The 57,671-nt window shown below is 37.6% G+C and carries 34 protein-coding genes (1 of these 34 cut by a window edge); 28 read left to right on the plus strand and 6 right to left on the minus strand.

What is annotated here, in order from left to right; genetic code table 11:
• Positions 1 to 89 precede the first annotated feature (89 nt).
• The 27 genes from CA265_03915 (at position 90) to CA265_04045 (ending at position 47,636) form a co-directional block, all read left to right on the plus strand.
• Complete coding sequence (locus tag CA265_03915) at positions 90 to 1,793, plus strand: hypothetical protein (protein ARS38868.1); 1,704 nt, start codon at positions 90 to 92, stop codon at positions 1,791 to 1,793.
• Positions 1,794 to 2,593: 800 nt separating this feature from the next.
• The gene (locus tag CA265_03920; GenBank protein ID ARS38869.1) at positions 2,594 to 5,740 is read left to right on the plus strand and encodes a hypothetical protein; all 3,147 of its coding nucleotides are present in this window, start codon (positions 2,594 to 2,596) and stop codon (positions 5,738 to 5,740) included.
• Between the two features lie 11 nt (positions 5,741 to 5,751).
• The gene (locus tag CA265_03925; GenBank protein ID ARS38870.1) at positions 5,752 to 7,464 is read left to right on the plus strand and encodes a hypothetical protein; all 1,713 of its coding nucleotides are present in this window, start codon (positions 5,752 to 5,754) and stop codon (positions 7,462 to 7,464) included.
• Between the two features lie 28 nt (positions 7,465 to 7,492).
• Positions 7,493 to 10,372 (plus strand): hypothetical protein, encoded by a 2,880-nt coding sequence (locus CA265_03930; GenBank protein ARS38871.1) that lies wholly within the window; start codon positions 7,493 to 7,495, stop codon positions 10,370 to 10,372.
• A gap of 10 nt (positions 10,373 to 10,382) precedes the next feature.
• Positions 10,383 to 12,080 carry a hypothetical protein gene (locus CA265_03935; protein ARS38872.1) on the plus strand — a complete coding sequence of 566 codons (1,698 nt, stop codon included), beginning with the start codon at positions 10,383 to 10,385 and terminating at the stop codon, positions 12,078 to 12,080.
• Between the two features lie 1,082 nt (positions 12,081 to 13,162).
• Positions 13,163 to 16,156, plus strand: a complete 2,994-nt coding sequence (locus CA265_03940; GenBank protein ARS38873.1) for a hypothetical protein — start codon at positions 13,163 to 13,165, stop codon at positions 16,154 to 16,156.
• 3 nt (positions 16,157 to 16,159) lie between these two features.
• Complete coding sequence (locus CA265_03945; GenBank protein ARS38874.1) at positions 16,160 to 17,779, plus strand: hypothetical protein; 1,620 nt, start codon at positions 16,160 to 16,162, stop codon at positions 17,777 to 17,779.
• Positions 17,780 to 17,793: 14 nt separating this feature from the next.
• Positions 17,794 to 18,468: a hypothetical protein gene (locus CA265_03950; protein ARS38875.1), complete on the plus strand. Its 675-nt coding sequence runs from the start codon at positions 17,794 to 17,796 to the stop codon at positions 18,466 to 18,468.
• Positions 18,440 to 19,519, plus strand: a complete 1,080-nt coding sequence (locus tag CA265_03955; protein ARS38876.1) for a hypothetical protein — start codon at positions 18,440 to 18,442, stop codon at positions 19,517 to 19,519. The genes CA265_03950 and CA265_03955 overlap by 29 nt, the downstream gene beginning before the upstream one ends.
• Positions 19,519 to 22,728, plus strand: coding sequence for a hypothetical protein (locus CA265_03960; protein ARS38877.1), 3,210 nt, complete (start codon positions 19,519 to 19,521; stop codon positions 22,726 to 22,728). Before CA265_03955 ends, CA265_03960 begins: the two co-directional genes overlap by 1 nt.
• Before the next feature lie 12 nt (positions 22,729 to 22,740).
• A complete protein-coding gene (locus tag CA265_03965; GenBank protein ID ARS38878.1) occupies positions 22,741 to 24,282 on the plus strand; it encodes a hypothetical protein in 1,542 nt (513 codons plus the stop codon).
• A gap of 72 nt (positions 24,283 to 24,354) precedes the next feature.
• Positions 24,355 to 25,098 carry a hypothetical protein gene (locus CA265_03970; GenBank protein ID ARS38879.1) on the plus strand — a complete coding sequence of 248 codons (744 nt, stop codon included), beginning with the start codon at positions 24,355 to 24,357 and terminating at the stop codon, positions 25,096 to 25,098.
• Positions 25,099 to 25,128: 30 nt separating this feature from the next.
• Entirely contained in the window at positions 25,129 to 26,802 is a 1,674-nt protein-coding gene (locus tag CA265_03975) for a hypothetical protein (protein ARS38880.1), read from the plus strand.
• Between the two features lie 20 nt (positions 26,803 to 26,822).
• A complete protein-coding gene (locus CA265_03980; protein ARS38881.1) occupies positions 26,823 to 28,571 on the plus strand; it encodes a hypothetical protein in 1,749 nt (582 codons plus the stop codon).
• 16 nt (positions 28,572 to 28,587) lie between these two features.
• On the plus strand, positions 28,588 to 30,546 hold the full coding sequence (locus tag CA265_03985; GenBank protein ID ARS38882.1) for a hypothetical protein: 1,959 nt from the start codon (positions 28,588 to 28,590) through the stop codon (positions 30,544 to 30,546).
• Positions 30,546 to 32,246: a hypothetical protein gene (locus tag CA265_03990; protein ID ARS38883.1), complete on the plus strand. Its 1,701-nt coding sequence runs from the start codon at positions 30,546 to 30,548 to the stop codon at positions 32,244 to 32,246. Before CA265_03985 ends, CA265_03990 begins: the two co-directional genes overlap by 1 nt.
• Before the next feature lie 32 nt (positions 32,247 to 32,278).
• Entirely contained in the window at positions 32,279 to 33,910 is a 1,632-nt protein-coding gene (locus CA265_03995) for a hypothetical protein (GenBank protein ARS38884.1), read from the plus strand.
• A gap of 197 nt (positions 33,911 to 34,107) precedes the next feature.
• Positions 34,108 to 34,428: a hypothetical protein gene (locus CA265_04000; GenBank protein ARS38885.1), complete on the plus strand. Its 321-nt coding sequence runs from the start codon at positions 34,108 to 34,110 to the stop codon at positions 34,426 to 34,428.
• 47 nt (positions 34,429 to 34,475) lie between these two features.
• The gene (locus tag CA265_04005) at positions 34,476 to 36,035 is read left to right on the plus strand and encodes a hypothetical protein (GenBank protein ARS38886.1); all 1,560 of its coding nucleotides are present in this window, start codon (positions 34,476 to 34,478) and stop codon (positions 36,033 to 36,035) included.
• Positions 36,036 to 36,039: 4 nt separating this feature from the next.
• The gene (locus tag CA265_04010) at positions 36,040 to 36,984 is read left to right on the plus strand and encodes a hypothetical protein (GenBank protein ARS38887.1); all 945 of its coding nucleotides are present in this window, start codon (positions 36,040 to 36,042) and stop codon (positions 36,982 to 36,984) included.
• A gap of 11 nt (positions 36,985 to 36,995) precedes the next feature.
• Positions 36,996 to 39,197, plus strand: a complete 2,202-nt coding sequence (locus tag CA265_04015; GenBank protein ID ARS38888.1) for an ABC transporter ATP-binding protein — start codon at positions 36,996 to 36,998, stop codon at positions 39,195 to 39,197.
• The gene (locus CA265_04020; protein ARS38889.1) at positions 39,197 to 40,489 is read left to right on the plus strand and encodes a hypothetical protein; all 1,293 of its coding nucleotides are present in this window, start codon (positions 39,197 to 39,199) and stop codon (positions 40,487 to 40,489) included. The genes CA265_04015 and CA265_04020 overlap by 1 nt, the downstream gene beginning before the upstream one ends.
• Positions 40,490 to 40,764: 275 nt before the next feature.
• Entirely contained in the window at positions 40,765 to 43,929 is a 3,165-nt protein-coding gene (locus tag CA265_04025; GenBank protein ID ARS38890.1) for a glycoside hydrolase family 2, read from the plus strand.
• 87 nt (positions 43,930 to 44,016) lie between these two features.
• Entirely contained in the window at positions 44,017 to 45,216 is a 1,200-nt protein-coding gene (locus tag CA265_04030) for an alpha-galactosidase (protein ID ARS38891.1), read from the plus strand.
• 30 nt (positions 45,217 to 45,246) lie between these two features.
• Positions 45,247 to 46,755: a hypothetical protein gene (locus CA265_04035; protein ID ARS38892.1), complete on the plus strand. Its 1,509-nt coding sequence runs from the start codon at positions 45,247 to 45,249 to the stop codon at positions 46,753 to 46,755.
• A gap of 36 nt (positions 46,756 to 46,791) precedes the next feature.
• Positions 46,792 to 47,109 (plus strand): hypothetical protein, encoded by a 318-nt coding sequence (locus CA265_04040; protein ID ARS38893.1) that lies wholly within the window; start codon positions 46,792 to 46,794, stop codon positions 47,107 to 47,109.
• Positions 47,110 to 47,243: 134 nt separating this feature from the next.
• The gene (locus CA265_04045) at positions 47,244 to 47,636 is read left to right on the plus strand and encodes a hypothetical protein (GenBank protein ARS38894.1); all 393 of its coding nucleotides are present in this window, start codon (positions 47,244 to 47,246) and stop codon (positions 47,634 to 47,636) included.
• Between the two features lie 66 nt (positions 47,637 to 47,702).
• On the opposite strand, the gene CA265_04050 is transcribed toward CA265_04045, so the two are convergent.
• The 6 genes from CA265_04050 to CA265_04075 form a co-directional block, all read right to left on the minus strand.
• Complete coding sequence (locus tag CA265_04050) at positions 47,703 to 48,575, minus strand: nucleoside-diphosphate sugar epimerase (protein ID ARS38895.1); 873 nt, start codon at positions 48,573 to 48,575, stop codon at positions 47,703 to 47,705.
• 185 nt (positions 48,576 to 48,760) lie between these two features.
• Positions 48,761 to 49,387: a peptidase M23 gene (locus CA265_04055; protein ID ARS38896.1), complete on the minus strand. Its 627-nt coding sequence runs from the start codon at positions 49,385 to 49,387 to the stop codon at positions 48,761 to 48,763.
• A gap of 349 nt (positions 49,388 to 49,736) precedes the next feature.
• Positions 49,737 to 51,548, minus strand: a complete 1,812-nt coding sequence (locus CA265_04060; GenBank protein ARS38897.1) for an IucA/IucC family protein — start codon at positions 51,546 to 51,548, stop codon at positions 49,737 to 49,739.
• Between the two features lie 117 nt (positions 51,549 to 51,665).
• Positions 51,666 to 53,006, minus strand: a complete 1,341-nt coding sequence (locus tag CA265_04065) for an alcaligin biosynthesis protein (GenBank protein ARS38898.1) — start codon at positions 53,004 to 53,006, stop codon at positions 51,666 to 51,668.
• A complete protein-coding gene (locus tag CA265_04070) occupies positions 53,007 to 55,466 on the minus strand; it encodes an IucA/IucC family protein (protein ARS42880.1) in 2,460 nt (819 codons plus the stop codon).
• Positions 55,411 to 56,952 carry a decarboxylase gene (locus tag CA265_04075; GenBank protein ID ARS38899.1) on the minus strand — a complete coding sequence of 514 codons (1,542 nt, stop codon included), beginning with the start codon at positions 56,950 to 56,952 and terminating at the stop codon, positions 55,411 to 55,413. The genes CA265_04070 and CA265_04075 overlap by 56 nt, the downstream gene beginning before the upstream one ends.
• Positions 56,953 to 57,271: 319 nt before the next feature.
• Between CA265_04075 and CA265_04080 the strand changes: the two genes are divergently transcribed.
• On the plus strand, positions 57,272 to 57,671 hold the 5' portion of the coding sequence (locus CA265_04080) for a hypothetical protein (GenBank protein ID ARS38900.1). Its footprint extends 2,036 nt past the window's final position; the window shows 400 of its 2,436 coding nt (coding positions 1–400); the start codon lies at positions 57,272 to 57,274; the stop codon falls past the right edge of the window.

Below are 57,671 nucleotides of genomic sequence, written 5' to 3' on the forward strand. Positions count from 1 at the left end.
GACAAATTAAACTGATTAATCACTGCGCGCTGTTTTCCGTGGCAAAAAAACAAAACAATTTCCCTTTTTTAAGATTGTATGAATTATAAATGGATACTAAAACAGCAAAACAAAGAATTGCCATTATTGGTGGTGGGCCGAGTGGTCTTTTTATGTATAAAAGATTAACAGAATCAAAAGCGGCCAATTTTGAGATAGACATTTTCGAGCGTAAGGATTATTTAGGTGCCGGTATGCCTTATAGTGCCGAAGGCGCTAATGTAGAACATATTACCAATGTATCAGACAATGAAATTCCAATCATTTATAATTCTATAGAAGATTGGGTTAAAATTGCGCCTAAAGCAGTGTTAAAAAAGTTTAACATCAACGAAGCGAAATTTAATGAGTATAAAGTATTACCCAGATTGTTTTTTGGAGAATACTTATCTGCGCAGTTTAATCTGCTGAAAGATGCAGCGGCGAAAAAAGGGATAAAAACCAATGTACATTTAAAATGTGTAGTAGAAGATATTGTCGATTTTCCTGAAGATAACCAGGTTGGTGTAAGTATCCAAAATCATGGTAAGGCATATTTCGACCAGGTTATTATCTGTACCGGACACAATTGGCCAAAGAAATATGAAGGTCGTATTCCCAACTATTTCGATTCTCCGTATCCACCAAAGAAGATATCGTTAAAGCTCAATCACGCTGTTGGCATCATGGGCTCATCGTTAACCGCTATTGATGCCTTAAGAACACTGGCCAGGCAAAATGGTAAGTTTGAAGACAATGAAGATGGAACCTATCGTTATCATTTAGAAAGCGAAGGCTTTAAAATTGTAATGCACTCGCGAAGTGGTTTATTGCCGGCCATTCGTTTTCATCTGGAAGATTCGCATTTGGGCAAAGAAGAAACGCTGAGTAAAGCTGAAATACAAGCGAGCATAGCGGAAAACGGAGGCTTTTTACCATTGGATTTTGTATTCGAAAAGAATTTTAAAGAAATGTTTATCGAAAAAGATCCGGCATTTTATGCGCAGATCAAAAACATGAACCTGGAAGAATTTGTAGGGGCCATGATGGGTTTCAGGGAAAAAATGGAACCTTTCGATCTTTTTAAAAAAGAATATGATGAAGCTGAAAAGTCGATAGAGAAGCGTAAATCTATTTATTGGAAAGAAGCTTTGGCTGTTTTAAGTTTTGCGATGAATTATCCTGCCAAATATTTGTCTGCCGAAGATATGGAACGGCTCCAAAAAGTATTGATGCCGCTGATCTCTATTGTAATTGCATTTGTGCCACAAAGTTCTTGCAGAGAATTACTGGCACTGTATGAGGCTGGCGTGTTAAACATTGTTGCCGTTGGAGATGATGCGAAAGTAGAACCGTTAAAAACTGGCGGTGCTGATTATCATTATACGTTGGATGATAAAAAGGTTACCGTTCACTTCGATACCTTTATCGACTGTGTTGGTCAGCCGCACCTTTCTTTCGATGATTTTCCTTTTAAAAGCTTAATTGCCAATGGAACGGTAAGTCCGGCAAAGCTAAAATTTCAGTCTGCAGAAAACGGGAAGGAAGAAATGAAGCATAATGATTTGGTGACGAAGAAAGGCAATACTTATTTTTTAACGGTGCCCGGTATCACCATTACCGATCATTTTCAGGTGGTTGATGAAGCTGGGGAGGCGAATAAAAGAATCTTTATTATGGCTGTTCCGTACATTGGTGGTTACAACCCCGATTATTCCGGAATCGATTTCTGTGAAGCCGCATCTGAGGCAGTACTTAGCAGTATTTTAAGTTGAGTATCGAATAAATCCTGCCAAAAATAATACTGATACACTAACAATACGTTACCTATAGTTTACGCTAGTTGGTCAGGATCTGCGATCTTGACCTTTGTGCTGTGTGTTTATAATCTGCATGGTTAATTCTTTTTAAGGATTAAAAATTCTTAGTTCTTAAGTCGGGATTACAAATCGCGATTTACCGAAAAAATTCACCGGATGATTTGGTAATATGTCATTATTAGCTATTTATGATGGTTTTTCAAATAAAAACAAACGTTTGCGCGTAAATATCGCAGTTCACATTATTAATCTAAATCCTTCAATTTAATGCTATGGATGGAATTGTGGCAATTATATAATTTATGCTACAAAAAGTTCAATGTTTTATCTCTATTAATTGTCGTTTAGACAATTTTAGCTTTTTGTAAAAATTTTCGGGAATGTTTTGGCAAAATACAATCTATATTTTCTCAGCGCAACATTACTCTGATGCCCCGAATTTTTAAATTATAAGCATTTTTAAACAAACGTTTGTCCTTTAAAAAAATAAAAATTCTGTTTTTATTACTTATATATTGTATTGTTAAATAAGAATCAGATACTTATTTGCGGTAACCAAAATACTAACTAAAACGTAAACTAATCATTATAGCAAACCCTGTTTGTTATAAAATCCTTTCATTTTAAACTATAATCTATGATCAAAAAATTACTTTTTTGTCTGCAGGATTTTTTGTGCCCAAAAATCCAGGTAATTCTCCTTCCGATTATTAACAAAACGAGCTTATTCTTTAAACACTAAAACTTAAAAACTAATGTATGTGAAAATTCTACGTTCAGCATGTTTATTAACGATCTGCATGCTTAATCTTGTAAGTTTCAATTCCATCGCCTCTACTATTGAGGTTTTTGGTTTACCAGGCAGCTTGCAGGTATTGAAAAACGCAAAGCCGTCTTTATTCAGAAAATTTAAAATTGATGTTAGTGGCAAAATACTTGATGAAACCGGTGTAGGCTTACCGGGTGTTTCTGTAAAAGTTAAAGGCACTAATGTTGGTACCTTGACCGATAACAACGGAAATTTTGCTCTTAAAAATGTAGATGATAATGCTACATTAATTATTATTTATGTTGGTTATGCACAAAAGGAAGTAAGTGTAAATGGTAAAAACACATTAAACATCCGGTTAGTGCCAGAAAATAACAATTTATCAGATGTTGTCGTAATTGGTTACGGTGCGCAAAAAAAGGTAAGTGTTACTGCTGCAGTATCAACGGTTACCAATAAGCAATTGTTGCAAACGCCGGTTGCCAACATTTCGAATGCGCTGGTGGGTCGTATGCCTGGGTTAGTTGCCCAACAAACATCCGGACAGCCTGGAGTTGATGGTTCTACCTTACTCATTAGGGGAAGATCTACATTGAATAGTACAGCACCCTTAATTTTGGTTGATGGTGTAGAAAGACCCTTAAACAGTATTAGTGCTTATGAGGTAGAAACCGTTTCTATTTTAAAAGATGCATCGGCAACTGCTGTATATGGTGTTAGGGGTGCAAATGGGGTAATGTTGGTGACCACAAAACGTGGTTTAGAAGGCAGGGCTAAAGTAAGTATTACCTACCATACCGATATTCAGGAGGTTACGCGTATGCCTAAGTTTTTAAATTCATACGATTTTGCCACTTTAATGAACGAGGCTCTTGCAAACGAAGGTAAAGCGCCATTGTACAATCAAACAGCTTTAGATGCTTATAAAAACCATACTGATCCTTATTTGTATCCGGATGTAGATTATGTAGACGAATTTTTAAAACCCTTTGCTCCTCAGCATGTATTTAACGCCAATGCGAGTGGAGGTACCAAGTTTGTTAAATATTTTGTAAGTGGTGGTTATCTCTATCAGGGTGGTTTATTTAATCACACCAAAGATAAAGCCGTTGATGCCAGCATTGATTACAGCCGGTTCAATTTCAGGTCGAATGTTGATTTAAATGTAAATAAAGATCTACTGCTAAAAGTAAACCTGGCGGCCAGATCGGAAGTAACGAATATACCTCAAAGAGGTATATCGCGCTTGTTCAGTTTAATTATGCGTACGCCACCAAATAACGGACCTTTGTTAAATCCTGATGGAACCTATGGTGCAGGCCCAAGTTTAACCGATAACGTTCTGGCAGAATTTTCTGATTTTGGTTTCCAAAAAGATTATACCAATTTAATAGAAGGAACTGTAGAGGGCAGATACAGTTTAGATGGATTGCTTAAAGGATTAAGTGTAAATTCTAAACTTGCCTTTACCAACCATTATAAACAACGCATAGAGCGCTTTAGGACTGATTATGCCAGGTACCAACTTACAGGTAAAGATGCAAACGGTAATTATACCTATGGTGCGCGTGTTGGTAATGAGCAGCCGATATTAAGTTATGCACAAAGTTTTATTTCTGATGCAGATAACTCATACCGGGATGTTTATTTCGAAGGTGCACTTAATTATCAAAATTCTTTTGGCAAGAATAATGTGAGCGGACTTGTTCTTTTTAATAGAAGCAGAAAAACACTAAATCGGGCAGGAACTGCTGCAATTCCTGATTGGCCATTTTCGTATCAGGGTGTTGTTGCCCGCTTAACATATGGCTGGAACGATCGTTACCTGGCAGAGGTGAATATGGGTTACAATGGTTCTGAGCAATTCCCTGATGGAGCCAAATATGGTTTTTTCCCTTCGGTTTCTGCTGGCTGGGTAATCAGTAATGAGCCTTTTATGCAAAACTTTAAAGCCATCAGTTTCTTAAAATTAAGAGGATCTTACGGCCAGGTAGGTAACGATAAACTAAATTCGGGCGTTCGCTTTTTATATATTGATAATGCCTATACGTCTAGCGGTGGTTATGCCTTTGGTTTAACCAACAATGTTAATCCGGGAGGTATTTTAGAAAGTGCTTTTGGTAATAAATATGTACAGTGGGAAAAAGCAAATAAATCGAACATTGCTTTAGAGTCTAAATTTTTAAAAGACCGGATCACTTTTAATGTTGATGTATTCTACGAAAAAAGAAATAATATTTTAGTCACACCAGGTACTATACCAGCTACTGTTGGTGCAGCTTTACCTGCAGTAAATTTAGGGATAGTAGAAAATAAAGGTTACGAAGTTGAATTAAACTATCAAGATAAAGCAGGTGAACTAAATTATTTTGTAAATACAAATATTTCTTACACCGTAAACAAATTATTATTCAGGGATGAGGTAGATGCAAAGTACCCTTGGATGCGTGATACAGGTAAACCACTGGGAATGAACAGGGGTTTACAAACTGCTGGTTTCTTTAATTCGCAGGCAGAAATAGATGCCTGGCCAAAATCGAGTTATGATCCGGGGCCATTAGGTAAAATTCAACCTGGTGATTTCAAATATATTGATCAGAATGGCGATGGCATTATTGATGATTTTGACAGGGTACAGTTAAGAAATCCAACGCTACCAAGATATATTTTTGGACTAAACTTAGGTGCAAGTTATAAAGGCTTCGATTTTACTGCCGCTTTTCAAGGTGCAGATGAGGCTTCGATGTTAGTGAGTTTAGAAGCAGCCTACGAGTTTTTTAATACGGGTAAGGTTATGGACATTCATATGGGAAGGTGGACCCCTGCAACTGCGGCAACAGCCACGTATCCACGTTTATCTTCATCATCAGGAAGCGGACACAACTATCAGCAAAATGACTTTTGGGTTAAAGATGCAAGCTACGTGCGTTTTAAGCAGGCAGAAATAGGCTACACCTTTTCTCCAGAATGGCTTAAAAAAGTTAGAATGAGCATGCTTCGGGTATACGTAAATGGCTCAAACCTTTACACCTGGAGTAAAATTAAATACCTCGACCCTGAAAATAGAAATACAAGGGCCTGGTATTATCCACAGCAGCGGGTTTGGAGTGCAGGTTTGAATGTTACATTTTAAAGATTACAATCATGAAAAAAAATATAAAAATATACTTAATGGTTGCAGCCTTAGCGGCTGGTTTAACAGCTTGTCAGAAAAGAGATTTCCTGGCTCCGCCACCAATCACGGTAGCTTTGGATCTGCAAAAAACCTTTAGTGATGAAATTAATACCAGTAAATTTTTAGCCAACTGTTATGCCCCCCTTGTTGGTGGTTTAGACGATTTTGGAAACGGACAAAATTATGCGCAGTTATCAGACGAGGCAGAAGCAGGGCCAGCTTATTTAGCTACTAATGGTGCTAATTTTGGTGCAGTTGATGCAACCAATAACCTGGATAATTTTTATGCAAATCTATATACCAACATTAGGCGTACTAATGTATTAATTGCAAATGCCAATTTAATGACCTTTACACCGGCCAGCAAAGCTAAATTTGTGGCAGAAGCACGGTTTTTAAGGGCGTTTTATTATTTCGAATTGGTAAAGCGGATTGGAGGGGTACCATTATTAACCTCTGCCGTAACCTTTGAAGAACTTAAGGATGCAGCGGCCCAGCAAGCTTATAAAGATGCTTTGAAAAGGGCGTCATTTGCAGATTGTGTAGACTTTATTGTAAAAGAATTAACTGCTGCGGAAACAGACCTACCCTGGGCACCTGCCAGCGACAACGATAGGGGAAGAGCTACAGCAGCAGCCTGCGTGGCGTTAAAAGCTAAAACTTTGTTATATGCAGCCAGTAAATTATTTAATAATGAAACGCCAGCGCCAGCTGGCCAACCTGGAAGTATGTCGAGACCAGATATAGGCTATACCAGTTATGATAAGAACAGGTGGAAACTTGCCGCTGACGCCTGCAGGGATTTTCTGGCAAAAAATTTGGCAAATGGAAATTGGTATACCCTTTACACCGGTGGATACGATAAACTTTTTACCGAGTCGAGAGATGCAGCAAACCATGAATTAATCTGGTACCGCCAATCAATGGATAATGGAGCTATATATTCCAATCCGGGAGGTAGGTTAGGTGGTTATGCCCACAATCAGGTATTGGTAAATCTGGTTGATAAGTACGAAATGCTTAATGGTAAAACCAAGGATGAGGCAGGTTCAGGTTATGATGAGCAGAAATGGTGGGAAAACCGCGATCCGAGATTAGCATTTACCGTTCTTAAAAATGGCGATAGTTTCAAGGGTTATACCTTAGAATTTTGGTCGAACCAGGGCGGTGTTGCACAGGGGCAAGATTATCAGGACATCTATAAATCATCTCTTTTCTTTAAAAAGTTTCAACGTCCTGATGCCAATACTGGTGTGCAGAAATGGCATTATTTAAGGCTTGCAGATATTTATTTAATGCTGGCCGAAGCCGAAAATGAATTTAATGGTCCCGGCGACGCTTATGAGTATATTAATATGGTACGTAAACGTACAGGTGTAAATATGCCAGATTTAGCTACAGGTTTAACACAGGCGCAAATGCGCGAAAAAATCAGAAATGAGCGTGCAGTAGAATTTGCGCTCGAAGCCCAACGCTATTATGATGTTCGGAGATGGATGATTGCTGAAAATATAGATAACGGACCTGTGTATGGTTTTAAGGTAACCAAAATTGGCGGAGTAGTTAAACATGAACGCTATGTAATTGAGAATCGTGTTTTTCAGAAAAGGATGTATTTAGCAGCCATTCCTATTGCTGAAGTATACAAAGGAACAGCCGTTGAGCAAAATCCAGGCTATTAATTTCATTTAAATTTAATCAGAAGAAAACATGAAATTTAAAATTCATTATAAATATATCATCAGTTCCTTGACTGTATGCCTGGGCTTCCTCTGTCAGGAAACATTTGCACAAAATGCCGACAGTATTAAAATAGATAGCCTTAAGAAAATCAAACTAAAAGGAGATTCGATAAACTTACCCTACAATTTAAAGGTGAGTAAGAAATACTATGCAGGTGCGGCAAGTTTCATCACTGGTGACGATATGTCGCTTTTTAGATATGCAAACAATTCGAACATGTTGGCAGGTCGGGTTGCAGGCTTAACTACAAACATGAACAGTGAAGAGCCTGGTTATGATGGTAGTAGTTTGTACATACGCGGATTTTCGACCTACAATAGCTCAAGCCCTAACATAATTGTAGATAATGCACCGGTAGGCTTTGCACAGTTGGATCCTTTAGAGATAGATCAACTGGTTGTACTTAAAGATGCTGCTGCTAATGCCATTTACGGCTTGAAAGGTGCAAATAAGAATATTTTTGTCACCACTAAACGGGGGGTAGCTTATCAAAACAGTATAAAGTTTTATTCACAATTCGGCGTTTTAGTACCGTCTAAAGCACCAAATTTTTTAGGTGCACAACGCTATATGAAACTTTACAATGAAGCATTGGTTAATGATGGCAGGGCCGAGCGTTATAGCGCTGCACAAATAGGCCAGTACGATAATCCAGGCAGAGATCAAGAGTTATATCCTGATGTAAATTGGAACGAAGAACTTGTAGCAAAACAGGCTATTCAGCAAAAGTACAATCTAACTTTTTCGGGAGGTACAAAAGATGTACGGTATTTTGTGCTGGCAGGATATATGGATCAGCGGGGCTTTTTAAAGTATAATGATTTAAGCGAAGAATCGCTTGGCTTTAACACCAACACCAATTTCAAAAGATATAATTTCCGTACCAATTTGGATATTGATATCAATTCTACATTAACGGTAGGCTTAGATTTAGCAGGAAGATTAGAAACAAAAAATTTCCCGGGTACAGCTACGTCTACCATTTATAATAATATCTCTACTTATCCTTCAAATTTGTTCCCAATGCTTTATGCAGATGGTAAAATAGGAGGCTTTAATGAAAGCGGATTAAACTATACACGGAACCCTTATGGTTTAATTACCAGAACCGGAAATATTGTAGAGGTTCACCGTAATTTATTTGGGACTATCCGAATTGCTCAAAAACTAGATATGATTACTAAGGGGTTGAGCGTAACCGGAGCCTTTTCTTATTATAATTTCAATCAAAACTCAGAAGGTTCAACCTTTGGTGCTCCTGCTTCAGATTTTCAAGTTTTCAATAAAAAAGCCGATGGTACTTATACACGTTTTAATAGCGACGGCCTTTATGCTGCTACAGGGAGATCTCAAACTCAAGACAGGATGAACACTGCCTGGGCTAAGCTAGATTATCAAAATAACTTTGGCGAAGATCATGAACTCAACTCAAGTATAGGTTTTTCTCAATCTATCCAAACACCAGCCGGTAACGATTTCCCTTATGTATCACAAGGTTTTTTTGCCAATGCCCATTATATCTTTAAAAAGAAATATGTGGCGCAATTAAATATTGGTTATAATGGTAGCGAAAATTTGGCGCCCAATAAACGTTATGGTTTTTTTCCAGCCGTTGCCGCTGCCTGGTTAATAAATGAGGAGGATTTTCTTAAAAATAGCAGCATCGATTTGCTTAAGATTAGAGCATCATATGGTTTAACAGGAAACTCGGATTTTAGCTTTCTCGGTACTACATTTGGAAGTTTATTTAGATACCTCTATGCTGATGGCTATGGTACAGGTGCTTCTTATGTTTTTGGACGTAACCCCGGCACTTTAACCGGTCGGGCTGAAGGTTTATTAGCCAATCCGGATATTACCTGGGAAACCGCTAAAACAGCAAATCTTGGTATCGACTATGCTTTCTTAAATAGCAAACTGACAGGGAGTGTCGATTTTTTCTATGAAAAAAGAAATAATATTCTGGCTTTTCCAGGTTCTGTCTCAAGGGTAATTGGTGCATCTTTTAAACCATTAAATATTGGTATCGTAAATAATAAAGGCTTCGATATGGAATTAGCTTATCAGGATAGAATTGGCGATTTTGCTTATTCTGTAAGAGGTACCGCCACCTATGCCAAAAACAAAATTATTTACAACGACGAACAAGCTACACCATACGATTATCTTAAACGTACCGGTTTATCGAGCGGAACTGTATTCGGGTTACAACAAATCGGTTTTTTTGCAAATCAGGCTGATATAGATAACAGCCCTAAACAAACTTTTAGTACGGTAAAACCAGGTGATTTTAAATATAAGGATCAAAATGGCGATAAAGTAATCGATCAGTTTGACGAAGTGGCTTTAGGAGCGCCGTTTATTAGCAATCTTTCTTATGGTGCGCAGGCTGGCTTAAGATTTAAAAATGTTGATTTAATGGTATGGTTTCAGGGCGCTGGCGATAGATCGGTAAATATTATGAATGCAGCAACCTCTGGTTTTGCTAATGGAAGTAAACCTTCTGATTTTGCATTAAATAGATGGACACCTGCAACAGCAGCAACAGCAGATTTCCCTAGACTTTCAATTGATGGACGCACCAGTGATAACAACTATAGAAGTAATGATTTTTGGATCAGAAATGGGAAATACCTAAAGTTAAAGAACATCGAAATTGGTTATAACTTTCAGCAGAATGTTTTAAAACATGTTAAAATTTCAAATGCACGTTTCTTCATTAGTGCTAATAATTTATATACATGGGCAGATCTTCCGGATTTTATAGACCCAGAATTTTTGGGTGCCGGAATTAATTCAGCGCCAAGAACGAAATCATTTCAGGTAGGTTTAAATATTGAATTATAATTTTAACAAAATGAAATCAATCAAAAAATATTTATTTATTCCAGTTATGTTCCTGATTGGAATCTGTATGGTATCTTCCTGCAAAAAAAATCCTTTAGATCGACCTTTAGATTTAGATGTGCAGGATACCACAGTTTTTAAAAATATTAGTTACACCACAGAATATGTTACCGATATATATAGTGGCGTGTTAAGTGGGTATACAGCATTAGGAGGATTTGCTGGAAATACTGGTACCATGTATGAAGCGGCAACGGATGATGCTGTTCATGCTAACTTATCGAATGATAGTTACCGTTATACCAATGGCACTTGGGGGCCTACCTATAATCCAGATGATATGTATGGTAATTCTTATCGAGGAATCAGAAAATGTAATGTCTTTTTTGAAAACATTGGTAAAGTTCAGGTGAAAGATCATGGCAAAGATTTGGTAATCAATAATATTACAGCAACCGTTCAGCGCGATCGCTTGATAGGGGAGGTGTTTTTCCTGCGAGCATATTACTACTTTGATATGTTAAAACGTTATGGAGGTGTGCCGATAACATTGCAATCGTTAAGTTTCCAGGATGATATTAATCTACCTCGAAAAACCTATGATGAAGTGGTGAAGAGAATTGTTTTAGACTGCGATTCGGCTTTTAAAAGACTGCCAGATACTTATATCGGTTCTCCAACCGAAAATTATTATGGTAAAGCGACCAAATGGAGCGCTGCAGCTTTAAAGGCAAGAACCTTGTTGTACGCTGCAAGTCCGCTAAATAATCCGAACAACGATTTAACCAAATGGACTTTGGCTGCTGAGGCTGCAAAACCTTTTAATGATGGTACAACCAGTGCCATGTTTACCTTGGCCACTGGTATCCTCGGTTATGAAGGTCTTTTTAAAACCAATACCTCTACCAATAAAGAAATTATCTGGAGTAGGGTGGCCACGAACTCCAACACTTTAGAATCGGCCAATTTTCCAGTTGGTGAAGTTAACGGAAACGGTGGTGTTTGTCCTTCTCAGTACCTGGTTGATGCCTACGAAATGAAAGATGGCTTGCCCTATACCACCTCTCCATTATATAGTGCGGCAAATCCTTATGCCAACCGCGATCCGCGTTTTGCTGTGAGTATTTTTTACAATGGGAGCCCAATAAAAGCCAGAACTGTCGAAACCTTTGATGGTGGTATGGACGGTCCTCAAAAGTCGAATGGCAGCAGGACAGGATATTATATGCGTAAACATATAGATGCGGCAATTGATTTGGGGGCTGCAACTCCGGGAACAACACAGCGCAATTGGATACACTTCCGTTTAGCAGAAATGATATTGAATTACGCAGAAGCTCTAAATGAGGCTCAGGGCCCCATTAATGAGGTATATACTGCGATGAATTTGGTGAGAAACAGAGTAACCATGCCTGTTTTACCTGCAGGATTAACTCAGGAGGGTATGCGTGAACGTATACGGAATGAAAGAAGGATTGAACTTTCTTTTGAAGGTCATCGGTATTGGGATGCAAGACGGTGGAACATTGCTAAAGATGTATTCAACCGCAAAATGAGAGGAATGAAAATACAAAAAACCGGAACAACCTTTACCTACACTCCTTATGATATGGAGCAAAAGGTTTTTACTGAAAATATGAATCGGTATCCCTTTTTATTCTTTGATCTGCAATCTAACCCAAACCTGGTGCAAAATCCGGGTTGGTAATTAAATAATTAATATATCAAGATGCTAGCCTTGCCAGATTTTGGCAAGGCTAGTTTTGTTTGATATAAACCAATCAGGCTAATTTAACAAATATTAAACCCACATTTATTTCTTTGTTGATCAATTTTATATCACTTTTTCTGCGTTAAGTTTTGCTAAAAACTTGTAGTGATACATACTAATTCTTGAGCCAATTAGTGGTTGTTAAATTTGGTTTTCTACCAAAAAATACACTTAGTAAAACGGTTTATGATTTGCCGTTTTCCAAGATTATAAACAACCTTTTTTTTAAAGTAAATTTTATTGGATATGTGTTGACTATTTGAGTTGATTTTATATTAAAATTACCTAAAAATAGCATGCAAGAATAAAACTTTCCTAATGAAAAAATGCTTTTATGAGTATGTAGGCGGTATTTTTTTAAAATACACAAACGTTTGCGCTTAATTTGTGTTGTGTCTTTTTGGTGTTACAAATTTGCGAAGAATTGTGAAGGATTTCAACGGATAAGTGAACATAAATATAACGGTGTTGGGTTATTTTTTTTGACGAATCAAACGTTCATCCTTCGTATTTTTATTAGTCCTTATTTGTTATCAGAATATCATTCAAGAAAATTATAGAAATTGGCTGATTAGTGCCACTGTTTGAGCGCTATAGCGTTTTGTAGCACTTTACATTAGGTGTTTATTAAGCAAACGTTTGCGTTAAGAAAAATAAAAATCAAGTATTCTTAATATATAACTTGCATTACCAAATAATAACGAGCCAATATTTTATTTTAGTATTACGAGCAAAAAAACTGTTGAACTAACAGGAAAGAATTAATAAATAAAATAACACCCCCTAACCAGGGTATAACGAACAAACAAGCAAACAAACAAAAACTAATCATTCTGGGTATATATTTTGCCTTAAGAATTAATATTAATCACCCTAAACCACACCCCATGATCAAAAATTTTACTTTTTGTCTTCAGGCATCGCTTTGCCCAAAATCTCAAAAAGAGATAATTTCCTAATTACATTTTAACAATCGAATTTCTTCTTTAAACACTTAAACTTTTAATTAAACTAATAAAATGGTTAAAATTTATACAAGCGTTTGTATTGCCTTGTTTTTATCTGTTTTTGGATCACAGTCTTTATGTGCCCACGGGGCATGGCTTAAAACGGCTAATAGCGGTTATTTTGTTTTTCAGCAGGATACCACTAAAGCTAAAAAAGATTCATCCGCTTATTCCATTAAAACCGATACAATTGGCCAAATGGTTAGAGCACTACAGAAATTTAAAACAGTACGTGATACGATTAACATCCGTTCCTCAACACCTGTTCCGAATTTATCATTACAGCAAATTATTAAAGGTAATTTAGCTGGAGTTTACGTACAGGAGCCAAATGGCGAACCTGGTACTGAGCAAAGTATTATTGTGCAAGGTACATCGGGTCTATTATTTAATAAGAAAGACATTTACGCTCTACAGCCGGCAATCTACTTAAATGGAGTGCCTTTGGTTGCCGATAATCCTTTTGCATTTGATGTGCAGAAATATGATTACAACAGGATAGGCCCTGCAACCAATTTATTGGCGCAGATAGATATTAATAATATACAGTCTATAACTGTAATTAAAGATCCTTTCGAATTGGCTAAACTGGGACCAAATGCAGCTAATGGCGCTATATACATTACCACTAAAAATGCAAGAGGAGGACTAAGAGATATTAGTTTAAACTCTTATTTTGGTTATGTAACTGCGCCACAGGTAAATACCATTAATGGTGTTTATGAAAACAATTTTAGAAGCCAATTTTATAAAAAATATAATCCAACAGGTAGCCCAGCTTCTTATTTGAGGGATTCGACGAATGTGGCTTACTTTGGGCCATCAAACTGGACGGATTTATATTATCAAAATACCCCAACTTTTTCTGCTGATTTGGGTATAACAGGTGGATCGGAAAGAGCGAATTTCAGATTTTTTGGTTCAGGTACCAAAAGTGCCGGAAATGCAGATGATACCGATATTAACAGGTATAATTTATTCTTTGGAATAAACATGGCACCTTTTAAATGGCTTACTGTATCAAGTACAGTTAATACTGCCCGTTTAGATCGTACCAGGAACAAAAGTTTACGCGATCGCTTTGCCGAAACGCGTTATATCCCCGATTTGAGCAGTCCGCTTTCTCCAAATGCTGATTCGTATGCCTCCTATTTAACCGAAAATGGCCGGAATGTAGATAATAATCGTTCAACAGTATTGAACGGAAGTTTATCGTTAACTGCGAAAGTGAACAAGTTTATCATTACAAGTACAGGGCTGTTCAATTATAATGAAGGTATTCGCGATTATTTTATTCCATCTTCATTATTGGCAGGGGTAAGTTATATATCTAATTACTTTGGTTATAGTCAGCGGGTTTCGCTCAACAATAGTATTAGCTATAAATATGAGATCAACAAAAAGAATACAGTTGATTTTGAAGTCGGACAGAGCTTACAGGGCGATACCTATAAATACAATTACGCCAGGGCATATAATGGGCCAAATGACTATGTAAAGTTATCTTTTGTTGATGCAAGACAAACCATTGGTGGTGTTGATAATCCGGATTATTTAAATGTGCTGGCTAAGAATGATTTTTATGTTTTCAGGTATATTGATAAAGAACGTAATAATTTAATGTCGTTTTATGGTTCCGCTAAATATGCTTATAAAAACTTATTAACGCTAAGTGCCCTGGTTAGAAGGGATGGTACCTCTAACGGTCAGCCAGATAGCCGTTGGGTAACAACACCAGCTTTTAACGCTAACTTCAACCTTAAAGAGCAGTTCTTAAAAAATAATAAAGGAATAGATGCTTTACACGTAAGTGCTTCATGGGGCAGAACGCTAAGAATTTTCCAGGATGACCGCTTTGCTGCCGGTCCGCAATACCGTTCAGAAAACGGATGGGAAGAAGAGCCAACTATACCAGGCTATGGTGGTTTGCTAGGCATTAACCGTCCTTATAACAGTGGTTTTATTGGCTATAATATTAGCTTACCTTTTGCTGATAGAACCAGCATAACTTTAGATGCCTCTTTTTTAAACAGTCGTTTAAATACTGCTGTTACTGTATATAACCGTAACGATAAAAACAATGTTGTTGGTTTACCTGTAGCTGTAGAAACCGGATATTCTACCGAGTACAAATCGGGTATGGATATTAATAATAAGGGTATTGAGCTATTGGTAAACGGATCGGTTATAGAAAGGCAAAATGGCTTAAACTGGAGTACAGGCCTAAACCTGAGTTACAATAAAAATAAGCTATCAGCTTTACCACAAGGCTTAAATGAATTAATTTATCAGAATGATAATAAACTTCAGGTAGGTAAATCGGTTGGCAGCTATTGGTTGTATACCAACGAAGGTATTTACAATACTGATGGAGAAGTACCTGCGGGTAGAACCTTTAACGGTATTCCATTGAAAGCTGGTGATCCAAGATGGGTTGATTACAATGGCGACAACAAGATTGATAGTAAAGACAAAGTATTAACCGGTGACAGATTACCGAAGTTTGTAGGTGGCTGGAACAATACGCTGGCATATAAAAATTTCGATTTAAACTTCAATTTTATTTTTGCAGCGGGTCAGAAAGCCATCAACCAGTACGAGGCAACACGTTATGGCTTTGTTAATCGTGAGGCTGGTAACGATATCAATTCGGTTAAAGAAGTGTCGTCTTGGCAATCTTTTGATAACCAGAAAAATTATCCAATATATAATCCTTGGAGTCCTGTAGATGCCTATCGTACCGATCAGGATTTGTTTTTAGAAAGCGCTTCTTATGTTAAATTAAGATCAGTTACCCTTGGTTACGATTTTAGTAAAGCGGGTTTCTTTAAAAAGGCAGGTGGAAAATTGAGAAGAGCATATTTATATGCAACTGCATTAAATGTATTTACGTTAACCGACTTTTCGGGTGTTGATCCTGAACTGATCAATTACAATGGTATTTACGATGGTGCAAATATCACTATCCCAAGAACATTTGTTGTTGGCTTCAAACTGGAATTATAAAATATGACTATTATTAATATGAAATATTCTAATTATAAAATTAGTATCTGCCATAAAATTACGCTTGCTTTTGTATTAAGCTTAATTTGTATTGGCAATTTCTCCTGTAAGAAGATTGATGATACACAATCAGTAAGATTAGCTACAGAAGAAAGCAACTGGAAAACTTTAGAAGATGCAAGGGCAAATTTACTTTCTGTATATGGCTTATTGCGCTCTGCTACAGTTTCTGATAATACACATTGGTTGATGGGCGATTTGCGCCAGGGAGATTTTGCGATAACGAACAGGGCAGATTTAAAATCTATTGTTTCGGGGCAGTTAAATGCACAATATCCTGTAATTAACCGTATTACCAACTGGCGCAGGTTTTATGCAGCTATTAATGCAGCGAGTATATTTATCGAGCGTTCGAAAGAAATAGTTGGTAAAGATCCACGCTATACGCAAATAAACAATAACGTAGATGTTGCTCAGGCAAAAATGCTAAGAGGCTTTGCCTATTTTTATATGGTAAGAATTTGGGGGGATGTACCTTTGCTAACCTCTTCTCATGATGGTGATTTTGTAAAATTACCAAGAACAAATAAAGAGAAAGTATTGCAATTCGCAACTGCTGAGGTATTGGCTGCAGCACAGGTTGTTCCTTTCAGGTATGGTGGTACCGATCCGATATTACCTGGCTTGTATTATGGTGGAAACTGGCCAACATGGAATGGTATTATCTTTACCAGATTATCAGCCTATATTATTTTAGCGCATATTGCTGCTTGGCAGGGTAATTACCTTGATGCTGCAAATTATTCAAAATTTGTGCTCGATAATCAATCAACTCAATATTACGTTGATGGTGCTAATCCTTTAGATTATATCGATATGGATGCCCTTACCAATAACGTCAACTACTATAGCCCGTTCGCTTTTAAACGTGCTACTTTAATGGTAGGCTTCCCTTTTGAGGCGGGTAATGGTTTATCTACAGCAAATGGACATATCGAACAGCTTACTTTGGCTGCTCCATTTATTCCGAAAGAGACACCAGAAATGTTTGTACCAAAGGATAGTATTTTAAAAATATTTACAGATCCGCAGGATTTAAGATTTGGTGTGATAGGTAACTCTGGATATTACAGAACCAACTACTTTACAAACTTTGCATCCGAACAACCCATCTTTAGTAAAATTAAAGTAGTAGGTACACAGGCAGAAACTCAGGGTAATTTTACATTTTATAGTTCTTCGATGGTATTTAGCCGCTTAGAAGAAATTACTTTACTCAGGGCTGAGGCATGTGCCGTACTTGGGCAACGTACCGAAGCTATTAATGCCTTAAACAGAGCAGCAAATTTAAGAGGACCTATTGTATACGATCCGGCATCGGGTAAGGATTTAATAGATGCCATTTTCGAAGAACGGAGAAGAGAGTTGATGGGTGAGGGTTGGAGATGGTATGATATCGTGAGATATAACAGGATTAAAAATTCTAATGGCACATTTATTAAGAAAAATGGTACGCCACTTACTTTTAAACAGTTCGAGAATGCTGGTGGTATTTACTGGCCTGTTTCTCCTGATGTAATCAACGCTAATTCATCGGTTACTCAAAATCCATACTGGCAATAACTATTAAGAAGATCATGAAAAAGAAATTATATAAGAGAAGCTTATTATTGCTGTTAGTGGTAATGGGCATTTATTTAAGTGCTTGCAAGAAAAGCGATTCGACTTATTACGATTATACCAATACGGTACAAACGTTTAAAGGCTCGGCGCTGGACTATTTAAAATCGAAGCCTAATACTTTTGATTCACTTTTACTGGTATTAGATCGTTTTCCATTTGTAAAAGATTCTTTGACCAACCAAAAGATAACGCTGTTTGCACCTGTAAACGAAAATTTTGCAGCATCGGTAAAATATTTAAACCAAGCCAGAAAGGCAGCAGGGAAAGCACCAATTTATTTAAGCACTGCTGATCCGGATCAACTGTTGTATATGCTTTCTAAGTACATTATTAGGGGTAACAGAACAACCACCGCATATATCAATAGTGTTGATGGCATTGCGCTAAATACTATAGGCATTAACTACCCTATGCATATTAAAGCAGTAAGATCAAATGCTTCAGGATATGTAGGTGGTGGCGCTATAACACTCGAATACAGTGATATGTATGGTTCAACTATTAAACTGGCTTGGATAACAACAAAAACAAATGCCGTTAATATCCAGGCTGATAATGCTACTATTAATATTTTGAGTCCGTTACACAATTTCGGATTTGATGAATTTACAGCCAGATTATTTCAATAGCCTTATGAAGATGAAAACTAATAAATACATTCTTAGTATGGGTATCATGCTATCAAGCCTGATGTTTCTGCTAACATCGTGTAAGAAAAATTTACCTGATAATAGACTATCTATAGCTAGTGATAGTCAGTATACCCAGTACCTTTATCAGCCTACTTTAGGCAGAAATACATTATTTACCAACAATTTTACCTATGGCAACTCTAGCAGGCCTTTAGATTTTAAAATTGTGAACATGCGTACTTTTGGCGGTGAGCCTGCTCCCGAGTTAACCAAACTTTATCCGGTAAAAGTATGGAAAACTGCTTATGATGGAACGGAGAAATCGCTTGCTGAGATTGAAGCCAAGCGTGTAATTGAGAACCATCCGCTTTTCGAGGTGCGTCCGCACTCTGGCGAATTTTTAATGTGGGCAGAAGCCAATTCCAATATGATTAAAGCCCAGCCAGACTCTGGTTATGTTTTCGATGTTGAAATGTCGAATACTGGTGGTCGAAAATATTTTCAGAATATGCGCCTTACGCCACTTCGCGAGCGTCCATATGAACCTTCACCTCTTGATCCGATAACTGGTCAGGGAACCTCTACTTCTGTAAGTCCATCAGGTGTATTTATCACTGGTGTTAAAACCAATCAGTTTTTATCATCAAGTGATGTACGGGTTACTTTCAATAAACTGCCAAAAGGTTTGCCAGGTTATTCAGGCCATAGTATTAGTTTCAAATTTGTCGATACACTAGCACAAACCATCGATCCAAATAAGTTTGCGCTAACTGATTGGGGGAATCTTGTACATGGCTTTAATATGGTAAAAGATGCCAATAAAGTAAAATTTGATATCGCCTATCCAATTCCTTTAACGGCGTATCCTACAAAATATACGACAACAGATGGCGGTGCTGCAAGGGTCGTATTCAGGTTCGACAGACAGGCCTTTGGTGCCGTACTGCTACACTGTTATGTCGCATTAAATTTTAAGATTTATGAAGAGGGCGATTGGGAAATTATCTTCCAGTTTAAGAATGATAAACCAAAATTTGATAACGACTGATGAAACTAACTAAATCAAAACAAAATATATTTCCAATGAAGTATTTTTACAGTATAGTAATTTTATTGATTTTTGGTTTGCACAATCTGGCCTTCGCACAACAGCAAATTGCGGTTACAGGTACGGTTTATGATGGAGAATCAAAAAAGAAAGAAACCATGCCTGGCGTAAGCATCTTAAGTGCTGGCAAGGTTTTAGGTCAAACCGATGGAGAAGGCCGCTTTAGGGTAACTGTTGCTTCTAATGCAGAAATTACTTTTAAATACCTAAGTTATGTCACACAAACCATCAAGGTAAATAACCGAACAGTAATTAATTTAACATTACAGGGCGATAATGCTACGCTTAAAGAAGTAACTGTTACCGCGGGATATCAGACAAAAACAAGAACCCTAACAACAGGCTCTACAGTAACCATTTCAGGTAAAGATATCCAGGGGCAGCCGGCAAGTGATGTAATGTCACTTTTACAAGGTAAAGTTGCTGGTTTGAACATTCAGAATAGTACGGGTGCACCAGGTTTCAGGGGCTCTATTACCTTACGGGGTATTTCGAACATCAATGTTTCAGGTTCAGGAAGTTCTAGTTTCTTAACACCTACTTCACCATTATTTGTAATCGATGGCGTACCTGTAGATGATAATACCAATTATTCTTATGGTTTCCAGCAGGCAGGACCAGGTGTATCGCCAATTTCTCAGATTCCGCCCGAGGATATAGAAGATATTACTACCTTGAAAGATGCTGCAGCAACTGCATTGTACGGATCGAGAGGTGCTTATGGGGTAATTTTGGTTACCACCAAACGTGGTAGCTCAAAAGTGCCTGTAGTTCGTTACACTGGTGCCTCATTTTTCTCTTTGGTACCTCAGTTACGTACCGTAATTGGTGGTAAGGGAGAAAGGTTGTTACGTATTTCGCAGATTTTGCAGAATGATAGTACTTATAACCATGCAATAGATTTAATCAACTCTTCACCAATTCTGGCTGATAGTTTAAATGCATACTTTAATAACTCTACCGACTGGCAATCTTTCTTTTACAGAAATACATTTAACCAAAGCCATAACGTGAATATATCAGGCGGGGATGTGGCTTTCAACTATAAAGTGGGCTTAGGTGCTTTTGATGAGACTGGTATACAAGAGAATACGGGATATTCAAGATATAATTTGAATATGAATATGCAATATAACCCAACTCCGAAGTTTAAATTGGTTGGACAGTTACAGAACTCGATCCAAAAAGTACAAACGGGGAGTGGTAATGGTTTATTAAATAGTGGTTTAGCAACTACAGGTACGGCATCAACATTACTGCCTTCACCATCGCTCTATTCATCACAAAGTGGTGTTTTGGCACAGCTTGAAACGGATAATGACAATAAATCATTGCAAACTTTTGCAACTATTAATGCCGAATACGAAGTTTTTAGAAATTTCAGAATCGCAACCTTCTTAAACTATACCAATAACTCTAATACAAAGGATAATTTTTCGCCAGCGGCGTTAAATGGTAACCAATCTCAATATTATACTTATAACGATCGAGCTACCAAATTATATAACCGTAACCAGTTTTCTTATGTTTATGGCCTAAAAGATGCAGCCGGAGAAGATTCACATACCTTCAATTTGTTTGCATTTACCGAGATCAATTCGAGCTTTTTTAAGGCTGATGCGATTCTGAACCAAAAAGGAGTAAACGATCAGTTAAGAGGACCTTTAACTAACATGACTGATTATCTAACCTCATTGGGTGGTACTATTGATTATAGGGATGATAGAAGTATAGCCTTCGCAGGTGCATTTTCTTATAACTATAGGCAAAAATATGTTTTAGACCTTAACTATCGTTTAGATGCAAACTCTGCTAACGGAGAAAATGCCCGTTATATTGCCAACCCATCAATAGCCTTAAAATGGAACTTTAACAAGGAGAAGTTTATGGAAAACGTTAAGTGGGTTGATTATGCTGATATTCGTTTAAGTTATGGTTCCAATATTCAGCCGGTAGGAGGTGTTTTCGATGCCTATGGTAAATATGCTGGAGGCCCGCGTTATAACAACAGCAATTCTATACTTTTAGACCTGGAAAGGTTGCCTAATTTAGATTTGCAGCCAACTAAAGCTACTACTTATAATGCCGGTGTTGATTTTAGCTTGTTTCAAAACCGCTTTTCATTAAATTTTGATACCTATTATAAACAAAACGATAATATCTTCAGGTATAAAAATATCTCAGGCACCAATTCATTCTCAACCATTGCTTCAAATGAGATTAGTAACGTAAATTACGGTTGGGAATTCCAGGCAACTGCCCGTCCATTAAATCCGAGCAGCCCTTTTAAATGGACAATATCAGGGAACTTTGCCATAAACAGAGAAGTTTTAGCTCAACTGCCAGATGGTTTAAGAGATTTAATTTATTATGATAGAGATTTAGGACAGGATATTTATTACCGTTTAGGTACCAACTCACTTTCTAACTACCTATATAATACCAAAGGTGTATATTCTACCAATGCACAGGTACCTGTTGATCCGAATACAGGTTTACCTTATCGTGTGGGTGGTACTGGCCGATTAAATTATTTTAGGGCAGGAGATCCTATTTTTACCGATTTAGATGGTAACTATGTACTGGATGGTAACGATAGGGTAATTGCAGGTAACTCGCAACCACAAGTTACAGGTGGATTTTATTCTTACCTGCAATGGAAGAACTGGAGCGTAGAGATTAATACCTCTTTTACCTTAGTTCGTGATATTATTAATAACCCGTTAGCTAAGCAATTCCAAAACTTCAGTTCTCCGGCATACAACAATCCGCTTAAGTCGGGTAGCTTGGTGCCTTTAAGTGAACTTAACTACTGGCGTACACCTGGTGATATAGCCACTTACGGAAACCCTTTAGACTTTGTACGTGCGGGCATTATCGATCCATACAGACTTAATCAAACAGTATTCCAGGAAGACGGTTCATACTTTAAACTAAACTCCATAAAAGTATATTATATCTTTAATAAGAGCTTTACCAGTAAATTCGGTATGAATAGGGTAAGCATCAATGCTACTGCTGCCAACCTTGGTTTTATTACGCGTTATACTGGTCCTAATCCTGAAAATGTAACCAGTTTAGGTAGAGATGATTCGGGAGGTTACCCATCTCCAAGACAGTTTACTTTAGGTTTAAACATTGAGTTTTAAAATTTTAAGAAAATGAAAAATATTAAATATATAATCCTGTTTGCCGCATTGGTTTTTACCACCGCAGGGTGTAAAAAGTTTCTCAATGTAACACCGATTGAAGCTCAGTCAGGCAATAATTTTTGGAAAACCCGCGAAGAGGTAGAAGGATTTACAAATGGCATTTATGCCCGGTTAAGATCAAAAGTAGCCGGTACACCACAATTTTTTAATGGTGATGATCGTGCCTTTTTCCCGGCATTAGAAATTCGGGGTAATAGTATAAATGTATTGAGTATAGATGGCGATGGAGCCAATACCTTTAACGCCTTAATTGGAAACAATATGAAGTTTATTGTTTCCAGAGGTAACCGTTATGATAATTTGATGAAAAAAATTATGAGCTGGAAAGAGTGGTACGATGTAATCGCTGCATCAAACATCATGTATTTCGAAATCGATAAGGTGCCATCTTCTAGCTTGCAGGATGCAGACAGAAGGAGGTATAAAGCAGAAGCGGTATTTTTACGTAACCTGAGTTATATGTTTATCTGCAAGTTATTTGGTGATGCAGTTTATTATACAGAAGCTTATCACAGTACACCACTAGCAAGAACCCCTCAGGTAGAAGTAATGAAAAAATGCATAGCAGATATGACAGCTGCTAAAGCTGATTTGCCTACCACTTATAACGATGTTTCTTCAAATGGTTTTAGACCTACCAAAGCAACTGCAGTTGCCTTGTTAATGCATTTAAATATGTGGGCTGCAGCATGGGATAATGAGAATAAAACAAAATATTACGAAGCTGTAAAAACATTGGCAACAGAATTGGATACCTATACCAATTATAAGCTTTTACCAATTACTTCAGAAAATACGCTGAAAATTTTTAAAGGACGGAGTTCGGAAAATTTATTTGGCATATTACAAGATTTTAACTACGGCGAAGGCTTTTCTTTACCTGCAGGTTTCTCTTATTATTTCTCACATTATCCTTACCGTGGTACAGTAACTAAAACGGCAAGTTCTATGGCTTATAATAAAGATTATATCAGTAAGCTTTACCCTGCAGGTATTCCTGATGCCAGGTTAACCAACTGGTTCGAAAACTATGATTCAGGAACAGGTACTTTCCAGTTTAAAAAATTTGCAAATATTTATACAACGGGATCTGGTTCTGCTATATCAGTTACGAGCGACGATAGTGCTATCATTTTCAGATTGCCTGATTGTTATTTATTAACTGCTGAAGCACTTGCCGAACTTGGCGATGAAGGTGGAGCAAGAGATTTTACCAATAGGGTAAGAGAGGCCGCGGCTGCACCTCCAATCGTGTTAAGCGGACAAGATTTGAAAGACGAAATATATAGAGAAAGATGCAGGGAGCTGATTGGCGAGGGGCAGTTCTTTTTCGATCTGGTAAGAACAAAGCGGGTTGTAAATTCTGATTTTACTAAATCACCTATTTCAGTTGCTAACCTAAATGCAGGTGCATGGACCTGGCCTTTAACCATTAGTGCTGATGAGCGTAGTGCAAACCCATATTTAATTGGTAATAATTTTTGGAATTAATAGGATGATGCAACTATCAGTAAACAAATTTATACCTGCTGGTAGCTTCATTAGCTTTTAAAATATAAGACAATGAAAAATAAAGATAAGACGCTATTATTTTCCCTAATCTGTATGCTATTGGCATTAGCCAGTTGTAAGAAATACTATCAGGAAACTGGGGTTCATGATGCAAAATATAATGGAAACATACTCCAGTATATGGAAGAAAAAAAACCATTCTTCGATTCTACTCTAACTGTTATTAAACTAGCAGGTATGGCTGATGTGGTTAGCAAAGAAAATATCACATTTTTTGCTCCGCCAAGTGGCTCTATTTATAAATCAATTAAACAATTAAACGTATATTTAAGGGTACAGGGTAAAGATACGGTATCTAAACTTTCACAAATCAAACCTTTGGTATGGAAGAATATACTTTCTCAGTATATCTTTAAAGGCGCGAGCCGCTTGAAAGATTATCCACAGCGCGATACATTATCTTATCTGGCTTATCCAGGCCAGGGTTATGCCTCTTATGGGAACAGGATTATGAATATTGGTGTAATTTTTAACGATGCTGTAGTCTACAATGCTGCGGGAGCAGAAATATCAAGAGTTTCCTATGCAGGCTATCGCCAGTTATACCTGGCTTATATCCCTGATTTATCGAACCCACAGGTGTCATTGATTAATATTCCGGTAGCAACTTCTGATATACAGCCTACAAACGGTGTTTTACATGTGTTAACCAAGAGTAAACACAATTTTGGCTTTAATACATACACGTTTATCGAACAGGCCATATCGGCAGGTATAGATCCGGCAACGCCATAGTTTAATATTTCACTCGTAAATTGAATAAAAATGTTAAATAACATAAAATATAAATTTAAGGCCCATTTGTTTTTGGCAATATGCCTGACAGCAACTTTTGTTTCCTGCAAAAAACAGAATGGTCTAACAGAAGATCCTTACGCCGGGGGTAAAAAACCTTTGGATATTACTTTCGTTACTAAAACTATCGAACCAGATGTGGTAAATGCGGGCGAGGTGTTAAGCGTAAAGGTAAAAGGATTGAATAAGTATATCAACGATTTTAAAGTATACGTAAATGAAGTTGAAGCCGAGGTGGTTACAGGATCAACTAACGATAGCACATTAACCTTTAAGGTTCCAATTACTGCCAGTACAGGTAGTATGTGGATTACCTCACAAGGACAAAGCTTTTTTGGCCCATTGGTTAAAGTGGGGGGTAAGGTAAGTGTAGATCCTACATGGAAGGTAATTAATGGCGCAACAAATAGTACGGGTATGAGCACTGTGTATGATATAGAGGGCTTAGCAAACGGTAACTACTTTGTAGGTGGAGCCTTTAATAATTTCGAATTAAAAGGTACAGAGAAAGTGCCAATAGGAGGTATTGCTCAAATAACCGGAGATGGGGCTTATACCACAAGTGGAGTCGCTTTTGGTAAAGCAGCTGGTGGTGCTGGCAAGTACATTAATTCGATTACAAGAATTGCAACAGGTAGCCAGGCTGGTAAATTTATTATTGGTGGTAGTTTTACCTCTTTTAATTCTACACGCCCGAACCGTCAAACGTTAAATAATGTGGCAAGGTTAAATACCACTGGATCATTGGATAGTTTGGTGCTTACCAATGTTATTAATCCAAAACCACAGGAAATTTATAAAAATGGTGATACTGTCAGTGCATTTAATGCCGGTGTAGATGGGCCAGTTAGGAAAACATTCGTTTTTGGCGAGCAAGTTTACCTTGTTGGTAGTTTTAATAATTATAAACGAATGTATCTGCCAAACTCTAGTTACGATGAAAAGGTTTACGATTTAACCAGAATGCGCCAAATGGTCAGGGTAAATATGGATGGTACGATGGATTCGACCTTTCATTATAACAAATCTACACGCCAGAGTGCTGTAGGTGCAAATGGGGTAATTTTAGATGCTATGATGCAGGCCGATGGAAAATTGATCCTGGCGGGTACTTTTACCACATTTAATGGTGTACAGGCCAATAGAATTGTGAGGTTAAACTTAGATGGCAGTGTAGATAACAGCTTTAGTGTAGGGGCAGCGGCAAATGGAGATATTTACTCGATCAGATACAATGCTAATACCGATAAAATTGTAATCGCAGGCACATTTACCAGCTTTAACGGAAAAGCATCTGCTGGTGTTAACTTACTAAATGCAAATGGTTCTAACGTTACTACGTTTAATCCGCTTCCAATAACAGGGGGCATAGCTACTTTCGTAGGGCAGCTTAATAACGGTAAAATAATTGTTAGCGGTTCTTTTAACAAATACGGCGATTATTTACGGCAAGGATTTATGGTATTAGAAAGCAATGGACAATTGGCTGTTGGTTATAATAATACAGGAGGTTTTCAAGGTACAGTTTACGATATGCTCGAAACTTCAATCAGTACTGGTTCGCAAGTAATTTTGGTAGGAGATATTTTGCGCTTCAACACCTTTTTACCACGCAACTTATTACGCCTAACTTTTTCTAATTGATCAATATAGTTTCAAACATAATGAATATGAAAAAAGGATTTACATTAACTATTGCCCTAAAATGCTTTGGCTTAGCTTCGGTATTTGGGCTTATCCTTATGGCTACCGGGTGTAATAAGGATTTTGAAAATACATTGCCACAAACTTTTAAAAATGATACTGCAGGGCTGGGTGCCGGTAAAAAGGTGCTTTACATTGTTTTAGATGGCGTAACTGGAGCAGCAATTAAAACACTTGCACCTGCCAATATTGCAACTATCAATGCTAAAGCATTATATACTTTTGATGGACTTGCTGATGATAAGCGAAATGTTATTACGAATGCAGCCGGATGGACTAATATGTTTACGGGCTACGATTATACTAAAAGTAATGTAACTACGGAGGATTTTGCCGGACTTAATTTGGCAACTACGCCTACAATTTTTACACGTATTAAGAGCTCATTAAGTTCATCAAGAACTGTTTCAATTGCATCAACTCCACTTTTTAACGATAAGCTGGCTGGCGATGCAACCATAAAACAGAACGTATCTGATGATGCTGCAGTAAAGGCTGGAGTAGTAGCAGAGCTAAGCACAAATAATCCAACCATGGTGGTAGCACAATTTCATAGTGCTGATGTTGCAGGTGCAGCCAATGGCTATACTGCAAGTACGCCTGCTTATGCAACTGCTATTCAAACTATTGATGGGTATATTGGCGAAATTTTAACAGCATTAAAAGCTAGAAAAGGATATTCTGGCGAAAACTGGTTAATCGTTGTCGCTTCTAACAAAGGTGGTGGTGTATCAGGCGGTGGTGCAGGTTCTAATATTTACAACGATCCTTCTAGAAATACCTATGTAGCATTTTATAACCCAAGATTTTCAAAAACATTGGTTAATCAACCAGATCCAAGTTCTTATCCTTTTACAGGTTCGGCACTTCGCCTAACTTCAACTGTAGCAAACAATGGGGTGGCAGTACTTTCTGATGCCAATATTGGTGATTTTGGTACCACTGGTGATTATACTTTTGTGTTAAAAATTAAGAGCACTGCAAGTGGCGCTAGTAACTATGCCCATTTTTGCGGTAACATGAGTAACTATACTGCCAGAGAAGGGTTAAACAGTACAGGCTGGGATTTAATGACCTGGGGCGATTCTTATTACTTAAGTTTTGCAGGTGGTTATACCATTTCGGCCGGTGCAGTAATTAGAGATGGTAAATGGCACACACTTGCTTTTAAGTTATTTAATGAAGGAGCTGTACGTTATGTGTCTTTATTTCAGGATGGCAAAAAACTTACCAGCGTAGATATTACCGGTAAAAACTTAACTAACCCTGCTGCCCTACACATGGGGGCCGGAAAAGCAACAGTTGCAACGGATGGTACTGATTTATGGTTTAGGGATATGGCTATTTATAATATTGCCATGACCGATGCCGATCTGATCGCCAATATGAAAAAGGAGATTTCATTTACAGCGCCTAACCCTGATAAACTATTGGGATGGTGGCCATCAAACGAAGGTACTGGTCTGGTATTAAAAGATCTTTCAGCAGCGAAAAAAGACTTTGCAGTAACCGGAAGTGCAAGCTGGGCATATTTTCTTGAAGTTTCGCCTGTTGTAGGTGGTAATATTACCGATCTGGCCTTTAAAAATGTTCCAAATGGTATTGATATTCCAGTATTAATTTACAACTGGCTAAATATAGCTGTACCGCAACAATGGGGCTTAATGGGTAATTTGTTTACCCCAACAATAGTATTACCAACTAATTAACTTAAAAATTGATAAAATGAAAATTAATCAGTTAACTAAAATATTTGGCCTATCTCTTTTAGTGGCATTTACAGCCTGTAAAAAGTATGGCTACGAGGTACCAGACGGCTATCCAGATGATTCACAGAATGTGGCAGAAGGAACTGTTGATACCAATATGAAAGTAATAGATAAGTCTATGTATGCTAAGGCCAGGGTATTCCCTGGTTTGGTAGATCAATCAGAGCCTAGGGTTAAAGACGCCCAGTTTACTTTGGATCTTAACTTTACCGATCAAACTGCACAGAATTTAAGAATTTCGGTTGCACCTTCTCCACAATATAGTACAGGTTATTATGCCGCTCCTGGCGAACTCATTAAATTGGTAGTTCCTGCAGGAGTAGAGGGATTAACTGTACAAATAGGGGCACATACCGATAACCTTGGAGGTAAATCTCCATTGTTGCGCGATCCGGTAATTTACAACAGAAAGCTATTGGTTGCAGGAGTTAATTATATACGCAACTTGTATGGTGGGCATATATATATATTGGCTTCTTTTGCCTATGCTAATCCTGTTACTTTTAGTATTAGCGGTGCCGTAGTATCTCCTGATTTTATCTTGGGCCAGAGTGTTGATGCGGATTGGGTTGCTAAAGTAAAAGCCTCGCAAGTACCTTGGTTAGAATTAAGGGCTAAACGGGTTATTTTTACAATTCCGAGAGATAAGGTTATCGCTACATTTAATTCTGTAGAGCCTTTTACCAATCCATCCTTAGCCTTGACTAAATGGAATGATGTATTCGATTTAGATTATAACGCCTGGATGGGTTTATCAGATAATGCTCCTGATATCAGAGACCGTAGTCCGCAAAGTCAATGGCGCGGTGTATTAGATATCCAGTTAACTAATGGTTATGGCCATAATGGATTTCCTTTTGTTGGTACTAATGATAGTGAGTGGTTCAGAAGTTTTACAAGTGTGAAAAGCTTGAGCACCAGTGAAGGGCAATGGGGTTCTTACCACGAATTTGGACATAATTGTCAGCAGGGTAGCGTATGGAGCTGGAGCACTTTAGGCGAAACGACTAATAACTTGTTCAGCTTTAAAGTAGCTAATAGAATTGGTGCAAATTATAATATTCTACACCCGGCCGTTTCAAGCGGTTTCCCTAAGGCAATTACTTATGCCAGCGGTAGCGGAGCAAAAAATTTCGATACCGATGCGGCCATGAACGCAGTAGATGAAGCGCCGTTTATGAAAATGACACCTTTTGTACAGATTTTTGAAAAATATGGTTATGGTGCAATGACTTATCTTTATTCAGAAGCCCGCCATGCAGATAGATTAAATTCTAGCGATATTACGAAGCATAATTTTGTGTACGAAAAGCTTTCTGATTATACCAAAACAGATTTGTCTCCGTTTTTTGGCGCATGGGGAATTAGCGTTAGTGATGCAGTAGTGGCAAAGGTTAATGCAAAATACCCACTTTTAAAAACCGCAATATGGACCTATAATCCCTTAAATAAAACTGGTGGTACAGGGACCATTACTTATAATACTACGGTAGTATCAGTTAGTTCCTTTTATACAGGTGACGGAACTGCGGCTGCATTAGTAGACGGTGTTGTAAGTGCTTCTTCTTACTGGCATTCTAACTATGGTACAGCAACACCAACCAATACTGTAGGTTATCCTATCAATATTGTATTAGGTACCGGATCGCCAGTGCCGATTGCAGTTAAAGGTGTAACCTTTGCACAAAGACAAAATAATAGTGGAGGGTATGTAAAAGATGTAGAAATATTTGCCAGTAACGATAATGTAAATTACGTGAGCGTTGGCACTACCACTTTACCACAAAATACCGCAGTTTACAATTTTAATTTCCCGGCCGGTAACATAAGTACAAAGTTTATAAAGGTGGTGATTAAAAGCGGGGTTAATGCTACCTATGCTAACTTATCAGAATGCAATCTAATTAAACCTTAATGGCGCTTATTATGAAAATTAACAATAAAATATATAACATACTTTTAATTTTTTGTGCAGTAGGCTTATTTGGCTACACGGGTTGCAAAAAATACAATAATCCTTCAGCTATTTACGAAGACCTGAAACCGCTCTCTGTTGGTCAGCGTAAGGTATTGGTGATTAGTATTGATGGTTTAACAGGTACCGAACTGCAAACTGTTGCACCAACCAATATTGCAACATTGCAAAAAAACGCTAAGTATTCTTACAATACTTTAAAAACTTCTTCAGATGCTGCCGGATGGGTATCCATGTTAACTGGTACAGGTTTTTCAAAACATCAGATTAGCAACGATAATTTTGAAAGGAGCCAAACCGGGAATAATGCCCATGCACCAATTGTTTCTTATCGTAATGTATTCGATTATGTTACCCAGTATAAATCTGTAAAAACAGCTTTTGTTACGCCATGGGCTAATCTGCGTAGCTATATGCGTAATGCAGACTTTTTGCCTGTAGTATCAACGGATTTAGCTGTTAAAGATAGCACAATCAGTATTCTGAATAACCAGGCAGGCTTAGGTACCATGTTTGTGAATTTTAGAGATGTAGAAGCTGCTGGTGACAATGGTGGTTATGTGGCAACCAATGCCAATTATAAAAATGCAATTGTTAAGGCAGATGAATATGTGGGTAATATTTTAACTGCATTAAAGGCCAGGAAGAATTTTGCAAACGAGGAATGGCTTGTAATCGTGACCAGTAATCATGGCGGTAGTAGCGCAAACCCTACAAATGGCTTTACGCTATTATACAATCCATCTTTTAAACCTTTTGAATTAAAGAAATCGGGTTTTAATACCATAAGATTTAATAATACTTCCGTACTGGCTACCGTGCCAAACGATAACGGACTGTATGATGCAGGTACCGATAAAGATTTTACTGTGCAGATTCAGGTAAAGTTTAATTCGAATACGCGTTATCCAGCATTTTTATCTAAGAGTGTGGGAATAGATGGAACTACGCAAACAGGTTGGTTACTTTTTACTGATAATGCCAATTGGACAGTTTCAGTAGGTGGCACGCAAAATGGTTCTGGTACAGGTAGAACGCAGATTTCTGGAGGTAGCCCATTAGCTGATTTAGCATGGCATACTTTAACTTTCACTGTTAAGCGTGTAAATGCTACTACCCGAACATTAACAACCTATACGGATGGAGTACTTAATAATAGCGGCAATATTAATGGACATAAAAGCTTAACTACAGCAGAACCTTTAAAAATCGGTTTCGTTAAGGTAGACGGAAGTGGTGCAGCAGACTTTTATGCTGCCAATTTGTGCTATTTTAATACTGCTTTGGATGGAACTGTAATTTCGGCAAATAAAGATTTGAAAGATATTACCAAGCATCCTAATTATACAAATCTTATTGGTTTCTGGCCAGTAGATGAAGGAACTGAAGGATCATTATTTAATAAAGCACCTACAGGATACGGAATGGTTTTAGCGGGTCCTTATGTATGGGGAAGTTTAGCCTCACTATATCCTCCAGGAACAACTGCTGAACCTATTACTTCAACATTGTCAATTCCATCAACAGTGAGCGACGTATCTGCATTAACCTTGTATTGGATGAAAATCAATATTCTTCCCGATTTTAGTTTTGATGGTAAACCGTACCTTAAAAACTTTGAATTAGAATTTTTAAAATAAACCCAAGGCATATTCTGATAACAATTTAATTTATGAACGCTCTCAACAAACTCCGTCAGCGAGATGACAATTTATTTACTGTTATTAAGGTTTTGCTGAAAGAGGTTGGTGTTAGTGTGACAGATACTTCTATAAGAGAAAAACTTAATTTCCATCCTGATTTTCCATCTCTGCTTTGCATAAAAGATGTGATAAACGATTTTGGAATTAAAAGCCTGGCTATACAAAGGAATGAAGAATTTAATCTAGAAGATTTCGAAATCCCTTTTATTGCTTCAATTCAAATGGAGGGATGGGAAAAACCTTTTTTTACTTTAATTAATAACATTGAAGAAAATGAAGTGAATTTTTTTCATCCCAGAGAATTGAAATGGGTAAGGATGAATGCAGAAGAGTTTAACAAAATTGAACTTGGAATTATTCTTCTTGTAGAAAAGGGCCAAAACGCTGAAGAAACCAATTATAAACAAAAAAGAAAGGCAGAATTATTAGCTTCTGTTATAAATCGAAGTCCGATATTCCTGCTTATCTTTTTTGCTGTTGCTGGTGTAGTCCTTTCTTATGATGAGCAAAAAGTAAATCTTTACTATTTAGCCTTATGGGGACTCAATTTTACAGGAACCATTGTCTCTGGTATTATCCTGGCGCTGGATATGGAATTAGAAAACCCTTTCTTGAAGGAAATGTGTTCAAGTGGGAAAAAGGTTAACTGTTCTGCTGTATTAAATTCTAAAGGCGCTAAATTTTTAGGCCTCAGCTGGTCGATAATTGGGTTTAGCTATTTCTTTTCTAGCCTTTTTCTACAAATATTTGGGGTGTCAAGCCAGGGATACCTGGGCATATCAGCTGTACTTTCGTTTTTAAGTGTGGCTTACATTTGTTACTCTCTTTACTACCAACTAAAAATTGCTAAACAATGGTGCGCTTTGTGCCTGGTAATTCAGGCTGTTTTATTTGTGCAATTTTTGATCCATCTTTTAAACAACCATGCGTCGTTACTTGAGTTAGCCTCATTGATAGATTATTTTCAATATGGATTAATTTTTACTTCAGTTTTACTCATCACAAACTTTATTGTTCCTACAATCAAGAAAGCCAAAACCGGGCAGCAGTATCAAAAAAAGTGGGTAAAATTAAAATTAAATCGAAATGTATTTTGGACTTCACTGGAACAGCAAAATGCTATACCAAAATTACCAGAAGACTTAGGCATTATAATAGGTAAAAAGGATGCCAGATACGAAATTATTAAAGTATGTAATCCATATTGCAATCCTTGCTCAAAAGCACATCCACATCTCGAGTCTTTGGCAGAGGGTAGTAATGATATTCGATTGAGGATAATATTTACTGCTTACGATCATGAAGCAGATTTACGGGCGGCACCTGTAAGGCATTTCCTGGCAATAGCCGCAACAAGATCTGAAGCTGACTTGAAATTAGCATTAAACGATTGGTACAATGCGCCAATAAAAGATTACGACAAATTCGCGGCGAAACATGTTATTTCTGATGATTTAAAACAGTATGGTAGTAAAATCACAGCAATGCAAGTGTGGTGCGAAAAGATGAAAATTAGGGCAACACCAACGGTTTATGTTAACGGTTACAAACTAACTGAAAATTACCGTATCGATGAACTAACAATGATCTTGGCGAATTAAATAACAGGGTAGAACTGTATTAACGCCAAAACAAAAATAATTTTAAAACAAACCAACATATAAACCTCAGGAAATTAGCACTAATTGAGCGATGATGTACCCAGGCTGTACATACTAGTTCGGTAACTACAACCTAAGCTGTAGACATAAATCATTAATAACGCAACCAGAACGTAAGTTCTTAAATTTTAAATTAAATGAAAAAAATTAGCTTAAGCCAAATTGAATTATCGGGTATGGAACCACTGTCTCGCGAACAATTAAAAAATGTATTGGGTGGCGACGGGCCAACTACTCCAGATCCGGGTGATCCAATAACAACAACTACAACTGTTGGCGAAGATGAAGGTGGGAGCGGTGGCAGTTGCAGAATTCCTACCGATGGACCACACTCACAATACTATGTTGGTACTCAGGCTTATGTAGATGGTAGTTGTGGCCCAGCGCCATGGTCTCCATCGCAATCCATTTGCTATAATTCTACCCACAATATTTATATCTACGGTTGTAACTGGTAATTAAATAAAATCAAATAAGGGTTAGCTTAGGCTAACTCTTTTATATTATGATCTATCTTTCAGCACAACCCGATTCTATTTATTTTATTTGGCAATTAGAAATACAATTGCGAAATTTTAATTCATTAGGTATTCCCAAATCAGCAATTCATGTTTTGGTAGGGGTTGATCCTAAGGTTGGTTTACAAAAGCAGTTTGACGATTTTATTCAATCCTATCAGCATCTCGCTAATTTCTTTATTTATACAGACACAAGAGATAAACGAAAATATACCTCGTCAATAAGGCCACACATTATAAAAAAACATTTCGGAGAGATGGTTTCTCTTCAACACGAAGTTATATTTTATCATGATTCGGATGTTTTGCTAAGTAGGGTGCCGCAAATAGGAAAGTTATACGAAAATGGTGTATGTTATGTTTCGGATACCAGAAGTTATTTAGATAGTGCATACATCATTAAATCAGGTTCAGAAAAATTATTGGAAGAAATGGCCACAATAGTGGGTATTCCTGTTTCTACAATAATTGCCAATGATGAAAATAGCGGTGGTGCGCAGTATATTTTGAAAAATTTGACTTACCAATTTTGGGAAAAGGTAGAGGCCGATTGTGAAGCCTTGTTCGATATAATGAATGGTTTTAACAAACAGTTATGGCTTTCTGATTACCAGAAGCGGAAAAGCTACCGGACTGAAGACCGTGGTATACAGGCATGGTGCGCAGATATGTGGGCTGTTCTGTGGAATTTATGGTATTTTGGAAGCAAGGTTCATATCCATTCAGAATTGGAATTTTCCTGGCCAAATAGCCCTATAGAGAAATGGGAAAAATTAGCTGTTTTTCATTATTCAGGCCATCAACATTATGATGATAGTATTTTTAAAAAAACAAAATACATTAATTTCAAGCCATGGTACGACCAAAAACTCAATAGCATCTCAGAAAAAGTATGTAGTTATAAAATTTTAGATGCCATAGAAGAAATAAGGACAGAATTGGATGAGGGAAGGATTCAGATACCTCAAACTTGTATTGTTCTGGTTGTTGATAAATATCAAAAAAGCAGTTTAGACTGTTTACTCGGATTACAACAATACATTAACAAAAAATTAGAATGTAATATTCATATTATTTTAGAAGACTTTAAGGGTATCCCATTTAATGTTAATGATTTAGGTGGTAATGATAATGAATTTCTAGATTTTGAACGCCTAAGACAAAAACTTAATGATGCGCATTATACTGAAATAATATTTTGGCCAATTCAATACCTGTTGAGTGAAAAAGACCTCCTCAATAATTTAAATATCCTAAAAGCTAATGCAGCAAATTTTAGGTGGGCAACATCATCTGTTGTTAAAAAAATAGATTTAATTTTCACAAAGGCGTTTATAGATATACTGGATGAAGATTTATTAACAATGAACCTTAACAAATTTGAACTTGTTAAAAATCAACCTAAAAGCCTACTCTTCATAAAAAAAGATTTTTTACTTAAAAAATCCCAAGGCTCCCATCACTATGAGGAATTCGTAGCTGGATTAGGCCTCACTACGGACACCCACCAGATAAATAATTCAACACTTTTCATATTAACCAAATAAATAGATGGATAAAAGATTAGATCTTGGTATAAAAAGTGGTCTGGCAAACCAGATATTATGCGGATTTGTTTTAGGCGGAATTTCTGGCGATGAAGGACTGAAGGAGAATTCAGAAAAATTATTAGACCAACTGGGCGAAGAGATGGGTGATTTAACAGATTATACATTTAACACCGGACTGACAGGTATAGGATGGATGATAGAATATTGCATGCAGCAAGGTTTTCTCGATATTAATACCGATGATGTTTTGGAAGATTTGGATGATAACTGTTATAAAAGAACTTTAATTAACCTGAGTAACAAACGCTATGATATTGATGAGTTACTTGGCTTAACAATTTATCATTTAATTAGAAGTAAAAGTAAAAATGTAGGTGCACATTATTACAGGCAATTTATTCATATCGAATGTGTAAAATTATTAGCCAGACACTTAAATAAGTATCTGACAGAAAATTTAAAAAAAATAAAAAATGGCAAGAGTTTATCAATAGATAAGCTGAATGATATCACCAGGGTGATGTTAAAAATCTCTCATTTAGTTGGCCAAACAAAACTCGAAAAAATATTCGAGACAGCATTTTACGCCACAATTGATAATTTCCGATCGTTTTACCAACACCTTTTGTCGGGTAAGTGCTCCGCAAGTGCAGAAATTGCGTTGCATAGACTTATTTGCTTTAATTTACTGATGGTAGTAACACAATATGATCACCCAATGTGGATTACTGAATTTGAAAGTTATTTCAATAGGCTGAGTGAAATTCAAATTAATCTGGACAAAACCTATAATGAGAAGCAACAAGTTTTAGAAGAGATGTTTAACCATTCGAAGATTGCAAATGCCAAGTTACCTTACTGGTTAAATCTCGATAAGGGAAGGGAACTATTGAGTTTCTTTTTGTCTAATTATAGTCTTTTTAAAGTAACACCACATTTTAATTAACCAATAGCTAAGTGAAAAAATTTCCCTTTTTTAAACAACTTGATCAAATGGACTGCGGCCCTTCATGCTTACGGATGATTGCCAAATTTTATGGGCGTAATTATAGTTTGCAAAGATTACGGGAAATATCTGGTATAAATAAACAAGGCGTATCACTGTTGGGAATAAGCGAGGCTGCTGAGAAAATCGGATTTAGAACATTTGGAACAAAATTAGGTTTAGAAAAATTAAACGAAGTTGAACTACCTGTAATCTTACATTGGAAACAAAAGCATTTTGTTGTACTCCATCAAATAACAACTAAATCACCAAGAAAAAAGATATACCATATTGCAGACCCCGCCAAAGGCTTAATTAATTATAAAGAATCAGAGTTTATCAAATATTGGGTTAATGGTACTGGTCAGTCCCACATAGATGGTGTTTCCTTATTACTATCTCCAACACCTTCTTTTTTTAACCAGGGAGGTGATCCAGATAAGGGGCTTAATTTCAGCTACATGCTGGGTTATTTGTATAAATACAAAAAACTCATTTTACAATTATTTCTTGGGTTATTAGTAGGAAGTTTATTACAACTCATTTTGCCTTTTTTAACCCAATCAGTAGTAGATGTAGGCATCAATACGAGGAACTTAAACTTTGTTTATATAGTGCTTATCGCACAAACAATGCTATTTCTAGGTCGAATGAGTGTCGATTTCATTAGATCGTGGATACTCCTGCATATGACTACCAGGCTAAATATCTCCATTTTAACCGATTTTCTGATCAAATTGATGAAATTACCAATGCATTTTTTCGAAACAAAAATGACTGGTGATATTATGCAGCGAATGAGTGATCAAAGTAGAATTCAGAGTTTTCTAACCGGCCCATCCCTCAATACAATTTTTACGTCTTTTAACCTAATCATTTTTGCTTTCGTCTTAGCTTATTACAACTTAAACATCTTTATGATTTTTTTGGTTAGTAGTATCTTATATAGCTTGTGGGTAATGTTCTTCCTTAAAAAAAGACGTGAGTTAGACATGAAACGTTTCGATATTTCTTCAGAGAACCAGGGAAATATTGTGCAGCTAATCAGCGGGATGCAAGAAATTAAACTAAACAACTGCGAACAGCAAAAAAGGTGGGAGTGGGAGCGGATTCAGGCAAGCCTGTTTAAGTTTAGTGTAAAAAGTTTGGCCCTTGGGCAGTATCAAAGATTTGGTGCCTTCTTTATTAACGAGGGCAAGAATATAATTATCACATTCACTGTAGTTAAATCTGTTATAGATGGCAACCTCACACTTGGTGCAATGATGGCCGTACAGTATGTTGTTGGACAATTAAGTTCTCCTGTGGAACAAATATTAGGTTTTCTACAGGCTTATCAAGATGCTAAAATAAGCTTAGAAAGATTAAATGAAATTCATGAGCTTAAAGATGAAGAACCAATAGATAAAAAATTTATTTATGAATTGCCCATCCAAAAAACAATTAACATACAAAAATTAAGTTTTACCTATCCGGGAGCTGGTAACGACCCTGTACTGAATGATATTGATTTAATAATTCCAGAAGGAAAAACAACAGCTATTGTAGGCATGAGTGGTAGTGGTAAGACTACAATTTTAAAACTATTACTCAGGTTTTATGATGTTGAAAAGGGCGATATTAAAATTGGAAATACCTCGCTTAGCCAAATTGGATATAAATATTGGAGAAGCCAGTGTGGGATAGTGATGCAGGATGGCTTTATTTTTTCAGATACCATTGCCAGAAATATTGCTGTAGGAGATGAGTACCCCGACAGGTCTAAGTTACAACATGCCATCGATGTAGCAAACATTGGCGATTTTATTGATACACTACCACTAGGGGTAGAAACTAAAATAGGTGCTGCGGGTAATGGGATCAGCCAAGGACAAAGACAGCGATTGTTAATTGCCAGGGCAGTTTATAAAGATCCGATGTATATTTTCTTTGATGAAGCAACCAATGCGTTAGATGCTAACAACGAAAAGGTAATTATGAAAAATTTAGAAACTTTTTTCAAAGGCCGTACAGTTGTAGTGGTGGCGCACCGTTTAAGTACCGTTAAAAATGCCGACCATATAATCGTATTAGATAAAGGCCGGATCATAGAAAAAGGTACGCATCGGGAGTTGGTTAATGCGAGTGGAGAATACTTTGAATTAGTAAAAAATCAATTAGAAATTGGCGTGTAATGGAAGAGGTGAAAAATGTGGAACCTTCACACTATGAAATAAATAGTGAAGAAATTAATGATATCATTACTGCAGTTCCCTCTTGGATATTGAGAAGGGGGATCTCACTGGTATTTATCATCCTGGTCCTCGTTATCGCGGTTTCTTCAATAGTTCAGTACCCCGATATTGTAAAAGCAAATCTGAAAGTTAATTCATTAAATGCCCCGAAGGCCATTTATACAAAGGAAGGCGGGAAAATTACAGAATTGTTAGTCAAGGAAGGAGCTTATGTTAACAAAGGTGAACCTCTTGCTTTTATTGAGAGTGTTGCAGCCCATAATGATGTTTTAAAATTTAATAGGCAGCTTCACCTTTTAAATGATGAGCTTATTGCAAAAAAAAGTATTCAGGAAGTAAATTTTGACCAATTGAATTTGGGTGAGCTTCAGGCGGCTTACCAGGTTTTTTACGAGCAATACTTAAAATATATATCTGCTCAAAATGGCGGTTATTATTCGAATAAGAAAAGGTATTTAGAAAAAGATTTAATAGAAATCGATAAAATGAAATCTCAGATCTTAGTGCAAAGAAAAATCCAGGAAAAAGAGTTTGCCAATACCGAAGAAGAGTTTTTTGCCTATAAAAAGTTATTTCAAAAAGGTGTTATCTCTAATAATGAATATAAACAACAGGAAAACAAATATCTCGCCAGTAAATATCCGCTTCAACAATCTGAAGCGTCTATATTAAATAACAAAAGCCTCAATGCAAATAAAAGAAAAGAGATTTTAGAGCTTGAGCATATCATACAGGATGAAAGATTAAAGTTCTTGCAATCCTTGGGTATTATATTGAGCGAAACAGAAGCCTGGGTTAATAAATTTATCGTTAAAGCACCTATAAATGGGAAACTTAGTTATGCCGGAATATTACAGGAAAATCAAACCGTAAATGTAAATCAAGAGATTTTTATCATCAACCCATTAAGTGCTGATTTTTTTGGAGAAGTCTACATTCCTCAATTTAATATGGGGAAAGTTAAAGTTGGACAAAGAGCATTGGTTAAAATGAGGAGTTTTCCTTTCGAACAATATGGGTTAATCAGGGCAAAAGTGAGCTACATTTCTGACGTTGCCATAAAGGATAGTGTATTCTTAGCTAAGATAGATTTTGAAAGAATAGAGAATAAAGAGGCTGAATATAAAATTTCACTAAAGAATGGGATGCAAGCAGATGTTGAAATAGTGACAGAAGAAAGCTCTTTGCTTAAACGATTTTTAAGAAATATTATTAAGATTTTTAATAATTAAAGGCAATGAATGGTAGCCATCATTTAGCATATGCAAATTAGAATTTCAAAGATAGTAGTTAGTTTAGTTAGTGAGCCCCTTGCCGCCGGAGGCGGCAAAGGGGTTTTTATATTTTAGGCTCTATATAAAGCAAGTGTTTATTTATTATTCCGGTTCAATCTATCGCTAAATTTTCGGTAACATATTTAAAACTCAAACGTTTGCGCTAAAACATTTTTATCATTATCAGTTAATCATCAGTAATTTGGATCAATAAAATAAATTATACACACAGAATGAAGAGAAAATTAACCATTTTATTTACATCATTATTTATTGCGGGGCAAATCAGTGCACAAGATCTGCCTTCCGAACTGCAAACCCCCGAAGTGGTTTCAGTAAACCGCTTGCCTATGCGGGCATCGGCTTTTGCTTTCGAAAATCAAGATTTGGCAACTAAAAGAGCTAAAGAAAAATCAGAATATTTTTTATCATTAAATGGTACCTGGAAGTTTAACTGGGTAAAAGATCCACGTAAAAGACCTACGGATTTCTACAAATTAGATTTTGATGATAAAGGCTGGGATAATTTTAAAGTACCTGCCAATTGGGAAACTAATGGTTATGGTACCCCAATTTATGTAAATCAACCTTACGAATTTGCTGGCCGTCAGTTAACCGGAGCCAGAATGAACCCACCATTCGATATTCCTGCAGATAATAACCCGGTAGGTTCGTACCGGAAGAAAATCAATATTCCGGCTAATTGGAGCGGTAGACAGGTGTTTATCAGCTTAGGTGCTGTAAAATCTGCTTTTTATATCTGGGTAAACGGAAAAAAAGTGGGGTATAGTGAAGATAGTAAACTGGCTGCAGAATTCGATATTACCAAATATGTTAAACCTGGAGAAAATACCATCGCACTGCAAGTGTACAGATGGAGCGATGGAACCTATTTAGAATGCCAGGACATGTGGCGCATATCGGGAATAGAGCGTGAGGTTTATTTATATTCAACACCAAAATTAGATATCCGCGATTTCAAAGTTATTGGAAATTTGGATGCTACCTATACCAACGGATTGTTAAATGTAGATTTAGCGGTAGAAAATTATAAAATCGATCAGCGTACTAACCACAGTCGCCCGGATAGTTTTTATGTAGCGCTTGATTTAGTTGATGCTAAAGGAAATAATGTCTGGAAAGATGCGACTACTATTCAAAAAGTATTAGGCAATTATAAAACGGATCTTTCTTTTAAAACACAGATCAGTAATGTGAAAAACTGGTCAGCAGAAATCCCTTATTTATATACACTTTACATCACTTTAAAAGATAAAAACAATAAAATAATCGAGGTAATTCCACAACGCGTGGGCTTCCGTTCGGTAGAAATTAAAGGCAGCGATTTATTGGTTAATGGTAAACGTGTGTTTTTAAAAGGTGTAAACAGGCACGAACATAATGCCACACAAGGCCATACTTTAACCCATGCCGATATGGAGAAAGATATGGAAATGATGAAGAAACTGAATGTAAATGCTGTTCGTCATTCTCACTATCCACCCGATCCTTATTGGATGGAGCTTTGCGATGAATACGGTTTATACGTCATCGACGAGGCCAATATCGAATCACATGGCCGTTATTACAGTTTGGAAACGACTTTTGCTAACGATAAACAATGGCGTATTCCTCATCTTGAGCGCATTACCAGAATGTACGAGCGTGATAAAAACCACGCATCGGTCATTACCTGGTCCTTAGGTAACGAAGCGGGTAATGGTGTTAACTTTTACGAAGCTTACCAATGGCTTAAAGGAAAAGATTTCCGTCCGGTACAGTACGAAAGGGCAGAGAGCGACTTCAATACCGATATGATTGTTCCGCAATATCCTTCGCCAAATTATCTGCCACGTTATTCAAAACAGGATAAAGAAACCCGTCCGTTTATTATGAGCGAATATGCCCACATTATGGGTAACAGTTTGGGTAATTTTAAAGAATATTGGGATGCCATTGAGAACAACCCTAAACTACAGGGTGGTTTTGTTTGGGAATGGATAGATCAGGCAATCGATACCGTTAAAAACGGCAAACGCATTATGGCTTATGGAGGTGATTTCCCGCTAAGCGGCCCCGTTGACGAAAACTTTAGCGATAACGATTTTTGTGTAAAGGGTGTTGTTACGGCCTACCGTGGCATGACGCCAATGGCTGTGGAATTGAAAAAAGTACATCAATATATTAAAACTACTTTTAACGGCAACAACCAGATTAATGTAAACAATAGTTATTTCTTTAAAGATATCAGCAATGTACAATTAAACTGGGAATTGGTTGAAGATGGGAAAGTGATCGAGAATGGGGTAGTCAGTAACCTGAATGTTGGCGCACGCCAAACACAGATGTTAAGCCTGCCATTTAAAACGAATTATGCTGCTGGAAAAGAATATTTCTTAAACGTTCATTACCGCTTAAAAACAGCTGAGCCATTTTTAGAAAAAGGTTATGAAGTTGCTTACGAGCAGATTGCATTAGCAGGTACGCCAAAAGCCAATGTTTATAACAGCAACAAGAAAGCTTTGAAGGTTGAGCAGACAGCAGAAAAAGCGGTGGTTAAGGGAAGCGATTTTACCATCACTTTCGATTTAATTAAAGGGACGTTAGCAAGTTATGTTTCTAAAGGACAAGAATTACTGGCTTCTGGTCCACAACCTGGATTTTACCGTGCGCCAACTGATAATGACATCGGTGCAGGTTTAAACACAAAACTACGCATGTGGCGTAATGTATATCAGGATAACAATACAAGTAATATTAAATCAACTATAAATTCAACCGCTGATGGCTTTATCCTAACTGTTAAATCATCTTTACTTAAAGGCGATGCAGAAACCACACAAGAATTTAATGTATCCGCTGATGGAACTGTAAAAGTAAATAATCAATTTAAAGCAGTGACAGGCAACTACAAAAGTTTAATGCGTATCGGTAACGATTTACAACTGAAAAACGATTACAGCAATATCCAATGGTATGGTCGCGGTCCGGGCGAAAATTATGTAGATAGAAAAACGGCTTCATTAATTGGTACTTATAAATCAACGGTTTCTGATCAGTATTTTCCTTATGCACGCCCACAAGAAAGTGGTAATAAAACCGACGTACGCTGGGTAACTTTTACCAATAAAGCTGGTAAAGGCTTACGTTTCGAATTTGCCGATCAGTTGCTGAATTTTAATGCATTGCCATATTCGGTAGAAGATTTAGATCCAGAGGCCGAGAAAAAACAATATCACTCTGGCGAACTGGTAAAACGCAACCAGATTTATGTGCACATGGATATGCAACAATTAGGTGTTCAGGGGATTGATAGCTGGGGCTCTATGCCATTAATTCAGTATCAGATCCCGTTTAAAGATTACCAGTACAGTTATTATATCAAACCGATTAAATAGTAATGGATAATGTAAAACGGATGATGGAACTAAGATCATCCGTTTTACGTTTTTGATAGACCATACCATTCAAAAAGACTAATATTTATGAAATTGAAACTAACGTTTCCGATGCTATTAATTGGTTTCACCGCTCTTGCTCAGCAACCAAAATTAGCGGTTACACCACCAATGGGCTGGATGAGCTGGAACATCATGTCAGAAAATCCGAACGAGAAAGATATTAAAGAAATGGCCGATGCCATGGTTACCAGTGGAATGGTGAAAGCAGGTTATCAGTATATTTTTTTAGACGATTGCTGGCAGGGTGGCCGCGATAATAAAAACAAAATCATTGCCGATCCAAAGAAATTTCCCTCAGGTATAAAAGCCCTGGCCGATTACCTGCACAGCAAAGGAATGAAACTGGGCATTTATTCTGATGCTGCCCCTTTAACCTGTGGTGGTTATACCGCAAGTTTAAACTTCGAAGATCAGGATGCTAAAACTTTTGCCTCTTGGGGGATAGATTATTTAAAATACGACTATTGCAACGCACCAGAAGATGTGGAAACGGCCAAAACCCGTTATGGCAAAATAGCACAGGCCTTACGCAAATCGGGTAGAGATATTGTATTAGGTATTTGCGAATGGGGCCCACGCGAACCCTGGAACTGGGGTGCACAGGTTGGCGGACAGAGCTGGCGCACCACTTACGATATCAGAGATAAATGGAATGATGTTGAAGGTAAAGGTGGGGTAGGTATTTATAATGTTGTTGATAAAACCGCAGGATTGGCCAGCTTTTCAGGTCCGGGCAGATGGAACGATGGGGATATGCTGGTGGCAGGTTTACATGGAACAAAAGGCCCTTCATCGGCTTTTAATGGCAAAGGCTGTACCCAGGCTGAATACCAGAGCCAGATGAGTTTGTACAGTATGCTTAATTCACCTTTATATGCCAGTTGCGATATCCGTAAAATGGATAATGAAGCAAAAACCATTTTTACAAATGAAGAAGTAATTGCTTTAAACCAGGATGCTTTGGGTAAACAGGCCGAAAGAAAAATCAAAACGGAGATCTGGGATGTTTTTGTTCGCCCTTTAGCCAATGGCGATTTCGCCATAGCGGTTTTAAATAAATCGACAGCTGCTCAAAATGCAAAGATAAATTTTGCCGAATTAGGCCTGACTGATAAATACGAAATCAAAGATTTATGGCAGCATAAAGTAATTGGCAAAAATAATAAATGGAATGGTGAGGTAACTGCTCACGAAACCAAGGTTTTCCGCTTAAAGAAAGTTTAACACCTTAAATAACAACAAACCAAACACAAAATGAAATCACTATTATCCCTTGCATTAGTCGCAACTGGCTTAAGCGCCTTTGCTCAAGATGCTGCTAAAGATCCGGCAACAATCGTCATTACACCACAGCACACCCTTTCTAAAAACGACACTGCTTTTAGAAAAGCCATTGCCAAATGGAGCGATGAAACCTTAAAAAGTACCGATTATAAGAATATCAAAGCACAACCATCTGCTGAGGTTTTTCCAGGCGCAGTAAAAGCGGGCTTTCAGTTCGTAAACAAAACCGTAAGCATTGAGCATAAAAAAATGGCCGATAGTTTAGTGTCTATCGTGTCAACCCTGGGCTACTCTGGTTATGATAATGCGACCATGTACAGTACGGGTTTATATGCAAAAGCAGGCGAATATGTCGAAATCGATGTGCCTAAAAATGCCAATGTAAATGATTTAGAAGTGCAGATTGGTGCACATAGCGATCGTTTAAACTATTGGGTAGCTGGTAAAGAAGATTGGCGCAGAATGCCAATTATCACCAAAAAACAGCAATTGGTAATTGGAAAAAACAGATTGGCCTCGCCTTTTGGTGGACTGATTTATATTAATGTTAAACCTAAGGCCGAAAGTAGAAAAATTGACTTCAAAATTAGTCACGCCGTAGCAGCTCCTCTTTTTGTATTGGGAAAAAGCACGCAAAGCGATTGGGAGAACCAATTAAAGAATAATAAAGCGCCCTGGGGCGAAATGGCCACTGAAAATGTGATTCTAACTTTGCCAGATAGTGTTTTGCAAACCATTAAAAATCCTGAAGAGGTATTAAAACTATGGGATTTGGTGGTACTTGGAGAACTTGACCTGGCCAATATGCCAGCGCCATTTTACAGGGCTCAACGGATGGTGCCAGACGAGCATATTGGTGGAGGATACATGCACAGCGGTTATCCGATCATGATTCATCATTCACCATCGAGAAAAATGCTTTCAAACGAAATTATGGCCAACCCGGAGTTATTGATGAAACCAAGTAAGGGAGGTGCAAACTGGGGCTTCTTCCACGAAATTGGCCATAACATGCAAAACCTGAACTGGGTTTTTGGTGGCACGACCGAAGTGAGCAATAACTTCTTTTCGATTTATATGTTCGACAGGTTAATGGGCGGAAGAGACGATTCGCATACTGGCGTATCGAGTGCAAATACACAAAAGATGATGAAAAAATATTTTGCTGAAGGTGCAAGTTATGAAAAATGGAAAAGCGATGCATTTTTAGGTTTGATCATGTTCCGCCAAATGCAGGAAGGTTTTGGATGGGAAAGCTTTAAAGCCTTTTTTAAAGAGTACCAAAAAATCGGACCAAGTATTGGCAGGTTAAATGATCAGCAAAAACGCGATTTGTGGGTTAAAACGTATTCTAATGTGGTGAAAAGAAATTTAGCTCCATTTTTTAATACCTGGGGAGTTGGCATAAGTGAAGAAACACAGAAAGAATTAAGCGGCCTTCGTGCCTGGAAACCTTATAATTTTCCTCCGGTAAACTAGCCGTAACCATTTTAAATTAACTCAAATCAAATAATAATGGCAGTAAGTAGAAAAATTGCTTTAAACACAAGCGAGCAAAGTGGTAATCAACTTCATATTTATGAGGTTAATCCGATTATTTTTTATTCTGGCGAAGCAGATGAACTCAATATCGAGCTTTTAGAATTTAATCACGGAGAACTGATTATTAAATCGCTATCAACCGCCATTTTAAAAGTGAAAGAGTTGATCATGGAAGATGAAGCGTTTATCATCAAATGGAAACAGAACGCTAAAGGCTTAAGAATTACCCTGCCTGATGGATTGATCAATGATGGAAACAGGGAGAAGTGTACGTTAAAGATTAAGTTTTAATTATTGACAGACTTCCGAAATTTCTGTGCTCATTTCATAGTTAAACTTCGGAAGTCTTTGTTTTTAAGCCTCATAGGTCTTAGCGGATGTAGCGTTTTTATTTTGATTCCCGTTTTAGGTTAAAATAAACAACAATGAAACGGACGCTATTTATTTTATCTTCAATTGTACTGATCATGAGTTTGATATGGGCTTGTACAGATCGCGAAGAACCTATGCAAAATGTCGATCAGGCAGAATTAGAAACGCTTTATAAAGACATTGAGAAAACCGCGCAGCAGTTTACCTGTGAAAATGCAGGTGAGTGGAAATTTACCGCGATTGGATCTAAAGCTTGTGGTGGCGCAGCTGGTTACATGGCTTACTCTGTAAAAATAGATGAAAGTACCTTTCTGAAAAAGGTAGAACAATTTACCAAACTACAAGCCGATTACAATAAAAAATATGGTGTATTTTCTGATTGTGCTTTGGTCATACAGCCTAAGGGCGTAACCTGCGAAAATGGGAAACCTAAATTTACTTATTAATTAACCTTATTGAGATACAATCGGTTGATGTCTCAACAACCGAAACGAGAATATCACCAACTGATTTTATTTTTTATTGTCTCGTAGCGCGTTTTCGAAATATTCGGAAATGCGCTTTTTTAATTTCACAACAGTTGTCCCTTCGTTTTCAGGATCAGTATCGCCATTAATCACGGTCTGCGTCATTTCAATAAAATTTTTCCTCGCATCTGGCGAAAAACCTATTTTTTGTAAAGTTTCATCCCAATCTTCACGCGGAATCTGTTTTGCCTTTACTTCTTGTCCCAGCGCCGTAGAAAATGCTTCAGCTACATCTGCTGAACTTAGCTTTTGTGGCCCAACGATTTCATAAACTTTAGACTCATTGTCCTTTTCTAAAACCTCAGCTACAAATGCAGCTACATCCATCGGAGAGATCATAGGTAGGGATAGGTTGGTTGGATAAAAGGTAGGCAGCTCTCCAGTCTTTTTAATTGCAGGGAGTTGAGCCAGCCAATTGCTGTAATAATAAGCTGGCCTGACAAAAATCTGTGGAATAGCCAAATCTTTAAAAGCGTGCTCCAGCATGTACGACATTAATAAATTGCCTGTGCCTTTAGGATATTGTGCTCCAATGGAGGATAAGCCTACCACTTTTTTAATTGAAGATTGACTGATGGCTTTATTGTAATTCTCCAGGATCGTTTTGGTTTCGCCGAGCACATCTTTATTCTTTCCTGTTTCAGGGGTTAATACGAAAAGTGTGTCGCCGCCTTTAAAAGCTTCAATTAAAGAATTTAAATCCATGGCATCGGCAATGGCCACTTCAGCTCCTTTTGCTTTAATTGCTGAAGCTTTTTCGGGATTATGGATGACGGCTTTAACGGGTAATTTTTTAGCCAATAAATGATCTACAATTGCTGATCCAACCTGACCAGACGCGCCTAAGATAACGTACATAATAAAATAATTTATTTACGAGCGTTTGCTTATCTAACAAGAAACAAAGAAACTTGGTTTCAATTTTTTTAATTTTGATGCTATCCCCCAGCGCGAACCAACCTAAACTTTCCTTATTCAAAAGAGAAGTCAAGTTTAGTAGGAGGGTGCCTATTTAAACTTGACTTCTCTGCGATTAACTTATCTTATTTAATGTGTTCTCTAATAAAATTTTGAGGGTTATAAAACCGTTCATTTAGTTGTGTATTATTAAAAGTTAACCAGCTTGCGCAGCCATAATCATCAAATTTTTTCCTGATTTCTAAATGAAGATGGTGATAATCGCCGCCGTATTTTTTACTTTCCTGCGGTGTAAATAACCTGGCCAGTTTGGTATTCTGATCAACATTTTGACCGTTACTTACATAAACTTCTTTCAGGTGTTTGTAGCTGGTAAACATGATTAATCCGTTGGGCAGTTTATGTTTTACCACGACTGTGCGTTGGTTTTCGCCCAAATGCACAGAGCAGACTATTCCGTTGGCCATGGCGTAAACATTAACCAGTTTCGCTTTGGGTTGCGCAGGGTTAATATCAATAGCTGTATGGATATGGCCTTTAACATAACTATCCCGATGATCGCCAAAAATGCTGATGATTTTGATGTTATTTATTTTTTTACGGTTGGCTACATCAAAGGGGAGAAACCAGTTATCGGCTGTTTTTGCAGGGGCGGTATCCGTATAATAAGGTTTCCAGCGGTCGCGGTCTTTTTCAATCGTAGGTGTTTCGAATAAAAATGTTGTTAAAAAAATCAATAATAGTGCTCTCATGCTTTAAGAATTTGTAAAGCAAGATAATGATTTTATCGATATAAACTATTTTTATAGTTTAAAAAGAGTTGTCAACTTTTATAGGCTTTCGCCGGAAAGTTGACAACTCTGACTGCAAACGACGATTTATTTTTTTCGTGGTGTCAGATGTTACCATCTGACTGCACATTATTCGTCATTGCTCGGGAACGATGACGATATCACCTCACAGAAAGATCGTCATCTCGACTGGAGCGAAGTGAAATGGAGAGACCTATCCTTTAGACTTAGCTACGCTGAGCACTTCGTGATTCACGACTGCGTTGCACTCCGCTCGAATTGACGATTCTTACCTGATATTATTTTAAAACTACACCATCAAATCTTCTTTCAAAGCTTCTGCTGCGGGGTTAACCAATGTACCAATCAATTCAGGAACCGGAACATCAGTGCTTTCGCTGTAACCGTGTGTTAATAATCGCACTCTATTGATACAAACCCTGATAAATTCAGGTACAAAAAGATCAAATTTTTCGAATTTAGGCGTAAGCTCTGGGTTTTCCTGTTGAAATTCTAAAATTACATCTGCCACCTGGCGCCAGAATTGCTTTTCATCCAATCCAACATAACTGTGAAAAATATTGCTCAGGTATCTGAAAACAGCATCAAATATTCCTGAAAGGATAAATAAAGGTGCCAACTCATCATTAATCTCCCTTAAAACATCGACCAGATCATTCGGTAATTTTGCTTTCGATTCTTCTGTTAATACAATTTCTTCTACAAAATCTTTAATGATAATGCGCTCGGGTACGCCGTTTTTCATTACCAAAATCGTGTTTTCGCCATGTGGACTAAAGAAAAACGCATGTTTGTAAAAAATCCTTAATACAGGTTTTAAATAAGCCGATAAATAGGCATTTAACCAGGTTTCTGCATCCAATCCTGATTTTTCGATCAGGGCCTCTACCATGCTTTTACCATTGTCATCTACATAAAGCAGGCTGGCCATGGTCATGATATTTTCGCCCTCTAAGAGGTAATTCTCGGCACTTTCACGCCAGATGGCCCCTAAAAACTCCTGATATTGATAAGGAGCGCCCGGTATTTCACTGTATTGTGGATGGGTATAGGCCACTGTAGCCACTTCACCCAAAAGCACTACGCGGGTCTTTTTTAAATACTCGTCACCCTGGAGCATGTCTTTTGCCCACTGGGTTACCTTTGGTGCAATAGCGAGTTTTTTAGGTGAAAGTCCCCTGAAAATGGAGGTGTTTAAAATCGAGATTGCCGTTTTTACATAATGTTTTTTGGGTTCGCTCACATTAAAAAAGGTACGTATGCTGTTTTGGCACATGTATTCGTCAGTGCCTAAGCCAACTGGTACGATTAAATTATGGGCAATGTCATGTGCCAGTTGTAATACGATTTTATTGTTCCACTGCCATTCGTGCACGGGGATAAAGAAATAATCTTCAGGCTGTAATTGCTGTTGGATGAGTACCTGATTAAAATCGTGAACCTGCTTTAAACTGAGTTCTTCATTATAAAAAGAAAACGGAGAAATGCTTTCGATACTTTTAAATTCTGCTCTTGTTTTATGTACCGCTAACCAGGCCAGTTGCGTTCTTTGAGCGGCTTCAGGAGCATATCTGCCCTGATCGCTATGGTTAAAACCTATGCGTCCTTTGTTGATGGTAGCCCAGGGATGCCCATCCATTTGGTGTTCGATGGTCTGGTAATCCGAATTAGCCAGCTCATCAGCACTTAACCTGCCTTTTTCATGAATATAAGCATCGGCATATAACGTATTTAAGGTTTCTTCTACAAAATGAGCCAAAGTAAATGGTTTAATCCCAAAGGTTTGCTGTAGTTCGGTATAAAAAGCAGGTGCATTGTTTACGGTTACACTTTCGCCATTTACAAATTTTTTGATGCTTTGTTTGTCAATGTGCAGGTAATCTAAAGCGCGCTGCTGACCTGAAAAGGTATAGTAAATGTCCTCAGTATCGGTAGCCAGTCGAAAATCGGAAATACCTTGTTCATTAGTATTGATCAGTGTTGGTTCTGCTAATTTTTCGTGCATCAGTTCCACGATCGACTTAGCAATATAGTTTAGATTTACTTTATCCCAAACTTCTTTATTTAAGGGTTTAATGTGATTGAAGTTGTTGTAGTTCATGGTATTTGTTTTTTAAATTTTGGGTTAGTCCGGATTTGTAATCCGGACTTCTCGTACTCCGGATTTCAAATCCGTTTCTCAACGGTCGGGATTACAAATCCCGACCAACGTATTAACTTAATCTTCTGATAACTGAAGCTCAGCAGTAGACAATTCATCTACCTGTATTTCATCGGCTACGCTAAACTGCTGAAAGGCAATCCGTTTTTCAACATGGTAGATTTCGAAACCTAAAATGGCATTGATAATGGAGGCATTGCGATAAGCACCCATACCCAGATCAGGCGTTACAAAACCGTGCGTATGCAATTCAGCGTTTTGAACAAAGATTTCGTTTCCATTCACATCAATAGCATAGTTGCGGTGTACCTGGAAAAGCCCATCAGCATTGCGTGTGATGCGATCGTTTATTCCTGATAAGAAACCCGGCTCATTGTACTTGTAACCAGTTGCCAGTACCACAAAGTCAGTATCCACCGCAAAATCCTTTTCACTTTCGGTGTGGTAAAGTTCAAGCTGGTATTTACCATCGGTGTTTACCGTTAAATTATTCAACTGGCAGTTGGGCATCAGTTCGGCATTGATTTTTTCGCCATCAACACTCAGCTCGTAAAGTTTATCGAAAATCTGGTTAATGAGATCAAAGTTTATTCCCTTAAATAATGAGTTCTGTTTCGCTAATAACTGTTTGCGTTTTGCATCATTCAAATTATAAAAATGATCTACATATTCAGGCGAAGTAAGTTCAAGTGTCAGTTTCGAATACTCCATCGGGAAAAAGCGGTCTGGCCGCGTAAACCATTTCAGTTTAAGGCCATTTTCAGTTTCGGGCAAAAGATCGTAGAAAATTTCGGCAGCGCTTTGACCAGAGCCAATAATCGTTGCGGTTTTTTGCTTCAACAGCGTTGATTTAAATTTTAAGTATGCTGAAGAATGTATCGCATTTTGATGCTCAGCCGGATTGATAAAACCAGGCACTTTAGGTGCGGTTCCTGTACCAAGCACTATTTTTTTAGTCAAAATGATTTCTCTGGCACCGGTTACCTGATCAACTTTTTCTACCTGATAAATGTTATCGATATAATTTATACTGGTTACTTTCTGCCCAAACAGGCAGTTTTGCAGATGATTGATCGCCCATTTACAATAAGCATTATACTCTTTACGTAGCACAAAAAAATCTTCTCTGATATAGAATTTATAAAGGCGATCTGTCTGTTTAAGGTAGTTTAAAAAACTGTATGAGCTGGTTGGATCGGCCATGGTAACCAAGTCGGCCATAAATGGAACCTGTAAAGTCGCATCACTCAGCATCATACCGGGGTGCCAGTTAAATTCGCTCGACTGATCTAAAAATAAGGTGGATAGGCTGCTGATGGGCGCACATAGCGCCGCTAAACCCAGATTGAACGGGCCTATGCCAATCCCTACAATGTCGTATATTTTTTGATTCTGCATTTAAATTTCCTCCGTTTCAAATTCTGATGATTTAGCCATAGCATAGGCTTTTGCGTCAGGGAATTTTTCCCAGTACCAATCACGGTAACAGAAGGTAAGGTTGGCCATTTTATAAGGCATTTGGATCACTTTTTCTAATTTAAAACCCAGTCGGGTTACAAAAATGTGCATCGCGCGACTTTCAACAGCGGCTTCACCAATGCATTTACCTACTTCGGGTTGTTCAAAAATGAAATCCATTAAAGCCTGACCGGTTTCGAAGCTGAATTTTTTGTCCTTATCTGTTGGCGCAATCAGCAAATGTGCACCATAATCGGTAGTTAAAGCCTCGTAGCAGGCACCTACACCATCTCGCATAGGCCAGTAGGGCTCTATGGTAAAGGTGGGTTCACCATTTATTTCACCTATAAAACTGTGTGATGAATCGTTTGGCAATAAAGTCCTGTAGAATAACTCCAGACCTCTGATTGGTCCATCCATCTTCCAGATTGGTTTGGCATGTTCCTGATTAAACCAATCGTGAACCATTTCCAGGTCGCGTTCGATATTAAACGGACGGATGTTGATGGTTACATTTTCTTTTGGGAAAAACCTGCTGTAAAGCACCTCTTTGGTTCGTGGTTTGATCAGGTTTTCGGAGAAGAAATATTTAGATAATGGATTCGGGAAATCACGATAGATGGCTGGATTATCGATAGGGGCACTGGCCTCATCGATATTACAGAGGTTGGTTAAGAGGTTGCCTTTTACCTCCCAGCTGCGGCGGTTGATGATATAATCTACCAAACCGGTGGTGTCACTGTTTTCAAATTGTTTAAATTCCAGATAAACGAGATCAATCAAGGTTTTCTCATCTGCTAAATTGTTGCTGGCAATGGCATTTACCACACCTAAAATATTGTTGATGAGCAGATAATAGGTGAGTTTAGGAATGATGTATTCGTTCGGTACAATAGAGCCACTTTCTGCCGCAATTCCCGGATATGCCTTTTCCAGTGCTTCGGCTTTGGCGTCGCTAAAGAAAAAGCCCTGATTATCCCTGAAATAAAGTTTGGCTGGATAATAATCTTTATCCAGTTCTACCATCACATTTTGCTGGTGAAACTCAAAAGCCATCCCATAATTGTTATAAAGGCCCACAATCGGTGCTACGCAAAGGTGTAGATATTGTTTAAACCAGTTTATTGCGGTATGTGCAACCGGTTTGTTTTTGCTGATCGCTGCTTCTTCAATCAGTTTTACCATTCTTGGCTTTTGGCCTAATAGGGCATCCTGGCAAAGCGCCGCTAATAAGGTTACATTTTTTTCGGTTCCTTCTCCTTTAAAAGGATTATGCCTGATACTGATGTTAAAACCATCGATGGTTTCACCTTTATAATTTACGGTGATAAATGCAGGATCGGTGATAAATTCAATTTCCGGGTACTCAGCTTTGGCTGCTTTGCCATATGCTGTTTTTAATAATTTACTCACATCATAACCACGGTGAAGCTCCCGAACCAGGTTAACGCGCTGTGAGTTGGTTATTTTTACATGCAATGAAAATTTAAGCATCCAATCGCTCGATGCATTATAAACTGTTCTTACCGAAGATGTTGGCGTGTAGAATTCTCCAAAATGTCCGAGATAGAACAGCAGCTTTTCTTCCTGCATCGCTTTTACCTTAGGCAGGTTAAGCAGGTATCCGGCTTCCCACGGGTGCATGGGTACCACTTTATAATTGGGGTGTTGATCGAGTAAATTAATGATTTCAACATTATTGCCATCTAATAATTCGATTCTGAAAAGATCGGTGATGTCGAAACCTTCGGCATTTTTCTCCACAATATTTTCTGCTGCGATCAGGAAATAGGCCAGCTGGAAACGACCCTGGGTTTCTGGCGAATATTTAAAAAGTTCTTCTTTATTGTTAAAACCCGATCTCCCTTTGGGAAGCGGATGTGCATTGTGGCCTAAAAATAGTGATTGCTCTGCCTCAATAAAATTCATTTTGGCGAAATTTGCCGGCCTGCCATTCTGTTTAAAGAATGATAAAAATGCTTCAAGATTTTCTACACTATTCGCTAAACGTTGTTTCACCAGACCGGCATCAACATTTGGAAACGCTTCAACACTAAACTGTATGGCCAATTCCATAAACCTGTAAATGCTGATCGGACTAATGACATCTGTAGCAACATTACGTTCGATTATCGGGAAATTAAATACGTGCCTGCCACTATCGGCATAAAATTTTAAAGGTGCATATACTTCGAAGCCAATAGCCGTAAAATCGAAGCGGATATGCAAGCGGTCAGGTTTGGTAACCAAATAGTTTGCTAAAGGCTCATCGTACTTAGGTATGCCTAAATAACGGTTCCAGTTATTAAATTCTCTGCAGTAACTGTTTAGGAGTGCATTAAAATTAGTTTCTTCTGAAATCTGCTGAAGCCTGATTGAGTCTAACGTATTCGTTTCCATGTTTTTTAATGATTTTAATAATGTTTTCAATATCGCTGATGGTAGTAAGCGGGTTAAGTAGGGTAAATTTGAGGTAGAATTGCTGGTTAATCTTGGTGCCCGCAACTAAAGCTTTTCCTTGATTAAACATTGCTTTTTTGATGTACTGGTTCATGGCGCAGACATCTAACTGTACGTTTTTAGGACGGTAGCGGAATACCAATGCACTGATGTCTGATTCGTTCATCAGCTCGAAATCACTATCAGCATGTAACAGATCGGCAATTTTGGCTGCGGTTTCGATAATGGTATCAAAATAACCGCCCAATTTGTTCCTGCCCATCATCCTAAGGGTAAACCAGAGTTTTAACGCATCAAAACGTCGCGTCGTTTGAATCGATTTGTTCACCTGATTGGGTAAACCATCCTCGTCATGATCTTTAGGATTTAAATAATCAGCGTGGTGGGTAATCAGGTTGAAGAAGTTTTTATCACGGACCAGGAAACCACTGCTGCTTACCGGCTGGAAGAAAGATTTATGGTAATCAACCGTAACCGAATGGGCCAGTTCGATGCCATTCAACAAACTCCGGTATTTATCTGTTAGCAGTAAACCACAACCATAAGCTGCATCGATGTGGAACCATGTATGGTATTTTTTGCTGATAGAAGCCAGTTCTTTCAGCGGATCAACATTGCCGAAATCGGTAGTACCTGCAGTGCCGACAATGGCAATAGGGATGTTGCCCTGTGCAATTTCCCGCTTAATGGCGTCTTCTAGTAAAACGGTATTCATCCTAAAGCTGCGATCAGTTTTAATCTTGATCACCGATTTTTCACCCAAACCCAAAAGGGAAGCATTTTTCTGAATACTGAAATGCGCTTTTTCAGAAACAAAGATCCTGAAACGGGAAGCTTCCTGAGGTAAGCCTTCTACTTTAATGTTGTGGTTTAGTGCCGTAATGGAATAATGATCGCGGGCCAGTAAAAGTCCCATTAAATTGCTCTGCGTGCCACCGCTGGTAAAAATACCGTCGGACTTTTTGCTGTAACCAATCTGGTCGCAGGTCCATTCGATTAGTTTTTGCTCAATTAATGTACCGCCTGCACTTTGATCCCAGGTATCAATTGATGAATTGATGGCCGAAATCATCACCTCAGCAGCTACCGCCGGAATCACAATCGGGCAGTTTAAATGGGCAATATAAGCAGGGTGGTGGAAGGCCACCGCATGGCTGGTGTAAAGCTGTTCCACTTCTTTAAGCAAGGCATCGTAATTATCGTGCGTTTTTTCAAATTCAATTGAATCAAACAGCGGTCTTAATTTCGAGGGCGATACACCACTAAAAGGTTGTTGGTTGTTGTTGAGGAATTTTTTTACCGCCTGGGTAACTTTTCCTACCGCATGGAGGTACTCTGCTTCATTTTCGTGGTGGAAGATTTCCTTGGTCGGACTTTCCGTAAGGAAATCAATTAATTCATGTTTTTCGAGGTCTGATGTAAACATTAGTTTTTCAATTTTTCAAAAGATTAAGGTTTAAAGGCTATAAAATACCGGGCCTTTTAAGCCGATATTTTTTATTAATAAATCTGGTTATTGAGAGATTAGCTTGAGCAGTTTTTTTATCGATAATTCCGACCGCTAAGGTATATTTTTATTTAGATTGATTAAAAATAATATTTAAAATATTTTTAACACATTGTTGATAAGTTGTTTATGAAGTGCTACTTAACCGTTTTAGTAGGCTGTTCAAGAGAAAATTAAAATATTTTATTTGGATTTGATCTAAATAAATGATTGCTTTGCGCAAAAAAAATAATAGTAAATGAAAAATCTATACTTAATTGCAATCCTTGTTTGTGGATTTATGTTAACAGGTAAAGCACAAACTGTTACCGGAAAGGTAATTGGCGAAACTGCTCCGCTTGCGGGGGCAAATATTAAAGTCGAAGGCAAAAATGCTTCGGCTACAACTGCTGCTGATGGCAGCTTCGAGTTAAAATTAACCGAAGGTGCTTACAAATTACAGGTAAGTTATGTAGGATATACAACCATACTGCAAAAAGTAAGTTTGGCTAAAGACCAAACGGTTAATTTAACCCTTTATTTAAGCCCTACTTCCAATATGCAGGAGGTGGTGGTGGTTTCATCACGTAAACCGACCAAAATCAGCGAGATACCAGGTACAGTTTGGGTTGTAGACGGTGCAAAAATTCAGGAACAAG

It is taken from the genome of Sphingobacteriaceae bacterium GW460-11-11-14-LB5 (assembly GCA_002151545.1).
Lineage (GTDB): Bacteria > Bacteroidota > Bacteroidia > Sphingobacteriales > Sphingobacteriaceae > Pedobacter.

Bases quoted from the DNA above. Each gene is read 5' to 3' on its own strand.
- CA265_03965 (ARS38878.1), top strand. From the start codon at position 22,741: ATGAAAAATATTAAATATATAATCCTGTTTGCCGCATTGGTTTTTACC.
- CA265_04045 (ARS38894.1), top strand. From the start codon at position 47,244: ATGAAACGGACGCTATTTATTTTATCTTCAATTGTACTGATCATGAGT.
- CA265_03995 (ARS38884.1), top strand. From the start codon at position 32,279: ATGAACGCTCTCAACAAACTCCGTCAGCGAGATGACAATTTATTTACT.
- CA265_03990 (ARS38883.1), top strand. From the start codon at position 30,546: ATGGCGCTTATTATGAAAATTAACAATAAAATATATAACATACTTTTA.
- CA265_03950 (ARS38875.1), top strand. From the start codon at position 17,794: ATGAAAAAGAAATTATATAAGAGAAGCTTATTATTGCTGTTAGTGGTA.
- CA265_04005 (ARS38886.1), top strand. From the start codon at position 34,476: ATGATCTATCTTTCAGCACAACCCGATTCTATTTATTTTATTTGGCAA.
- CA265_03980 (ARS38881.1), top strand. From the start codon at position 26,823: ATGAATATGAAAAAAGGATTTACATTAACTATTGCCCTAAAATGCTTT.
- CA265_03985 (ARS38882.1), top strand. From the start codon at position 28,588: ATGAAAATTAATCAGTTAACTAAAATATTTGGCCTATCTCTTTTAGTG.
- CA265_03940 (ARS38873.1), top strand. From the start codon at position 13,163: ATGGTTAAAATTTATACAAGCGTTTGTATTGCCTTGTTTTTATCTGTT.
- CA265_03955 (ARS38876.1), top strand. From the start codon at position 18,440: ATGAATTTACAGCCAGATTATTTCAATAGCCTTATGAAGATGAAAACT.
- CA265_03975 (ARS38880.1), top strand. From the start codon at position 25,129: ATGTTAAATAACATAAAATATAAATTTAAGGCCCATTTGTTTTTGGCA.
- CA265_04065 (ARS38898.1), bottom strand. From the start codon at position 53,006: ATGCAGAATCAAAAAATATACGACATTGTAGGGATTGGCATAGGCCCG.
- CA265_03960 (ARS38877.1), top strand. From the start codon at position 19,519: ATGAAACTAACTAAATCAAAACAAAATATATTTCCAATGAAGTATTTT.
- CA265_03970 (ARS38879.1), top strand. From the start codon at position 24,355: ATGAAAAATAAAGATAAGACGCTATTATTTTCCCTAATCTGTATGCTA.
- CA265_03930 (ARS38871.1), top strand. From the start codon at position 7,493: ATGAAATTTAAAATTCATTATAAATATATCATCAGTTCCTTGACTGTA.
- CA265_04050 (ARS38895.1), bottom strand. From the start codon at position 48,575: ATGTACGTTATCTTAGGCGCGTCTGGTCAGGTTGGATCAGCAATTGTA.
- CA265_03925 (ARS38870.1), top strand. From the start codon at position 5,752: ATGAAAAAAAATATAAAAATATACTTAATGGTTGCAGCCTTAGCGGCT.
- CA265_04000 (ARS38885.1), top strand. From the start codon at position 34,108: ATGAAAAAAATTAGCTTAAGCCAAATTGAATTATCGGGTATGGAACCA.
- CA265_04075 (ARS38899.1), bottom strand. From the start codon at position 56,952: ATGTTTACATCAGACCTCGAAAAACATGAATTAATTGATTTCCTTACG.
- CA265_04010 (ARS38887.1), top strand. From the start codon at position 36,040: ATGGATAAAAGATTAGATCTTGGTATAAAAAGTGGTCTGGCAAACCAG.
- CA265_04035 (ARS38892.1), top strand. From the start codon at position 45,247: ATGAAATCACTATTATCCCTTGCATTAGTCGCAACTGGCTTAAGCGCC.
- CA265_03915 (ARS38868.1), top strand. From the start codon at position 90: ATGGATACTAAAACAGCAAAACAAAGAATTGCCATTATTGGTGGTGGG.
- CA265_03920 (ARS38869.1), top strand. From the start codon at position 2,594: ATGTATGTGAAAATTCTACGTTCAGCATGTTTATTAACGATCTGCATG.
- CA265_03945 (ARS38874.1), top strand. From the start codon at position 16,160: ATGACTATTATTAATATGAAATATTCTAATTATAAAATTAGTATCTGC.
- CA265_04055 (ARS38896.1), bottom strand. From the start codon at position 49,387: ATGAGAGCACTATTATTGATTTTTTTAACAACATTTTTATTCGAAACA.
- CA265_04020 (ARS38889.1), top strand. From the start codon at position 39,197: ATGGAAGAGGTGAAAAATGTGGAACCTTCACACTATGAAATAAATAGT.
- CA265_03935 (ARS38872.1), top strand. From the start codon at position 10,383: ATGAAATCAATCAAAAAATATTTATTTATTCCAGTTATGTTCCTGATT.
- CA265_04030 (ARS38891.1), top strand. From the start codon at position 44,017: ATGAAATTGAAACTAACGTTTCCGATGCTATTAATTGGTTTCACCGCT.
- CA265_04070 (ARS42880.1), bottom strand. From the start codon at position 55,466: ATGGAAACGAATACGTTAGACTCAATCAGGCTTCAGCAGATTTCAGAA.
- CA265_04060 (ARS38897.1), bottom strand. From the start codon at position 51,548: ATGAACTACAACAACTTCAATCACATTAAACCCTTAAATAAAGAAGTT.
- CA265_04040 (ARS38893.1), top strand. From the start codon at position 46,792: ATGGCAGTAAGTAGAAAAATTGCTTTAAACACAAGCGAGCAAAGTGGT.
- CA265_04025 (ARS38890.1), top strand. From the start codon at position 40,765: ATGAAGAGAAAATTAACCATTTTATTTACATCATTATTTATTGCGGGG.